Origin of the sequence: Methylobacterium aquaticum (assembly GCF_001043915.1) — a bacterium.
Taxonomy (GTDB): domain Bacteria; phylum Pseudomonadota; class Alphaproteobacteria; order Rhizobiales; family Beijerinckiaceae; genus Methylobacterium; species Methylobacterium aquaticum.
The window spans coordinates 1-57,671 of sequence record NZ_LABX01000092.1 but is presented as its reverse complement, the minus strand read 5'-3'; the positions used below and the strand labels follow the sequence as shown (position 1 = coordinate 57,671).

Below are 57,671 nucleotides of genomic sequence, written 5' to 3'. Positions count from 1 at the left end.
GGTCGACCGACGCGCCGTGCGCGAGGCCAACCCGCAATGGCCGACCGACCCGGAGACCGCAGCCCGCGACCGGCGCGCCGCCGAGGACCGCAAGCCGATCACCCGCGGCTATGGCGGCCGGATGAGCGACAACAACGCCACCCTGCCGATCCAGGAGATGCGGGCCGGGCGGCGCGAGGGCGCGGGGCTGGAGACCACGCCGACCTACAAGCCCGGCGACAACAACAAGGACTCGTTCTGGGTCAACCCGCTGCAGCTCCTCGCCGGCAAGAAGGACGAGGATCCCAACCTCCCCGACGTCGAGCCCTCCCGCGATTCGCTGACCGAGCCGCCGACCGGCTACCGCAAGCCGCCGAACGGCAAGCTCGCCCGCACCGATCGCGGCCCGAACGGCATGAAATCGGACCGCGAGGAGGCCGATCCCGGCGCCTATCTGCGCTCGCGCCAGTAACGTTTCCGAGATCGTCGTGAGTTCCACGCCCCGGGCCGCTCCAGCAGCCCGGGGTTTTTCGTGGTCGAGCCCCGCTCATCGCGCCGGGCTGCGGGCAGGAGGCCCCCAGGACAGGGCGGGCGGCAGGAGGGCCAAGCTTCAGATGAATGTCCATTCACGCTCCACTTTGACCGTGACGGGTCCGATCTGCGTCGAGTGCATTTCTGCGCAGTTCTCGGGTCCCCCCTGCCACAAAATGCTCTAGAACAGGGTCTCTAACGGCCAGCGACCCCGGTGGCCGGCCCGCCGGCCGGCTCGGACGCCGCGCCGCTGGCCCGTGACTCGCATGAGCCGCAAGCCTCTCTTAAGTGAGCCGGTTCACGATCCAACACGGGTGGCCTCTCAGGCCGCCCGGCTAAGGTAGATCAGGATGTCCCCAATCAGGATGCGCCCCACCCCCGGCCTCGCCAGCCCCGTCAGCGCCACCCTGCGCACCGACGCGGCGCCCTTCGGCCGAGCGGAGGCGGGCGGTCCCGAAGTGGCGTCCTTCGTCCTCGACAACGGCCTCGACGTGGTGGTGGTGCCCGATCACCGCGCCCCGGTCGTCACCCACATGGTGTGGTATCGCAACGGCTCGGCCGATGATCCGCTCGGTCAGTCCGGCATCGCCCACTTCCTCGAGCACCTGATGTTCAAGGGCACCGAGACCCACCCGGTCGGCGCCTTCTCGAAGGCGGTGTCGAGCTTGGGCGGCCAGGAGAACGCCTTCACGTCGTTCGACTACACGGCGTATTTCCAGCGCGTCGCCCGCGAGAACCTCAAGACCATGATGAGCTTCGAGGCGGACCGGATGACCGGCCTGATCCTCGACGACGCCGTGGTGGCCCCCGAGCGCGACGTGGTGCTGGAGGAGCGCCGGATGCGGGTCGAGACCGACCCGTCGGCCCAGCTCTCCGAGGCGATGGCGGCCTCGCTCTTCGTGCACCATCCCTACGGCATCCCGATCATCGGCTGGATGCACGAGATCGAGGAGCTGAACCGCAGCCACGCCCTCGACTATTACCGCCGCTTCTACACCCCGGAGAACGCCATTCTGGTGGTCGCCGGCGACGTGACCGCCGACGAGGTCCGGCGGCTCGCCGACGACACCTATGGCGTGGTGGCGCCGCGCGGCGCCCGGCCGCAACGGGTGCGGCCGCGGGAGCCGGAGCCGCGGGCGGCGCGCCGCCTCAGCGTCGCCGACCCGAAGGTCGAGCAGCCGACCCTCCAGCGGCTCTATCTCACCCCGTCCTGCATGACCGCCCGCGACGGCGAGAGCCACGCCCTCGAGCTGCTCGCCGAGGTGCTGGGCGGCGGGCCGACCTCCTACCTCTACCGCAGCCTGGTGCTGGAGCAGGGCGTCGCGGTGAATGCCGGCGCCTGGTACATGGGCTCGGCGATCGACGACACCCGCTTCTCGGTCTACGCCGTCCCGGCGGAGGGCGTGAGCCTGGAGGCGCTGGAGGAGGCCCTCGACCGGGCGCTCGCCCGCGCCCCCTCCGAGGCGCTGTCCGCCACCGCGATCGAGCGGGCCAAGACCCGGCTGGTCGCCGAGACGGTCTATTCCTCTGACAGCCAATCGTCGCTGGCCCGCATCTTCGGTTCGGCGCTCGCTATCGGCGAGAGCATCGAGGAGGTGCGGCGCTGGCCCTCCGAGATCGAGGCGATCCAGGCCACCCGCCTCGCGGCCGTCGCCGAGCGCTACCTGGTGCCGGCCCGGTCGGTGACCGGCTATCTGATCAAGGGCCCGGCCTCGGCCTGATTCCCGCCTCCTGACACCGCCCGGGGCGCCATCGCGCCGCCGGGCGGTCCCGTATCGATCGCCACGACAACAAGAGGTCCTCATGACCCCGGCCGACGCCGTCTCCCGCACTGCCGCCGCCGCTTCGTCCTCCTCACCGGCCCAGGCGCGCCCGATCCTCTCGGCCCGCGGCATCGAGGCCTGGCACGTGCCGTCGCCGGTCGTCCCGCTGATCGCGCTGGCCTTCACCTTCGAGGGCGGCGCCGCGCAGGATCCCGAGGGCAAGTCCGGTACCGCCCAGATGCTCGCCCGTCTCCTCGACGAGGGCGCCGGGCCGCACGATTCCGACGCTTTCCAGGAGCGGCTCGCCGCCCGCGCCATCGAGCTGAGCTTCCATGCCGGGCCGGACGCCATCGGCGGCTCGCTCAAGATGCTGGTCAAGCACGCCGACGAGGCGATCGCGCTGCTCGCCCTGGCGCTCGCCCAGCCCCGCTTCGACCCCGCGGCGATCGAGCGCGTGCGGGGCCAGATGCTGGCCGGCCTGCGCTACCAGCAGAACGACCCCGGCGTGATGGCCTCGCGCCGCTTCTTCGCCGAAGCCTATCCGGGCCATCCCTACGGCCGGCCCTCCTCGGGCACGATCGAGAGCGTGTCGTCGATCACCCGCGACGACCTCGTGGCGATGCATCGCCGGCTGATCGCCCGCGGCCGGGTCAAGGTGGCGGCGGTCGGCGCCATTGGCGAGGAGGCGCTGCTGCGCGCCCTCGACGACGCCTTCGGCGCCCTGCCGGAGGGCGGGGAGCTGGCCGTGGTGCCGGCGACCGCGATCACCGGCCTCGGCCGGCGCATCGTCGTCGATCTCGACGTGCCGCAATCGGTGCTGCGGTTCGGCACCGACGGCGTGCCGTGGCGCGATCCCGACTTCATCCCGGCCTACGTGCTCAACCACATTCTGGGCGGCGGCGCCTTCACGTCGCGGCTGTTCCAGGAGGTGCGCGAGAAGCGCGGCCTCGCCTATTCGGTCGGGACCTCGCTGGTGAGCCACCGCGCCGCCTCGATGACCTGGGGCTACACCGCGACCAAGAACGAGCGCGTCGCCGAGTGCCTGGCGGTCATCGCCGACGAGATCGCCCGCCTGACCGGTGACGGCCCCTCCGACGACGAGTTGCAGAAGGCCAAGGACTACCTGACCGGCTCCTACGCGCTCGGCTTCGACACCTCGACCAAGATTGCCCACCAACTGGTGCAGATCGCCTTCGAGGGCCTCGGCATCGACTACATCGCCCGCCGCAACGGCCTGATCGGCGCGGTGACGCAGGCCGATATCCGCCGCGCCGCCGCCCGGACGCTCGGTGACGGCAAGCTGCTGGTGGTGGCGGCCGGGCGGCCGACGGCGATGTGAGGTCGTGGGGCCGGTCGGACCGGCCCTACGCCATCACGTCCCCCTCCGGTGGCCGCAACGCATCGAGTTCCGGCAGCAGCACCACGCTCTCCTGCTCGTTCGGGTCGGTGCGGGCGATCACCGCCGTGCAGGTCTCGGTCCGGCTGGCATTGTAGGGCAGGTGCGGCACCCCGGCCGGGATGTAGACGAAGTCCCCCGCCCGGCTCCACAGGTGGTGCTCCAGCCGTGGGCCGTACCAGGTGCCGGCGACGCCGGAGAGCACGTGGAGCGCCGTCTCGTGCGCCTCGTGCAAGTGCGCCTTCGCGCGGGCCCCCGGCGGCAGGGTGACGAGCTGCATGTGCAGCCCCTTGGACCCCACCGATTCGGCCGAGACCGCCGGGGCGTAGGTCAGGGCCTGCTTGCCGACATAGTCGGCCCCCGGGCGCACGACCCGGCAGGCCGTCCCGGATGAGGTGGCATCGGATGACGGCTCGTCCATGGCGAAATCCCTCCGCGTGACCGGCGCGGAGCTTACGCGCATCCGGTGCGGCGGGCCCATGGGTTTCTCGGTTTTCCGCCGCACGCGCATGCGGTCCGGCGGGCGGAGGACGCGACATCGTGGAGGAACGGGGGCTTGCCTGCGGGACCCGTCGCGCGGTCTAAGCGTGGCTTGACCGAGGGCCGCCCGCGCCCGCCTCCTAGCTCACGATGCCGCATTCCCCCCTCCCCGACGCCCTCCGCCGCCAGCGCTCGATCGGGCACGTCGCGCTCACGGTCGCGCGGATGCCGGGCGGTGCCACCCGAATCACCGATCTCGCCGAAGCCGGCCCCTTGCGCCTGCGCCTGCCGCGGCCCGAGCCGGGACCTTCGCCGATGGAGGCTGTCCTGCTCAACAGCGCGGGCGGCATCGCCTGCGGCGACCGCTTCACGATCGAGGGCCGGCTGGGTCCAGGAGCCGATCTGGTGCTCACCACGACGGCGGCGGAGAAGATCTACCGCTCGGACGGGCCGGTGACGCGGCTCGACGTGGCGCTCGCCCTCGAATCCGACGCCGCCCTGACCTGGCTGCCGCAGGAGACGATCCTGTTCGACGGCGCCCGCCTCGCCCGGAGCTTCGCCGCCGAGATGGCGGCGGAGGCGCGCCTCACCCTGTTCGAGGCCCTGGTCTTCGGCCGCGCCGCCCGGGGCGAGGTGATGCGGACGGGGATGCTCACCGATTCCTGGCGCATCCGCCGGGCCGGGCGGCTCGCCTATGCCGACACGTTCCGCCTCGACGGCGACATCGCCGAGACACTCGCCAGGCGCGCCGTGGCCGGCGGCGCCCGGGCGATGGCGACGCTTCTCCACCTCGCCCCCGACGCCGAGAGCCGGCTCGACCAGGCCCGCGACCTGATCCGGGCCGCCGGCTGCGAGGCATTGTCGGTCGAGGCCGGCGCGAGCGCCTGGAACGGGATGCTGGTGCTGCGCCTGCTCGGCGCCGAGATCGGTCCGTTGCGGCTCGCCGCCGCCCGGATCCTCGACGGCTTCCGCGGCCGGACGCTGCCGCGGGTGTGGCAAACCTGACGGCTCGGTTCTTGCTCGGCTGCTCGCGCCGGCACAATCTTGCTTCGCGGCCGAGCCTCGGCGAAGGATGGACGCAACCGTGACCCAGAGGACGCACCCGTGCTGCTGACACCCCGCGAGAAGGACAAGCTCCTCGTCGCCATGGCGGCGATGGTGGCCCGCAACCGCCTGTCCCGGGGCGTGAAGCTCAACCACCCGGAGGCGGTGGCGCTGATCACCGACTTCGTGGTCGAGGGCGCCCGCGACGGCCGCACCGTGGCGGAGCTGATGCGCCTCGGCGCCCAGGTCCTCACCGCCGACCAGGTGATGGAGGGCGTGCCGGAGATGATCCACGACATCCAGGTCGAGGCGACCTTCCCGGACGGCACCAAGCTGGTCACCGTCCACCACCCGATCCGCGGCACCCCCGCCACCGACGTGCCGGGCGAGGTGACGACGCCAGACGGCGAGATCGTGTTCAACGAGGGCTCGACCCGCACGGTGATCGAGGTCGCCAATACCGGCGACCGGCCGATCCAGGTCGGCTCGCATTACCACTTCTTCGAGGTCAACCCGGCGCTCCGCTTCGACCGCGACAAGGCCCGCGGCCAGCGCCTCGACATCGCACCGGGCACGGCGGTGCGCTTCGAGCCGGGGTCGACCCGGGAGGTGGTGCTGATCCCGATGGGCGGCGCCCGCGCGGTCTACGGGTTCCGGGGCGACGTGATGGGGGCTCTGTGAGCCCCCCCGATACGGTCCTGCGTGAACACGTTGCGCTCGTCACGCGGGCCGCTGACTTCGCGGCCCGGCGGCACGCGGATCAGCGCAGGAAGGGCACGGAGCGCGAGCCTTACGTGAACCATCTCGCGGAGGTGGCAACGCTTCTCGCCGAGAGCGTCGAGGAGCCGAACGCTTGGCTGGTCGCGGCCGGCTGGCTCCACGACACGATCGAGGACACGGAGACGACGCACGACGAGCTGGTGCAGCTGTTCGGATCGAAAGTCGCCGACCTCGTCGCCGAGGTCACCGACGACACGTCACTGTCCAAGGCGGAGCGCAAGCGTCTTCAAGTCGCGCGGGCGCCACACAAGTCGCCGGATGCCAAGGCGATCAAGATCGCCGACAAGATCAGCAACCTGCGTTCCCTGGTGGCAAGTCCCCCTGCCGACTGGGCCCAGGCGCGGATCCTCGATTACGTCACCTGGGCCGAGAGCGTCGTCGCGGGATGCCGCGGCACGAATGCGGCCCTCGAATCCATCTTCGATCAATCTGCCGTCGCGGCGCGGGGAGCGGTCTGATGTCGAATACCGCCAAACCCGCCAGCCTCCCCCGCGCCGCCTACGCGGCGATGTTCGGGCAACCCAAGGGCGACCGCATCCGCCTCGCCGACACCTCGCTGGTCATCGAGGTCGAGCACGACCACACCCGCTACGGCGAGGAGGTGAAGTTCGGCGGCAAGACCGGCGGCCCGCGTTTCGGTACGATCCCGGGCCTAAGCCGATTTCGCCGAAGTGGCCACCGGTTCGGCGATAAAAATCTGCGACAAAACAAGAGCCTAAGCGCGCGAAGCGTTGGCCTGCCAACGCAAGCCTGCTTAGCCACTCACGGAATACGTGTCTGATCAAGCGGGAGGCATCATGCGGCATTTCGCACTCACGCTCACGCCGGAGGGACATGTCGCTCTCCCGGTCGAGGCCCGCGACGCTCTCGGCATCGCGCCGGGCGAGCGCCTTTCGCTGGTCGTGGACGATGACGGGCGCGCGACGCTGCAAAAGCCCGACGCCTTGCACCACTTGCGCACCATCGCTCGTCGCGCCCGCGCCCAGGCCCGGCCCGCCGCCGCCAGCGACGACCCGATCGGCGATTATCTCCTGGCCGAGGACGAGCGCACGAAGTCGGGTCGATGATCGGGATCGATACGAACGTTCTGCTTCGCTACGCGCTCGAGGACGACCCCGGGCAATCTCCGCGCGCCGCCGCCCTGCTGGAAAGCGACGATCGGTGGGCGGAGCCGGCCTTCGTCAACCTGGTCGTCCTGCTCGAATTCGTCTGGACGGTGCTGCGCCAGGACGGCTTCGGGAAGGCGGACGCCATCGCCATGCTCGACACGCTGCTGGCCTCCCGTGCGATCGTTCTCGCCGACAGGTCCGCCGTTGCCGCAGCGGTCGAGAAATGGCGCACCGGCAAGGCCGGCTTCCAGGATTACCTGATCGGCTGCCTCAACCAGGAGCGCGGCCTGCCCACGACCTTCACCTTCGACGCCGTTGCGGCGAGGGACGCGACCTTCTCACCCATGCCCGCCTGACCGGACCGCGCCAGCCATGTCCAACACCCCCAAACCCGCCAGCCTCCCCCGCGCCGCCTACGCGGCGATGTTCGGGCCGACCAAGGGCGACCGCATCCGCCTCGCCGACACCTCGCTGGTCATCGAGGTCGAGCACGACCACACCCGCTACGGCGAGGAGGTGAAGTTCGGCGGCGGCAAGGTGATCCGCGACGGGATGGGGCAGAGCCAGGCCAGCAATGCCGGCGGCGCCGTCGACACCGTCATCACCAACGCGGTGGTGCTGGACCATTGGGGCATCGTGAAATGCGATGTCGGGCTGAAGGGCGGGCGGATCGCGGCGTTCGGCAAGGCCGGCAACCCGGACATCCAGGACGGCGTCACCATCGTGGTCGGGCCGGGCACCGAGGTGATCGCGGGCGAGGGCAAGATCCTCACCGCCGGCGGCTTCGACAGCCACATCCACTTCATCTGCCCGCAGCAGATCGACGAGGCGCTGAATTCCGGCGTCACCACGATGCTCGGCGGCGGCACGGGCCCGGCCCACGGCACCTTCGCCACCACCTGCACCCCCGGCCCCTGGCACATCGCCCGGATGATCGAGGCGGCCGACGCCTTCCCGATGAACCTGGCCTTTGCCGGCAAGGGCAACGCCTCGAAGCCCGACAGTTTGGTCGAGATGATCCGGGCCGGCGCCTGCGCGCTGAAATTGCACGAGGATTGGGGCACCACGCCCGCGGCGATCGATTGCTGCCTGTCGGTGGCCGACGCCCACGACATCCAGGTGATGATCCACACCGACACGCTCAACGAATCGGGCTTCGTCGAGGACACGATCGCCGCCTTCAAGGGCCGCACCATCCACGCCTTCCACACCGAGGGCGCCGGCGGCGGCCACGCGCCGGACATCATCAAGGTGGCGGGGCTGCCCAACGTGCTGCCCTCCTCCACCAACCCGACGCGGCCCTTCACCCGCAACACCATCGACGAGCATCTCGACATGCTGATGGTGTGCCACCACCTGTCGCCGTCGATTCCCGAGGATCTCGCTTTCGCCGAGAGCCGGATCCGCAAGGAGACGATCGCCGCCGAGGACATCCTGCACGACATCGGCGCGCTCTCGATGATGTCGTCGGACAGCCAGGCGATGGGCCGGGTCGGCGAGGTCGTCATCCGCACCTGGCAGACCGCCGACAAGATGAAGCGCCAGCGCGGCGCGCTTCCGGGCGACTCATCCGGTAACGACAACGCCCGGGCCAAGCGCTATGTCGCCAAGTACACGATCAACCCGGCCATCGCCCACGGCCTGTCGCGTCATATCGGCTCGGTCGAGGTCGGCAAGCTCGCCGATCTGGTGCTGTGGTCGCCGGCCTTCTTCGGCGTGAAGCCCGACCTGATCCTCAAGGGCGGCGCCATCGCGGCGGCGCCGATGGGCGACCCCAACGCCTCGATCCCGACGCCGCAGCCGGTGCATTACCGCCCGATGTTCGGTGCCTTCGGGCGGGTGCCGGCCAAGACCGCCCTCACCTTCGTGTCGAAGGCCGCGATCGAGGCGGGCCTTCGCGAACAGCTCGGGGTGGCGAAGGAGCTGGTCGCGGTCGAGAATGTGCGCGGCGGCATCTCGAAGAAGAGCATGATCCACAACGACGCCACCCCGGTGATCGAGGTCGACCCCGAGACCTACGACGTGCGCGCCGACGGCGAGTTGCTGGTCTGCGAGCCGGCCGAGGTGCTGCCGATGGCGCAGCGCTACTTCCTGTTCTGAACGACCTGACAGGCGATCCCCTCACCCCATGATCCGCGCCACCCGCGTCATCCGCCGCGACGCCCTCGCCGCAGGCGAGATCGTCGACCGCATCGTGCTCGATTCCGGCGACCGGCACCGCCGCCGCCTGGCGATGCGCGGCGTCGGCGGCCTCGCCTTCCTGCTCGACCTGCCGGAGCCCGTCATGCTCGACGACGGCGACGCGCTCCGGCTGGAGGATGGGCGGCTGGTCTGGGTCGAGGCGGCGCCCGAGAGGCTTCTGGAGATCCGCGCCGCCAGCGACCACGCCTTGAAGCGGCTGATCTGGCACATCGGCAACCGGCACATCCCGGCCGAGATCGGCACCGACGCGCTCTGGATCGCCCATGACCACGTGCTCGCCGCGATGGTGGAGGGGCTGGGCGGCACCGCGACCCCGGTGGAACGGCCGTTCCGGCCCGAGGGCGGCGCCTATGCGGGCGGGCACGCGCACGATCATGGGCACGGGCCTCACCATCATCACGACCACCCGCACGACCACGCCCATGGCTGAGGCGGTCCCGGACGCCCTGGTGCTGCTGGCCTGGCTCTCGCCGGGCTATCCGGTCGGCGCCTATGCCTATTCGCACGGCCTCGAATGGGCGGTGGAGGCCGGCGACGTGCGCGACGAGGCGACGTTGCGCGACTGGCTCGCCGACGTGCTGGAGCACGGCGCCGGCCGCAGCGACGCGATCCTGGCCGCTCACGCCCATGCCGCCGCGGCGGCGGGGGACGCCGAGGCGCTGGTGGCCGTCAACGACCTCGCCCTGGCGCTCAGCCCGTCGCGGGAGCTGCACCTCGAGACCAGCCAGCAGGGCCGCTCCTTCCTCGATGCCACCCGCGCCGCCTGGGACGTGCCGCGCCTCGCGGAACTCGCGCCCCGTCTCGACGGGCCGGTGGCCTATCCGGTCGCGGTCGGCGCCGCATCCGGCGCCCACGGGCTCGACCGCGGCACGGTGCTGGCGGCCTATCTGGCGGCCTTCCTGCAAAACCTCGTCTCGGCGTCCCTGCGCCTCGCTCCGGTCGGCCAGACCGCCGGCACGCGGGTGGTCGCCGCCCTGATGCCGCGAGCCGCGGCCCTGGCGCGCAGCGTCCAGGACCGGCCGCTCGACGAGGCCGGGACCGCGACCGTGCGGCTCGATCTCGGCTCGTTCCGGCACGAGACGCAATATACGCGGATCTTCCGGTCGTAAGCGCCGCCGAAGACCCGCCGAGCGGGACAACGGAACGGTCCCGGCCCGGCCTGCGACGGGCCGCGGAACGAGGCTTACGCCGGATGCCACCACCGTCCGCGCAGCACCACGCCGTCCGACGTGATTCGCCGGTCCCCGGTCATGTGCTCGCCCAGCACGTCGACATAGTCGAACGCGCCCTCGCGCACGGCGAGCACCGTCGCGTCGCCGAGAGACCCGACCTTGAGGCTTCCGTGTTCCATGCGCTTGAGCGCCAGAGCGGCGTTCATCGTCGAGGCGGCGACGACCTCGGTCAGGCTCATGCCGAGGCAGAGCATCTTCGACATGGTGGTGACCTGGTCGAAGGCCGGGCCGTCGATGCAGAGCGCATGAACGTCCGACGAGATCGTGTCCGGCTGGAAGCCGCCGGCCAGCATGGCGCGGGCGGTCTTGAAGGCGAAGGAGCCCTTGCCGTGGCCGATGTCGAACAGGATGCCGCGTTCGCGCGCCTGACGGACCGCTGGCTTCACGGCGCCCTGCGCGGTGACGGGTGAGTTCGGGAACGGCCGGAAGGCATGGGTCAGCACGTCGCCCGGGCGCAGCATCGCCAGGACCGCCTCGTAGCTCGGCGGCGGCTCGTCGATATGGGCCATCAGCGGCAGCCCGGTCTCCTCGGCGACCTGGAGGGCAATCTCCAGGGGCGCGATCCCCTGCTCGCCCGAGGCATGGGCGCCGACCCGAACCTTGATGCCGACGACCACGTCGCGGTTGGCCTCGGCCACCGCCACCGCCTCGCGGGGCGCCATCAGGCGCATGTCCTGGCTCTCACCGACCATCACGGTCTTGGAGAAGCCGTAGATGCCCGCGAACGAGACGTGGAGATAGGCGAGGATCCGGGCCTCGGACCGCTCGATCACGTGCTTGCGGAAGCCCGCGAAGTTGCCGGGCCCGGCGCTGCCGGTATCGACCGAGGTGGTGACGCCCGACTGCCGGCAGAACGCATCGGCATCGATGCCGAGCGACGTGCCGCCCCAATAGACATGGGTATGCAGGTCGATGAGGCCCGGGGTGACGATCGCCCCGTTCATCTCCCGAACCTCGGTCTCCTCCCCTGCGGGCAGACCACGGCCGAAGCCCGAGACGAGGCCGTTGGCGAAGGCGACGTCGGCGAGGCCGTCGTGGTTCTGCGACGGATCGATGATGCGGGCGCCCCGCAGGATCAGTTCATGCTGCAAGGCTCTTCCCCTGACTTTGATCACGATGAGACACCGATCATGCGGCCCGCGCCGGCAAGGCGGTATCATCGAGGTGACAGGCTGCGAAGTGGTTGCCGCCGACAGGGTCGAGCCGCGGCTCCTCGATGCGGCAGCGGTCGAAGGCGTGCGGGCAGCGGGTGTGGAAGCGGCAGCCGCTCGGCGGGTCGATCGGGCTCGGCACGTCGCCGCGCAGGACGATGCGGGTGCGCCCGGCATCGGGCTCCGGCACCGGCACGGCGGAGAGCAGGGCCTGGGTATAGGGATGCTTCGGCGCCAGGAAGATCGCCCGGCGCGGGCCGATCTCGACGATCTTGCCGAGATACATCACCGCCACCCGGTGGGTCATGTGCTCGACGATGGCGAGGTCGTGCGAGATGAACAGGAGCGCCAGGTCGAGTTCCCTCTGCAAATCCTGCAGCAGGTTGACGATCTGCGCCTTGACCGAGACGTCGAGGGCCGAGACTGCCTCGTCGCAGATGATCAGGTCCGGCTCGGCGGCGAGCGCCCGGGCGATGCCGATGCGCTGGCGCTGGCCGCCGGAGAATTCGTGGGGAAAGCGCGACAGCGCCTCCCGCGGCAGGCCGACCCGCTCCATCAGGGCGGCGAGGCGCGCATCGAGATCGGCGCGATTTCGGGCGAGGCCGAAATTGCGGATCGGCTCAGCCAGGATGTCGCGCACCCGCATCCGCGGATTGAGCGAGGAAAACGGATCCTGAAAGACCATCTGGATCCGCCGGCGCAGGGGCCGCAGCGCCCCGGCCGAGAGATCGTCGATGCGCTGGCCCCCGAGCACGACCTGGCCGGAAGTCGGCGGAAACAGCCGCATCAGGCTGCGGGCAACCGTCGACTTGCCGCAGCCGGATTCACCGACGAGGGACAGGGTCTCGCCCTTCTCCACCGTGAAGGAGACGCCGTCCACCGCCTTGAGGCTGCGGGCGCCGCGGCCGAGCAGGCTGCCGCCGAGGAGGAAGTGCTTGCGCAGGTCGTTGACGGCAAGGAGCGGGGTGCTCACGCGGCAAGCGCGTCCTTCGGCGCATAATGGCAGGCGGCGAGATGGCCCGGCGCCTTCGGCTCCAGGGCCGGGGCGTGGCTGCGGCAGAGATCGGTGACGGAGGGGCAGCGGCCGGCGAAGACGCAGCCGTCGATCCGGGTCTTCAGGCTCGGCACCATGCCGGGGATCTCGGCGAGGCGCTGGGGGGCGCCTGGCTGCTCGGCGGCGCCGAGGCGCGGCACCGCGCCCATCAGGCCGCGCGTATAGGGGTGGCGGGGCGCGCGGAAGAGGTCGCGGACCGCCGCCTCCTCGACCTTGCGGCCGGCATACATCACCACCACCCGGTCGGCGACCTCCGCCACCACGCCGAGATCGTGGGTGATCAGCATGATGGCGGCGCCGACCCGGCTCTTGAGGTCGCGCATCAGGTCGAGGATCTGGGCCTGGATCGTCACGTCCAACGCCGTGGTCGGCTCGTCGGCGATGAGGAGCTTGGGCGAGCAGGCGAGCGCGATGGCGATCATCACCCGCTGGCGCATGCCGCCGGAGAGCTGGTGCGGGTATTCCCGCACCCGGCGCCGCGGCTCCGGGATGCCGACCAGCGTCAGCATCTCCACCGCCCGTTCCTCGGCGTCCTTCCGCGAGAGACCCTGGTGCAGGCGCAGGGTCTCGCCGATCTGGCGGCCCACGGTCAGCACCGGGTTGAGCGAGGTCATCGGCTCCTGGAAGATCACGCTGATGGCGTTGCCGCGGATGGCGCGCATCTCGCGCTCGGAGAGCTGAAGCAGGTCGCGCCCCTCGAACCGGATCGCGCCGGAGAGCCGCGCCGGCGGCTCGGGCAGGAGCCGCAGGATCGACATCGAGGTCACCGACTTGCCGCAGCCGGATTCGCCGACGATCGCCAGGGTCTCGCCGGCGCCAATGGCGAAGGAGACGCCGTCGACCGCGCGGTTGACCCCGTCCGGCGTGCGGAAATGGACCTGGAGGTTCTCGACGGAGAGGAGGGCCGAGCCCCGCGAGAGAGAGTCCTTGGAATCAGACATCCTTCGCCATCCGCGGGTCGAGGGCATCGCGCAGTCCGTCGCCGACGAGGTTCACGGCGAGCACGGTGAGCGACAGGAAGATGGCCGGGAACAGGATGATGTAGAACTTCACCTGCCAGAGCGCCCGTCCCTCGGCCATGATGTTGCCCCAGGACGGGGTCGCGGGCGGGACGCCGGCACCGATGAAGGACAGGATCGATTCCGCGATCATGGCGGAGGCGCAGATATAGGTCGCCTGGACGGTCATCGGCGCCAGCGTGTTGGGCAGGATGTGGCGCCAGATGATCATCGGCATGCGGGTGCCGGTGGTCACCGCCGCCTCGACATAGGGCTGCTCGCGCAGGGACAGCACGACGCCGCGCACCAGCCGGGCGACGCGAGGAATCTCCGCCACGGTGATCGCCAGGATCACGTTCCCGACCGAGCCGCGCGTGAGGGCCATCAACGCGATGGCGAGCAGGATCGGCGGGATCGACATCAGGCCGTCGACGATCCGCATGATGATCCCGTCGGCCCAGCGCACCATGCCGGAGACGAGGCCGACCACGAGTCCGGCGACCGAGGCGAACAGGGCCACCGCAAAGCCGACGAGGAGCGAGACCCGGGCACCGTAGACGACGCGGGAATAGATGTCGCGCCCGAGCATGTCGGTGCCGAACCAGTACTGGCCGGACGGCACCCGCGTGCGGCGCGAGGTGCTGATCGCGGTCGGATCGACGGTGCCGAGATAGGGCGCGAGGACCGCCATCAGGGCGACGACGAGCAGGATGGCGCCGCCGATCACGATGGTCGGGTGGCGCCGCCAGACCCGGCGGATCCGGCCATACGCTTGTCGCCGGGGATAGAGATCGGGCAGCGGCGGGGCGACAGCGAGACCGGGGGGCGCGTCGCCCCCCAACGGATGGGCGGCGCTCAATAGCGGATCCTCGGGTCGATGAGGGTGTAGAGAAGGTCGATCGCGAGGTTCACCAGCACGTAGGTGAAGCTGAACAGGAGCACGACGCCCTGGATCACCGGATAGTCGCGCCGCAGGATCGCATCGACGGTGAGCCGGCCGAGGCCCGGAATCGCGAACACCGTCTCGGTGACGACGGCGCCGCCGATGAGGAGCGCGATGCCGATGCCGATCACCGTGACGATCGGCACCGCGGCGTTCTTCAGCGCGTGGACGAAGAGCACGCTCCCCTGCGCCAGGCCCTTGGCGCGCGCCGTGCGGACGTAATCCTGCTGGAGGACGTCGAGCATCGTCGCCCGGGTCACCCGGGCGATCAGCGCGATGTAGACGAGGCCGAGCGTCAGCGCCGGCAGGATCAGGTTGGCGAGCCAGGGGCCGACCCCCTGCTCGATCGGCGTGTAGCCTTGCGCCGGGAGCCAGCCGAGTTCGAGGGCGAAGACGTAGGCCAGCAGATAGCCGACGACGAAGACCGGCACCGAGAAGCCGAGCACCGCCCCGCCCATCACCAGCCGGTCGACGAGCCGCCCCGCCTTCCAGGCCGCGAGGACGCCGAGCGGCACCGCGACGAGCACCGCGAAGACGAGGGTGACCAGCATCAAGGACACCGTCGGCTGCACCCGCTGCCCGATCATGGTGGTGACCGGCAGGTTGGTGAAGATCGAGGTGCCGAGATCCCCGTGCAGGATGCGCCAGGCCCATTCGCCGAAGCGGACCAGGAACGGCCGGTCGAGGCCGAGCGAGGCGCGGATGCGCTCGATATCGGCCGGCGACGCCTGGTCGCCGGCGATCAGCGCCGCCGGGTCGCCGGGGGCGAGAGAGAGCAGGCTGAACACGAACAGCCCGACCACCGCCATCACGGGAATGACGGCGAGGACGCGCCTGACGAGGAAGCCGAACACGGGAGTTTCCTCAGGCTTTGGACACGCCCCAGGTGAAGGGCAGCGGCCCCTTGCCCACGCCGGTGACGTTTTTCCGCCAGGCCTGGTAGCCGAGGAAGTAGCCGGTCGGCACGTAGACGCCACCCGCCACCGCTGCGGCATTGACCTTGTCGATCGCCGCCTTCTCGGCCGCCGGATCGGCGGCGTCGAACCACTCGGTGATGCCGGCCTCGACTGGCGGCAGGTCGGGCCAGCCGAACCACGCCTTGTCGCCGTTGGCGCGGATCGCCGGGTAGACCGCCGGGTTGATGCAATCGGCGCCGGCATGCCAGGTGTGGAACATGTTCCAGCCGCCCTGCGACGGCGGCGCCTTCGAGGCGCGCCGCGTGCCGACGGTGCCCCAGTCGGTGGCGACGAAATCCACCTTCATGCCCATCTGCTTGAGCAGGTCGGCGGTGACGTCGCCCATGTTCTTGGTGATCGACTGGTCCTGCGCCACCACGCAGACCACCGGCTCGCCCTTGTAGCCGGCCTCGGCCAGGAGCTTCTTCGCCGCCGCGATGTCGCCCTTGCCGATGTTTTGGCCGCCCGCCTCGCTGTAGAGCGGCGTGCCCGGGGTGAAGAAGCCGGGCAGCGGCTTCCACAGCTTGTCGTCGTCGCCGATCAGCGACCGCATGTAATCCTCCTGGTTCATGCCCATGAGCACGGCCTGGCGGATCTTCGGGTTGTCGAAGGGCGGATGCAGGTGGTTCATCCGGAACGAGCCGATATTGCCGAGCGGGTCGGCGATGTCGACGTTGATGTTGGCGTTCTTGCGCAGCAGCGGGACGAGATCCGGGATCGGGTTCTCCCACCAATCGACCTCGCCGTTCTGGAGCGCCGCCGAGGCGGTGGCCGGATCGGGCATGATGATCCACTCGACCCGGTCGACCAGCATGCGCTTGCCGCCCGCCAGCCACGAGGACGGCTCGTCGCGCGGCTTGTAATCGGCAAATTTTTCGAAGACCGCGCGGGCGCCGGGCACCCACTCGGCGCGGGCGAACTTCATCGGGCCCGAGCCGACATACTCGGTGATCTGGGTGAAGGGATCGGTCTTGGCGATCCGCTCCGGCATGATGAAGGCGCAGGGCGCGTTGTTCTTGCCCAGCGCCAGCAGCAGCTTGGGGAACGGCTTCTTGAGTTGCCAGCGGAAGGTGCGGTCGTCGACCGGGGCCAGCTCGGCCTGGATCGCCCGGATCATGATGCCCATCGGGTCGCGGGCCGACCAGCGGGTCAGGCTCGCCACCACGTCCTTCGACAGGACGGGCTCGCCGTCATGGAACTTGAGGCCGGGCCGCAGGCGGAAGGTCCAGGTCAGGCCGTCGGCCGAGACCTCTTCCGACTCGACCATCTGGCGCTGGGGCTTCAACTGGGCATCGACGCCATAGAGCATGTCCCAGACGAGGGCGGCGGCGTTGCGGACGACGTATTGCGTCCCCCAGATCGGATCGAAATTCGCGAGGTTCGCTTGCGGCACGAAGCGCAGCACCTTGGACGGCTGCGCGAGCGCCGGGGCGGCGAACTGGGGAGCCATGCCGGCGGCGCCGAGGGCGGCCGAGCCTTTCAGAAATGTCCTGCGGTCCATGCCGTATCCTGCCTGCGGGGCCTGTGGTCGTGAGCCGTGCCCGCTCCCCGAGGAGCCGGCTCTCCCGCGAGGTTCGCCCCGGTCCGATTGCTCGGTCAAGGCGGATTGCAGGGTTTCCAACGGTCACGCTCGCCATGTTTGCAAGCTTCGCGCCAAGGCCGAACGAACGGGGATCGGTTAGGGGCGACGCCACGCGCCCTCATCCCTCGTGCCGACAAGCGTCCGGTCGATGTCGCGCGCGTGCAATCCGCCCTGTTCGAGTCATCATCGCTCTCCGGGAGCATCGGGACTCTGGCGATGACTCTGGTGTCGGCATCGGGGGTGGGCCGATGGGATCGCGTGCCGGGATCATCAAACCCTCCTAGAAACCCCGGCCTTCAGGCCGGGGAGCCCGCGCATTCTCCCGTTGCTGTCGGACGTATTGGGCGACCACAGAGAGCGGAGCGCCGCCACAGGACGCCACGAAATACGACGGCGACCAGAGAACGCCCTGGTGGCAGCGTCCGGTGATCTTGGGACGCATGTCTCTGAGCTTGCGGCTCGACACGCCTTTGAGGCATGCTTTTTAAGGTGTTAAATACTTGGAGTTGCTGCAAAATGCGATTGCGGTGCGGCCAAGCTTGATGGGGCATTCGGCGGTCCAGAGTGCTCCGGACAGCAGAATGCTGATCTGAAGAAAATGACGCGTCGCCATCAGATGAATACCAAATTTTTATCAGTAAAAACCACCTTAAAAGGCATGGCCCTCAGATCACCTGAACCTTGGTGCCGACGGGGACGAAGCGGTAGAGTTCGATCACGTCCTCGTTGAGCATCCGGAAGCAGCCGGCCGAGGCGGCCCGGCCGATCGAGCGCGGATCGGTGGTGCCGTGGATGCGGTAGAGCGTCGAGCCGAGATAGAGCGCCCGGGCCCCGAGCGGGTTGCGCGGGCCGCCGGCGACGGTGCGCGGCAGGCCCGGCCGGCTGCGCCGCATCTCTGGCGTCGGGGTCCATTGCGGCCATTCCTGCTTGGCGGTGACCGTCTGGACGCCCTTCCAGGTCGTGCCGGGACGCCCGACCGCCACCCGGTAGCGCACGGCCGTGCCGTCGCCGCGCACGAGGAAGAGGAGGCGCGCCGCCGTATCGACCACGATGGTGCCGGGAGCTTGCGCCCCGGGATAGCCGACCACCTTGCCGCGCCGCACCGCCGGCAGCGCGACGGGCGGCGGGGCGAGCGGGGGTGCGGACGCATCCGGCAACGGGTCGACCGGGAGGGCGGCCACGCGCAGGGGTGCACCCGGCATAGGCGCCGAGGCCGCGAGAGGCGCGATGGCCGCAACGGGCGGCACGGCGGGGGCCGGTCCGGACGGCGCGGCCGGTGCAGGGGCGTGCGGCGAGGAGTCCGGCTCGGGGGCGAGCGAGGTGAGGCGCATGGGCGCGTCCGGCAGCGCCGGTGCCGGGGCGACACTGGCCAGGATCGCGCCCGCGACAGGGCTCTGCGGCGTCTCGGCGGCGGCAGCCGGGCGGGCGCGGCAGCGATAGACGCGCTGCCCATCCGCCCGCATGGTCGCCGTCCCGATCGCGTCGACGACGATCTGCCGCGGCTCCGCCCGGGCATTCGCCCGCAGGTCCTCGGCCGAGCGGACGCAGCGCATGTGGAGGCGGTAGCCGATGGCGGTGTCGGAGACCCTGTCGATCCGGCAGCGCAGGTCGTGCGCGTCGAGCCGCGCCTCGGCGGCGGGTGTCAGCCGGATCTCGAACGCCCGCGGGCTCGCCGGGTCGGCGCAGTCGCGCGGGGTCGGCGCCCACCAGCCCGCCGGCGACTCGTCGGCACTCATCGCCTGGGCGGTGCCGACGCTGCACAGAAGAAGGGCGGGCAGAAGCCGGCCGAGACGTCGCATCGTGGGGGGACTTCCGGGCAGGACCGTAAAACAAGCGCAAGGGCGGGCGCGACGGGGGCTCACCGCGCGGGCGGGCCGCCCGCCTCGGCGACGGCGCGGAAACCGGCGGACTTCGGGGCGGTGCCGATCACCACGAAACCGCGCCAGCCGGCCAAGGACCCGAGCCCGGGCCTGAAGGCACGGGCGGCCGGGCCCGGATCGGCGATCAGCGCGACGCGGACCTCCCCGATGGACCGGCTCTGGTCCCCGGCCGGCGGCGGCTCCGGAGATTCCTCGAACAGCCCCGTCCGCAGGAGGACCGGCGCCTCCACGGCGAAGGCTTCCGGCGGACGCGCGGCGACGCGGAAGGACGCCATACGGGCGCCGAGCCGGTCGAGGGCGAGGCGGATCGGCTTGCCCTGCGGGGCGTCCAGGGCCGCGAGCGCGGCCCGCGTGTCGCCCTGGGCTGGCACCACGTGGACGACGCGGTAGCCGCGGGCTTTCAGCCGGCGCAGCAGCTCGGGCAGGATCGCCACGGTCCGGGGCTGGATGTCGTGGAGCAGGATGATGCCCCGCCCCGCGGCATCGAGGCGCCTCATCACGCGATCCATCACCGCCGCCGGGGTGATCCGCTTCCAGTCGTCGCCGTCGACGTCGACACTGAACGGCACCAGACGCTGCGCGGCGGCGTAGCGGTCGAGGGCGGCGTTATGCCCGAGGCCGGGGAAGCGGAAGAACGGCGACAGGGCCGTCTCGTCGTCGGCGAGGACGGTGCGGGCGGCCTCGAGGCCGCCATTGATCTGGTCCCGCCGCACCTGCGGGCTGTCAACCCGGTTCAGGTAGCGGTGCGACCAGGTATGGGTCGCGATGGTATGGCCCTCGGCGGCGGTGCGGCGCAGGGTGTCGGGGAACTGCGCCACCAGGCTGCCGATGACGAAGAACGTCGCTTTCACGCATTCCGCCTTGAGGGCTGCGAGCACGGCGTTCGTGCGCCGGGGCAGCGGGCCGTCATCGAAGGTCAGCACCACCTCGCCGCGCGCGAGCGGCAGGCTGCGGCCGTAGCTCGCCGTCCCCACCGGCCCCTGGGTGAACGGCACTTCGAGGGTGCGTGCGGTGCCGAGCGCCTCGGGCCCGCATTCCTGCGCCGCGGCGAGGGCCGGCGGCAGGCACAGGATTCCGGACAGGAGCAGCAGGAGCCTGAAGCAACGCACGCACAAACCCCACCACAACCGTCGTTTGCCCGACGAAATTTCTCACGCAAACCTGAGTCAGCGGTAAACGCATCGCCGTCCTGCCGCCGTCGCTCCGGGACCGGCAGACGGCCTTCTCCTCGCCCGCGCCGGCGAAACCGGCTCGCCACCGGGTCGACAGGGTCCAACTCCTGAGCGGGCAGGGACTTGCACGAGAGGACGGCGCTTGCATGCGCGACCATCGACGAGCCGGATCGACGCGGCTCCACGCCTCATGGCGGCCTATGCCGGCAACCGGCACCCAGGCCTGGAAGCCCCCGCCCGACCTGCCGCCGCGGCTCCTTAACCCGACGCTAACCACGGCCGTCGTTCCGTGGCCGCAAGGCAGCGGAATCTCGGTCGGATGGCACGGCGTGGACACACCCTCAGGGCGGAGACCCCGCGGCACGGCGCGGTCCCGGCGGCGCCCGCGCCGCTCGCGCCCGGTCTCCTGACGCTGGCGCGCTGGCGCCTGCTGGCCATGCACCGGATGGCCGGCGTCGGCCATGTCGGCGGCAACCTGTCGGCCCTCGACGCGATGATGCTGGTGCATCACGAGTTCCTGACCGAGGCGGACCGCTTCGTGCTCTCGAAGGGCCATGCGGCGGGCGCGCTCTACGTCACCCTGTGGAGCCGCGGCCTGATCGCCGAGGCCGAACTCGACACGTTCCATGCCGACGGCACCCGGCTGCCGGGGCATCCTCCCGCTGGGCACCCGGCCGGACGCGGGCTCCCAGGGATCCGCTTCGGGACCGGCAGCCTCGGGCACGGGCTCTCGCTCGCCGGCGGCCTCGCCCTGGCGGCCCGGCTGCAAGGGCGGCAAAACCGGGTGTTCTGCCTGACCTCCGACGGCGAATGGCAGGAGGGTTCGACCCTCGAAGCCCTGATCTTCTGCGCCCACCGGCGGCTGTCGAACCTGACGATCCTCATCGACCACAACCGCCTCCAGGGTTTCGGCACCACCGGAGAGGTCGCCTCCCTCGACCCGATCGGGCGGGCCTTGAGCGGCTTTGCCGTCGAGATCCGCGAGGCGGACGGGCACGACCTCGCCGACATGCGCCGCGCCCTGGTGCCCGGGACCGACCAGCCGGTGGTCGTGGTGCTCCACACCGTGAAGGGCCACGGCGTGCCCGCCATCGAGGGGCGCCTGGACAGCCACTACCTGCCGCTCACCGAGGAGCAGGTCCGCGAGGCGATGCTCGGTTCCGACATCCTCGGCAACGGGGAGACGGCCTGATGCGGCGCGAATTGTGCGAGGCGCTGGTCGCCCGGGCTTCGCGCCCCGACCTCGTCTTCCTCACCGGCGACCTCGGTTTCGGCGCCCTCGAACCGCTGCGCGACGCGCTGGGGGAGCGATTCCTCAATGCGGGCATCGCCGAGCAGAACATGATCGGGGTGGCGGCGGCGCTTGCCAGCGAAGGGCTGGAGCCCTGGACCTACACCATCGCGCCGTTCTGCTACGCCCGCGCCTTCGAGCAGATCCGCAACGACGTCTGCTTCCATCGCCTGCCGGTGCGGATGCTCGCCAATGGCGGCGGCTACGGCTACGGGGTGATGGGCCCGACCCATCACGCGCTGGAGGATTACGGCATCCTCTCGACCCTGCCGTCGTTGCGCATCCTCGTTCCCGCCTTCGACAGCGACGTCGCCGCCGTGGTCGAGGCGGCCGGACGCGATCCGGGGCCGGTCTATGTCCGGCTGGGGCGCGGCGAGCTGCCGGCGGGCTGCACCGCGCCGCCCTACGCGCCCTGGCGCCGCCTGCGCGAGGGGAGCGGGCCGGTCATCGTGGCGGTCGGGCCGATGGCGGGCGTCGCCTGGTCGGCCCTCATGTCGGAGGCCGAGGACGGGCCGGAACTCTGGGCGGTGAGCGAGCTGCCGCTGGCGATGAGCCCGCCGCCGCCGGCCTTCGTGCAGGCGCTCGCCGGTCGCAAACTCTGCGTCGTCGAGGAGCATGTCGCCCAGGGCGGCCTCGGCCAGGCCCTCGCCGCCTGGTGCCTGGAGACCGGCATCGCGGTCGCGGGCTTCCGCCCGGTCACGGCGGCCGGCTACCCGTCCGGCACCTACGGCTCGCAAGGGTTCCACCGGCGCGAGAGCGGCCTCGACCCGGATGCGCTCCGGAGCCTCTCGCGGGATTACTTGCCGGATCACTTGCCGGATCACTTGCAGGGTCTCTCGGCATGACCGGCTCGTCCGCCGACTGGATCGACACCCTCAAGGGTCCCATCGCCGTGCTCGGCGCCGGGGGCTTCGTCGGGTGCAACCTGTTCCGCCACATCCTGGCGCGCCGCCGCGACGTCTATGCCGTCGCCCGGGTCCTGCCGGCGCCGCGGCTGCGCGGCATCGACCCGTCCCACCTCGTCGCCGTCGACGTCACCGACAAGGCGGCCATCGCCAGCTTCGTCGAGACGATCCGCCCGGCGACGGTGTTCGACTGCATCGCCTACGGCGCCTATTCCTTCGAGACCGACGCCGACCTCATCTATGCCACCAACTTCACCGCCCTCGTCTCGCGGGTCGAGCGGCTGGCCGAGAGCGGCCGGCTCGCGGCCTACGTCCATGCCGGCTCCTCGTCCGAATACGGCCTGAACTCCGCCGCCCCCACCGAGGACGCGGCGCTCGTCCCCAACAGCGCCTATGCGGTCTCCAAGGCGGCGGCGGCGCAGTACATCGCCTATGCGGGCAAGACGCGGCGCTGGCCGGTGGTCAATCTCCGGCTCTACTCGGTCTACGGTCCTTTCGAGGATGCCAACCGGCTGATCCCGGCCGTGGTGTCGCGCGGGATCGCCGGGGGCTATCCCGACTTCGTCGACCCGTCGATCGCGCGCGACTTCGTCTATGTGGAGGATGTCTGCGAGGCGTTCGTGCGGGCCGCCGCCAAGATGTCCCTCGACCTCTACGGCGAATCGCTCAACGTCGGCACCGGGACGCAGACCACCATCGGCGAGCTGGCGCTGACGGCGAAAGACGTGTTCGGCCTCGCCGAGGCGCCGCGCTTCGGCGCCATGGCGCCCCGCGCCTGGGACCTGGCGCGCTGGCAGGCCGATCCGGGCAAGGCCGAGCGCCTGCTCGGCTGGCGCGCGACGACCCCGCTCACGGACGGGCTCGCCCGCACCGCCGCCTGGATGCGCGAGGCGGGCGCCGAACTCTCCGGCCTCACCAAGGCCGGCGCGACCCGGCGCCGGAGCATCGCCGCCATCATCGCCTGCTACAAGGACGAGGAGGCGGTGCCGATCATGCATGCCCGCCTGACCGCGGTGTTCCGCAAGATCGACGTCGATTACGAGATCATCTTCGTCAACGATGCCAGCCCCGACGGCTGCGGCGAGACGATCCGGGACTTGTCCGCCCGTGACCCGCACGTCCTCGGCATCACGCATTCGCGCAATTTCGGCTCGCAGATGGCGTTCCGGAGCGGCATGGAGCTGGCGACCGCCCAGGCCTGCGTGCTCCTCGACGGCGACCTCCAGGACCCGCCCGAGCTGATCGAGCCGTTCTACGAAGCCTGGATCGCCGGCCATGACGTGGTCTATGGCCGAAGGGTCGAGCGCGAGATGCCGGTCGTCTGGGGCCTGCTCTACAAGGCGTTCTACCGGGTCTTCGCCGCCTTCAGCTACATCCGAATCCCGCACGATGCCGGCGACTTCTCGCTGATGGACCGGCGGGTGGTCGGCTGGCTGCTGAACTGCCCCGAGCGCGACCTGTTCATGCGGGGCTTGCGCGCCTATGTCGGCTTCCGCCAGACCGGCGTCGACTACGTCCGTCCGAAGCGGATGTTCGGCACCAGCACGAACAACCTCCTCTCGAACCTCGAATGGGCCAAGCGCGGCATCTTCTCGTTCAGCAACACGCCGCTGAAGATGCTCACCGCCGCCGGGATCGCTCTGCTCGGCCTCTCGGGTCTGATCGGCCTCGCGATGATCGTCCTGCGCCTCGCCGTCCCGGACATCGCCCCGCGCGGCGCGGTCTCGACCCAGCTCGCGATCCTGTTCTTCGGCGCCCTGAACCTGTTCGCGATCGGGCTGATCGGCGAATACGTCGCCAAGATCATGGAGGAGGTGAAGGGGCGCCCACGCCTCATCCGGGCGGCGCTGATCCGGGGCGGCCGGTCCACCGACCTGCCGCCCGAGGGGAGGACGCGCCCGTGACGGCCACCCTCGCGGATCGAGGCCTCCCTCATCCCGGCCTGGACCGGGAGGCCGCCGGCCCGGCGGGAGCGGCCGAGGGCGGGCTGCGCCTCGACGCGCGGCCCGCATCGGTTCGGGCGGCGGGCCTCGGCCACCTGCCCTTCGCCGTCGTGCTGCTGCTCGCCGGCGCGCCCAACCTGCTGTTTCTCGCCACCCATCTCGCCAACGCTCCCCTGGCGGCGGGCTGCATCGCCCTCCTGGCGGCGGCGCTCGTCGTCGTGCTGCGCGATCTCGCCCGGACCCCCGAGGCGCTCGATGGGCGGCTCCTCGCGATCTCGCTGGCGGTGGCCCTCGTGCTCTGCCTCCTGGGCGGCCAGACGCATCTCTTCTTCGCCAACGACGACTGGCTGCTGCGCGACGCGGTCCTGCGCGACCTCGTCGCCGAGCCCTGGCCGGTCGGCTACCTCTATGCCGGCGACGCGACGATGCTGCGGGCGCCGCTCGGCCTCTACCTGCTGCCGGCGGCGATCGGGTCATTGGTCGGCCTGCACGGGGCCCATGTCGCGCTGCTGGCCCAGGACACCGCGCTGTTCGGCGGCCTGTTCTACGGCTTCGCCCGCCTCGCCCCGCCGCGCCGCAGCGGCCTGGTGCTGCTCGCGGTCTTCGTCGGCTTCAGCGGCTGGGACATCGTCGGCAGCACGCTGGTCGGCGACCCGCTCGTGCCCGGCATCCATCTCGAGCAGTGGCTGCGCGACCTGCAATTCTCGTCGCATGTGACGCAGCTCTTCTGGGTTCCGAACCATGCGGCCTCGGGCTGGATCTTCGTCGGCGCCTATGTCCTGTGGCGGTCCTCCGCCCTGCGGGCGACGTCGCTTGCGGTGGTCTTCGGCCTGTGCGTGATCTGGTCGCCGCTGAGCGCGATCGGCGCCCTGCCCTTCCTGGTCGCCGCCCTCGTCGCCGACGCGGCCGCGGGCCGGCTGACCGTCGGCGGCGCTACCGCCCTCGGCCTCGCCGGGATCGGGCTCGCCCCGGTCGCGCTCTTTCTCGGAGCGGATGCCGGGCGCGTGCCGCACGGCCTGCAAGACCTGACGATGGGCTTCGGCAGCCGCTACGTGCTCCTCATGGTCTTCGAGGTCCTCCCGGTTCTCCTCGTCCTGCACTTCGCGCCCGGGTCGGTCCTTGGGGCCGACACATGGACCCGACGCGAGACCGGGCTCGTCCTCGGCGTGCTGCTGCTCGTGCCGCTCTACCGGCTCGGGGCGGTGGATTTCGTGATGCGGGCCTCGATCCCGGCCCTCGCGCTGCTGGCCCTGCGGGTGGGCGCGGTAATGCCGCGCCTGCGCGGGCCGCAGCTGGCGATCGCCGCCGGAATTCTGGGCTTCGGCGCGGTCACGCCGCTCTACGAAGTGATCCGGACCCTGCGCGTGCCCGCCTTCTCGATCAGTTCCTGCAACCTCCTGGCCTCCGCCCGGACCCCGCCCAATAACGGCCCGCTCTATCACTACGTCGCCCGGGTCGAGGCCCTGCGGGGGCACCTCGCCGACCACGTCCTCGCCAAGCCGACGACCCAGATCCGGCTGGTGCCGCAGGCGATGTGCTGGCCCGATCACCCGGCGCATCAGGAGCATGCCGGCGAGGTGTTCTGAGCCTCCCTTCGCGGGCCGGTCCACGGCTCGCTCAAGAACGGAAGGCCGCGCCATCGCCGGACCCGCGGCGGGCGGCCCGGATTCGATCTCATGCCCGACGGAGAGCCCCCCGTGACCCCGGACCACCCGCCCCAAGCCGCCCCGGCTCCGGCCGCGATCCTGCACGGGCTCCAGGGCCGCGACTGCCCGGTCTGCGGAACCTCCGAGCGCGGCGCCGCGCCCTTCCTGTCGGCCTCGATCGATCCTGCCCGGATCGGCACCCTCAGCTTCGCCTCGCGCAAGCCGCCCGAATACATGTCGTTCCGCCTGGTCCGCTGCCGGACCTGCGAGACTGTCTTCGCCGCCGAGGCGCCGAGCGCCGAGGCCCTGGCGCAAGCCTACCGGGATGCCGGTTACGACAGCGCCGAGGAGGCCCGCTACGCCGCCCGCACCTATGCGGAGGCCCTCGCCCCTCGGCTTAGCCCGGAGCATCGCCGGGGCACGGCGCTCGAGATCGGCGCCGGGAGCGGGGTCTTCCTCCAGGAGCTGCTGGATCTCGGCGTCACCGAGGTCGTCGGGATCGAGCCGTCGCACGAAGCGGTGGCGGCGGCCCCGGCCGCACTCCGTCCGCATCTGCGGATCGGCGTGTTCGAGCCCGGCCAGCACCGGCCCGGCAGCCTCTCGCTGGTCTGCTGCTTCCAGACCCTGGAGCACGTGCCCGATCCCCGCGCCCTGACGCGGGCCGCCTTCGACCTGCTGCAACCCGGCGGGCTGATCGCCTTCGTCACGCACGATTACCAGGCTCCGCTCAACCGGATGCTCGGCCGCCGCTCGCCGATCATCGACATCGAGCACATGCAGCTGTTCTGCCCGGCCAGCCTGCGCCGCCTCCTCGGCGATGCCGGTTTCGGGGAGATCGGCATCGCCGCCATCCGCAACCGCTATCCCCTGCGCTACTGGCTGCGCCTGTTGCCCCTGCCGGGACCGATCAAGCCGGCCAGCCTCGCCGCCGCGGAGGCTCTCGGCCTGGGGCAGCGGAGCCTCGGCCTGAATGTCGGCAATCTCCTGAGCGTGGCGCGCAAGCCGGGTTGAGGACGCGAAGCGGATGGGGATCACCCCGTTTCGTGAGCATCTGTCGACGAAAGGGATACCGTCGCGTCGCCGACAATATCGCAAGAGAAAAGATCGAGATCATCTCCTGATTGCACCGTGATTGCGGGCTGATCGAGAGATGATCGTGGGCTCGCCCGACGAGAGCACTGCCCGATCACGCTGCAATCGGGCAGTGCTCTAGACCGAGATGCAGCATCTTGGATCGACATCAGCGGGTCGTCACCCATTGAAGCGTCATCCAGGACGGGTCGGCCGAAGATCAGCGTGGAATAAAAAAACAACCTTTGGTTCTGCTTTTCGAAATATCGCCACGCCCAAGGCCCCGGATGTCTTGGCTTGACATCGACAAATCGAGATGGTCCGACGGCCTCGCCGATCTCGGGCAAGCCCGAGATCGAATTGATCCGTCATCATCTTGCGCCATTGGTCTTATTGCTGCGACATCGGCCTATCCGGTCAACCCGCTGCCGAACGTGGTGTCGCCAAAGGCCTCGCGACCCTCGAGCGCGCCGTATTGCAGGTAGTGCTGCATCGGGTCGAGCTTGGCCTGCGCCACGTCGGCGTAAGCCACGAGGTAAGCAGTCGTATCGAAGCCCTTCGACGGGTCGCGGCCCTCCTTCCAGCCATACTCGTCGTAGTGCATCAGCGGATCGATCCCGGCCGCCTTCACGTCCTGGTAGGTGTCGAGATAGCCCTGGGTGTCGAACGCGGCGTTGGGGTTGCGCCCCTCTTTCCACCCATAGGTCTGGTAGTGCTCGTAGGCGTAGGCGAAGGGGTCCTTGCCGGAGGTCATCGCGGCGCGAGCCACGTCGGCATACGAGAGCAGGTAGAACTCCGCGTCGAAGCCCGGATGCACGGCAAGGTCAGCGGCCTTGCCGATCGCGGCGTCGATCTCACGGCCCTCCCCCTGGCCGTATTCGAGATAGTGGCGCAAGGGATCGAGGCCGGCGGCCCGCACGTCGGGGTTGCGGGCGAGGTAGAGTTCGGTGTCAAAGGCGGCGGAGGGGTCGCGGCCCTCCATCCAGCCGGACTGGTCATAGTGCTGGAGCGGGTTTTGGCCGGCGGCCCGCACCTCCGGGTTGGCGGCAAGGTAGCCGGTGGTGGAGAACAGCGCGTTGGGATCGCGGCCCTCCTTCCAACCGTAAGCGACGTAATGGGCGTCGGCGTCCTGGCCGGCGGCGAGCACGTCCTTGTTATTCGCCAGGTAGAACAGGTCGTCGACGAGGGAGGCGCCGTCCGAGACCGTCACCGTCACGTCGGTGAACTGGTAGCGCTCGAAGCCGGTGACACGGTCGCGGCCCTCCGGCCCGGCGATCAGCGCAAAGGCACCGTCGCGGGTGATGGTGGTGTCGGCCAGGCGCGAGGTGAACACCAGGGTGTCGGTCCCGGGCAAGCCGTCGGCGTTGTGGCCACCGATCAGGATGTCGTCGCCGGGCGAATTGACGATGGTGTCGTCGCCGGGGCCGCCGAAGACGACATCGTTGCCCGCGCCGCCGTCGAGCACGTCGTCACCGTCCTCACCGTATAGCGTGTCGTCGCCATCCTGGCCGAAGACCGTGTCGTGGCCCGTTCCGCCGAACAGCGAATCGTCACCGACGCCGCCGAGCACGCTGTCGTCGCCGTCGTCGCCGAACAGCATGTCGTTGCCGCCGGCGCTCGCGACCGTGTCGTTGCCGCCGCCGCCATGCAGAACGTCATCATCGGCGCCGAGATACAGGTATTGCTGGTCGCCATCACCGTAGACGATCTGCCTGCCATTGCCGCCCACCAGCGTGGCGTTGCCCACCACGGCGACGAAGTCGACGTCGTCGAGCGTGATCGTCACCGGGCCCGACACCGCCATGGTGTCGATCACCAGGGCGGTCGGCAGCCTGTTGCCGGTGCCCGTGCCGCCCAACGCATTGCCGCTGATCCGGAGTTCCACCGGCTGCCCGGATGCCGCGCCCGGCGCGCTGACGTCGATCCCGCGGACGAGGAGGAGAGCCTGTGGCGACAACTCGTCCAGGAAGCCGGAGCCGCCGCCGGTGAGCCTCACGCGGGCGGCCGTCCCGGCATCGGTGCGGGCCTCGATCGCCGCGATCAGGCCGGCCAGCCCGGCCTGCGCCTCGCTTGCGGTCTGCCGCTCGGCGCTGCCGGTGGTGACGACGCCGACGCCGGTGGGCACGCTGATCGTCAGGGTGGTGACCGTCGATGCCTCACCGGTCCGTGGGTCGACGATCGTCTCACGGACCACCGGCACGTCGGCCAGATCGGGATTGGCTGTGCTGGTGTCTTCGGAGCGGTTGGCGTCGGTCGCCAGGATCGCGACCGTGGCGGTCTGGCTCCCGTCGGGATTGCTGGTGAGCGTCGATGCGACGGTCGCACCATCGATGGTCGTAGGCCGCTTCGTCGCGGCGGCCGTGATGACGGCGGAGGCGTTGCCCGCCGGGTCGATGAGGCGGAGGACGAGGGAGAGGGGCCCGTCACCGAGGCCGGATAGGTTCAGATCGCCGACACGGGTCGTGCCCGCTGTCGTCACGCCGCTGCCTTCCACCCGGCCGCCATCCGCGGAGGTGATGGTCCAGGTGAAGCCGGCCCCTGCCTCCGCTCCGGAGATGATGAAAGCGCTCCTTGCCTGATTGGCAGTGTCGATGCTCTCGGTTTCGAACCGCAAGGTCGCGGCCGGCGCGGTGGCGTCGATGACCAGCGTCTGCGTTCCAGCGGACGAGGTGTTGCCGGCAACATCTCTCGCGGTCGCCGAGACGGCATCGGGACCGCTCGGGTCGAGGCCGAGCGTACCGGGAACCGGCTGGGCGCTCGCGAGATCGAGCGACCCGGCTCCAGCCGGGGCAGTCGTGGCGTCGGTCGCCCCGCCCACCATCACCGTGACGATGCCGCCGGCCTCTGCCGTGTCGGTGATGACCGGGGTCGGGCTGTTGTTCGGCACCGTCGACGTGATGGCGGGCGCGGCCGGCGCAGGGGTGTCGATGACCAGCGTCTGCGTTCCGGCGGACGAGGTGTTGCCGGCAACATCTCTCGCGGTCGCCGAGACGGCATCGGGACCGCTCGGGTCGAGGCCGAGCGTACCGGGAACCGGCTGGGCGCTCGCGAGATCGAGCGACCCGGCTCCAGCCGGGGCAGTCGTGGCGTCGGTCGCCCCGCCCACCATCACCGTAACCATGCCGCCGGCCTCCGCCGTGTCGGTGATGACCGGGGTCGGGCTGTTGTTCAGCGCCGTCGACGTGATGGCGGGCGCGGCCGGCGCAGGGGTGTCGATGACCAGCGTCTGCGTTCCGGCGGACGAGGTGTTGCCGGCGGCATCTCTCGCGGTTGCCGAGACGACATTGGGACCGCTCGGGTCGAGGCCGAGCGTACCGGGAACCGGCTGGGCGCTCGCGAGATCGAGCGACCCGGCTCCAGCCGGGGCAGTCGTGGCGTCGGTCGCCCCGCCCACCATCACCGTAACCATGCCGCCGGCCTCCGCCGTGCCGACGAGGACCGGGGTCGGGCTGTTGCTCAGCACTTCCGAGGTGATGGCGGGCGCGGCCAGCGCTAGGTCGTCGACCGTGGCATTGGTGGTGTCAGCGGTGACGGTGCTGCCGCTGCCGTTGGTGGCACGCACCGAAACGTTGCGGTTCGTCGCCGAGAGCGTACCGGCGGAGATTGTGTAGGTTGCCGTCCAGAGGTTACCGTTGTTCGTTGCGGTGACGAGCGAGGCGGCGCCGAACTGGCTGAAGTCGATCGTCACGCCGGTCACGCCGGAATTGTTGTCACCGGTGTCGGTATTGTCCCAGGTAGCGGCGACCGTGTCGCCGATCCGGTAAACACCTTTCGGGCCCGTACCTCCGCTAATCGCGATAGCGGCGTCGGTGACCGTCGGGGCGGGCTGCGCGGCGGTGGTGTTGGTGACGCTGGTGGCCGACAGGGTCGCGGCGTCGTTGCCGATCGCGTCCTGAACGGCATTGGTGTCGTCGCCGGCGCTCGGATCGGCGTAGGCGACGGTGACGGTCTGGCCGCTGGTCACCGCCGAAGCCAGGGTCAGGGTGACGGTCTTGGCCATGGCGTCGACCGCGACGCCCGACACGGTCACCGCCGTGTCGCCCGCCATGACGGTGAAGGCGCCGGCACTCGGGCCGTGGAGCGCGTCCAGCGCCTCGTCGTAGGTCAGCACCAGGGCGGTGCCGTTCACCGTGGCGGAGGCCAGGGTCGGATGCGTCGCGTCGATCGCGTCGCCGCCCTGGCTGATCGCGGTCGTGTAGGCGGTGTTGCGGTTGCCGGCGCTGTCCTGGAGCACCAGGCTCACCGGCAGGTCGGCACTGGCCGCCACGTCGGCGCCGGCCGTCACCGTGACGATGGCGGTATAGGTGGTCGCGTCGACCTTGGTCAGGCTGCCGAGGCTGTAGCCGGCGATCGTGCCGGATTGCAGCGTGTAGGTGTCGGTGTCGGAGGCGACCGTGATCGTCGCCGTCACCGTGTCGCCGATCCTCATCGCCGTGTTGGGGATCGACACGGCGGTGATCATGGGCGGGGTCGTGTCGGGAACGGGCGTCATGTTGGTGACGCTGGTGGCCGACAGGGTCGCGGCGTCGTTGCCGGCGGCGTCCTGGACGGCATTGGTGTCGTCGCCGGCGCTCGGGTCGGTGTAGGCGACGGTGACGGTCTGGCCGCTGGTCACCGCCGAAGCCAGGGTCAAGGTGACGGTCTTGGCCATGGCGTCGACCGCGACGCCCGACACGGTCACCGCCGTGCCGCCCGCCATGACGCTGAAGGCGCCGGCCGTCGGGACCTGGATCGCGTCCAGCGCCTCGCTGTAGGCCAGCACCAGCGCAGTGCCGTCGACCGTCGCCGAGGCCAGGGTCGGACGCGTCGCGTCGATCGCGTCGCCGCCCTGGATGATCGCCGTGGTGTAGGCGGTGTTGCGGTTGCCGGCGCTGTCCTGGAGCACCAGGCTCACCGGCAGGTCGGCACTGGCCGCCACGTCGGCGCCGGCCGTCACCGTGACAATGGCGGTATAGGTGGTCGCGTCGACCTTGGTCAGGCTGCCGAGGCTGTAGCCGGCGATCGTGCCGGATTGCAGCGTGTAGGTGTCGGTGTCGGAGGCGACCGTGATCGTCGCCGTCACCGTGTCGCCGATCCTCATCGCCGTATTGGGGATCGACACGGCGGTGATCGCGGGCGGCGTCGTGTCGGGAACGGGCGTCATGTTGGTGACGCTGGTGGCCGACAGGGTCGCGGCGTCGTTGCCGGCGGCGTCCTGGACGGCGTTGGTGTCGTCGCCGGCGCTCGGGTCGGTGTAGGCGACGGTGACGGTCTGGCCGCTGGTCACCGCCGAGGCCAGGGTCAGGGTGACGGTCTTGGCCGCCGCGTCGACCGCGACGCCCGACACGGTCACCGCCGTGCCGCCCGCCATGACGCTGAAGGCGCCGGCACTCGGGCCGTGGAGCGCGTCCAGCGCCTCGTCGTAGGTCAGCACCAGAGTGGTGCCGTCGACCGTGGCCGAGGCCAGGGTCGGGCGCGTCGCGTCGAGCGCGTCGCCGCCCTGGCTGATCGCCGTGGTGTAGGCGGTGTTGCGGTTGCCGGCGCTGTCCTGGAGCACCAGGCTCACCGGCAGGTCGGCACTGGCCGCCACGTCGGCGCCGGCGCCGACCGTGACGGTGGCGGTGTAGGTGGTCGCGTCGACCCTGGTCAGGCTGCCGAGGCTGTAGCCGGCGATCGTGCCGGATTGCAGCGTGTAGGTGTCGGTGTCGGAGGCGACCGTGATCGTCGCCGTCACCGTGTCGCCGATCCTCATCGCCGTATTCGGGATCGACACGGCGGTGATCGCGGGCGGGGTCGTGTCGGGAACAGGCGTGGTGTTGGTGACGCTGGTGACCGACAGGGTCGCGGCGTCGTTGCCGGCGGCGTCCTGGACGGCATTGGTGTCGTCGCCGGCGCTCGGGTCGGTGTAGGCGACGGTGACGGTCTGGCCGCTGGTCACCGCCGAAGCCAGGGTCAGGGTGACGGTCTTGGCCGTGGCGTCGACCGCGACGCCCGACACGGTCACCGCCGTGCCGCCCGCCATGACGCTGAAGGCGCCGGCCGTCGGGACCTGGATCGCGTCCAGGGTCTCGTCGTAGGTCAGCACCAGGGCGGTGCCGTCGACCGTCGCGGAGGCCAGGGTCGGACGCGTCGCGTCGAGCGCGTCGCCGCCCTGGCTGATCGCCGTGGTGTAGGCGGTGTTGCGGTTGCCGGCGCTGTCCTGGAGCACCAGGCTCACCGGCAGGTCGGCACTGGCCGCCACGTCGGCGCCGGCGCCGACCGTGACGGTGGCGGTGTAGGTGGTCGCGTCGACCCTGGTCAGGCTGCCGAGGCTGTAGCCGGCGATCGTGCCGGATTGCAGCGTGTACGTATCGGTGTCGGAGGCGACCGTGATCGTCGCCGTCACCGTGTCGCCGATCCTCATCGCCGTATTGGGGATCGACACGGCGGTGATCGCGGGCGGGGTCGTGTCGGGAACGGGCGTCATGTTGGTGACGCTGGTGGCCGACAGGGTCGCGGCGTCGTTGCCGATCGCGTCCTGGACGGTGTTGGTGTCGTCGCCGGCGCTCGGGTCGGTGTAGGCGACGGTGACGGTCTGGCCGCTGGTCACCGCCGAAGCCAGGGTCAAGGTGACGGTCTTGGCCATGGCGTCGACCGCGACGCCCGACACGGTCACCGCCGTGCCGCCCGCCATGACGGTGAAGGCGCCGGCCGTCGGGACCTGGATCGCGTCCAGGGTCTCGCTGAAGGCCAGCACCAGGGCGGTGCCGTTCACCGTCGCAGAAACCAGCGTCGGGCGCGTGGCGTCGATGGTGAGACCGGTCGTCGTGCCCGCCGCGCTTGCGATGCTGGAGGTGGACAGGCTCGCGCCCGACGCCCCGATGTTCAGCAGGACCGAAACGTTGTTGTTGTTACTGTTGGCAGTGACGATGTCGGGTGCGCCGTCCCCGTTGAGGTCGCCAAGCGCGACCGCACGGGAGGCGGCTGTGTCGAAGGGGACATTGGCCGCGAACGTGCCGTCGCCATTGCCCAGCAACACCGAGGCTTTACCGTTGTTGGGGACGCTCGCGAGGACAATGTCTGGCTTGGTGTCGCCGTTCACATCCGCGACGGCCACCCCAGTGACGCTAGAGAGAGCCGCGAAATTCTGCTTGACCTTGAAGGTGCCGTCGCCGTTGCCCAGAAGCACGGAGGCGTTGCCGCCGCTATTGTTCGCCGTGATGATATCGAGTTTGGTGTCGCCATTGACATCGGCCAGCGCGATCGCCTGGGGGCCTCCGCCTGTGCCAAATTCTTCAATGTCCTGAAATGTGCCGTCGCCGTTGCCCAGAAGCACCGAGACGTTGCTGCTGCTGCTGTTGGCTGTGATGAGGTCAAGCTTGCCGTCGCCGTTCAGGTCCGTTAGCGCGACCGCGAAGGGGGAACGGACAACCGGGAGGTCAGCCTTGTCCTGGAAGGTGCCGTCGCCGTTGCCCAGAAGCACCGAGACGCTCTTGGCGGAAGGGCCGTTGTTGGCGGTGACGATGTCGAGCGTGCCGTCACCGTTTATGTCCCCCACCGCCACCGAGGTGGGAAGAGCGCCAGTGCTGAAATTGGCGGCGCCTTTGAAAGTGCCGTCGCCGTTGCCGAGCAGAACCGAGACGCTGTAGTCGGAGTAGTTGGCGGTGACGATGTCGAGCGTGCCGTCGCCGTCCACATCCCGCAGCGCGACCGATCGGGACGCGGTAGCAGTGGTGAAATTGGCCGTGGCCTGGAAGGTGCCGTCGCCGTTGCCCAGCAGGACCGAGGCGCTCCCGCCGGTGTTGTTGGCGGTGACGATGTCGAGTTTGTGATCGCCGTTCACGTCCTCGAGCACGACCGCGTAGGAGCCGTTGCCGGTGGCGAACTCGACGTGGTTTCCGAAGCTCAGGCTCTTCACGCCGGTGATGCTGCCGCCGTTGAGGGCGAGGCCGGTGACGGTGAGGCCGCTGGTGTCGGTGTCGCCAGCCGCGACCGTGTAGGTGAATTGCGGATTGCCGCTGCCGTCGACGCCCGTATAGGCCGCGGTCGCGCCATTGCTCAGGCTCAGCGACGGCGTGCCGCCCGCCGTATCCACCGTGACCGCCCTGTCGGTGGTCAGCGTCAGCACCACCGTCGCACCGATGCCGCGTGAGCCGGAGGACGGGGTCGCGGTGATGGCGGTGACGGCAACCGTCGAAACAGTCATCGGATCGATCTTTCTTCACAAATCCGCAAAGAGTTGTCTGACATGACGATCGGATGATCTAAGTGACCATCGCCATCGCGCGGAACCGACAGGCGGAACGGCGGTCGAGCGTGATGTCTTATTCTTCGTTACTGTCACTCATGCCCGTCATGGCGACAGGCTGGCTCCAGGGACAGCACGTCGCGGAGCAGGGACCGTGTGGATCATCGGAATCGTCTCGTTTGCCTTTGAACGCCAAGCCGTGGTCGCCGCTTGCGTGAGCCAACACTCGTCGCTCCGCCCTCATGGCCATGAGGCAGCCCGTGTCGGCAGCGAGACCGACTGGCCCACCCTCTAGCCTTAGGCGGCACCTGTTTTCCGAGCGTTTCTACTCCAAATCATCTGATATCGCAAGGTCATTCCAAGTATTAATATATGGTTAATTTTCCTGATACTTGAATATTATTCGCCATACCGCCGCCGCTTGAGCGTCAATGGTTGAATATCGGCGGGTAAATTGGTTAATTTTGTATTAAACTACCATGCTTATGAACAACACGCATTTTAAGATTGTTCGGCGCTGACCCGCTCGTCCGAGCCGGGCGAGCCATCGTTCCGCCCCGGCCAGAAGCGTTCGCGCCACGGCGCAGCCGGGTCGCCGCCGCTTCGCTTCCATGCGGGCTCGACGCCTGCCCCTGCCTCCGCTATCGCACGACGCGCCGAGGCCGCCGATCGGACGACGTGGCGCGACCTGCCCCCGGGCGCACCGGCGACGGACCCGGTCCTGCGAGGCGGCCCTCGGGGAGCGGCCCATGGTGATCGTGCAACTCTGCGCCTTCGGCCGCGACGGCGACAGCCTCTACCGGATCCACGAGCCAGCCCGCGCCCTCGCGGCGCTGCCCGGCGTGACGGTGGCGGATGTCCATCTCCTCAGCCGTCACGCCTTCGCCCTCGCGCGCCGCGCCGACCTGCTGATCCTGCACTTCGCCAACGACTGGGGACTGGCCGATCTCGTGCGGGACCGGCGCGCCGCCGGGCGACCAACGGTGTTCGAGGCCAATGACGACTTCTTCGATCTCCAGCCCTGGAACCCGATCGCACCCGCCTGGGCCGACCCGGCCGTGCCGGCGCTCTACCGCCATCTCCTGCGGACCGCCGACGCCGTCCAGACCAGCACCGAGGCTCTGGCCGACCGCTGGCGGGCGATGGGCGCGCGCCGGGTCGCGGTCTTCGACAATCATCTTGCCGAACCGCAGCCGCGCCTCGCTCCGCCCGGCCAGCCCGGTCCGGGCCGGCCGCTCACCCTGGGCTGGGCCGGCTCGCCGGGGCACTTCGCCGACCTCTACTGGGTAGCCCCCACCCTCCTGCGCTGGCTCGACGCTCACCCGGACGCGCGGCTGGCGCTGATGACGGGCGAGTCGGCGCGCGCCTTCGTCCCGCTGCCCGCCGACCGCCTCGTGTTCCGTCCGTTTGGGACGAGGGCCGATTACCTCGCCTTCCTCGACGGCCTCGACATCGGCTTCGCGCCGCTCCTGCCGACGGCCTACAATCGCGGCCGCTCGGACGTGAAGCACCTCGAATACGCCGCCCGCGGCGTTCCCGGCCTCTACAGCGACGTCGGCCCGTACCGCGCCCGCATCCGGCCGGGCGAGACCGGGCTGCTCTTCGCCGATCTCGCCGGCTTCGCGGCCGGGCTCGACCGGCTGGCGGGCGATGCGGCCCTGCGAGACGCGATCCGGGAACGGGCACACGCGGCGGCGCTGCGCGAGCGGCGCCTGCCCGATCATGTGCCGGAGCGCCTGGCCTGGTACCAGGGCCTGATCGCTGCGGCTGGAGCCGCCCGCGGCCATGGCCTGCATCGGCTGCCGGGTTACCACGCGGTCGATCTCGAGCCCGCCGAGGCAGTGCTGGCCCGGTCCGCGGAGGCGGCGGAGGCGGCCGATCTCGACGCGCTCCTCGTCGCGGTCCCCGACCATCGGGCAGCCGCATTGCGGCGGGTGCGCCTGCCTCGCGGCACCAGCGTGTCGGCGCGCGCGCTGCTGGAGACGGTCCAGGCCAGCCATCCCGACGATAGCGAGATCGCCGCGGAGCACGCGCGCGCGCTCTATCGCGAGGGCGCCCTCGCTGCGGCCCGGGCCGGACTGGACGCCGTCCTTGCGCAGCAACCCGCCTCGCTGACGGCATGGCGCTATCGCCTGCGTCTGGCGGCCCAGGCAGGCGAGACGGACACGCAGGCGCTGGCGGAAGCGGCCGTGGCGGCGCAGCCCGAGAGCGGCGAGATCGCGCTGCTGGCAGCCACCCTGCTGCCGCACCCCGCCCGTGTCGCGGCTCTGGCGGCGGCGATCGAGCGGCACCGATCCGCGCTGCCGGCGCTGGAGCGACCAGGCTTCGCGGCTCACTTGGCCGGCATTCTCAAGGCCTTCGCCCCCGTGACGGTCCGGCGCGAGTTGCTGGCGCAGGCCCTGGCGGCGTTTCCGGACTCGGCGGAACTGGTCGTCGCCAACGGCGAGGCGTTGCGGCAGGTCGGGCACGAGGCCGAGGGTCTGGCCGAGGAGAGGCGCGCCTTGCTCCTCACGTCGTCGATCATGGACGGACCACCATCCGAGACCGCGCTCAGGAGCCGCTTGGCCGCCCACATCCTCGCCGCGCTCGCCTAGCAGCCTGTCGGATTGGATATTGCTGGCGAATCCATCGGTCCGGTTCGCTCGTTGATATGGCAGCGCAATCCGACGCTCGCGGAGGCTCGTCATGTCGCGGCAGCCAAGCTCACCCGCCGAGGGTCCCAGCCAGACCGCCGCCGTAGCGAAAGCCGCGTTCCCGCGGGGCATTGCCTCCATGCGGCTGAGGGATGAACGCGGCACCGTGTTCACCGACACACAATTCGCGGCGTTGTTCTCCGCCCGCGGCCGTCCGGCCGAAGCGCCCGTGCCCGGCCTCCATCGCCTTGCCTTCCCACCCCCGATCGGATAAAGGCCCGCCCATCCCACACGCGGAGCCGGCCTCATGCCTGAATGAGGCGTTTCCGGTGGCCGGCCGCTCCGCGGCGATGTCTCTCGGGCACCACGTCCCTTGGGGCTTCGCCCCTGGCGCCGGTCGCGTCCTCCGCGGCGGATGAACCGGAGAGAACAAAGACCATGGCCCTTCCTGACTTCACCATGCGCCAGCTGCTCGAGGCCGGCTCGCATTTCGGCCACCAGGCGCACCGCTGGAACCCGAAGATGCAGTCGTACATCTTCGGCACCCGCAACAACATCCACATCATCGACCTCGCCCAGACCGTGCCGGCCCTGGCCCAGGCGCTGCAAGCGGTGAGCGACACCGTCGCCAAGGGCGGCCGGGTGCTGTTCGTCGGCACCAAGCGCCAGGCGGCCGACACCATCGCGGACGCGGCCAAGCGCTCGGCCCAGTATTATGTGAACTCCCGCTGGCTCGGCGGCACGCTGACCAACTGGAAGACCATCTCGGGCTCGATCCAGCGCCTGCGCAAGGTCGACGAGATCCTCGCCGGCGGCGGCCAGGGCCTCACCAAGAAGGAGCGCCTGATGCTGTCCCGCGAGAAGGACAAGCTCGAGAAGGCGCTCGGCGGCATCAAGGACATGGGCGGCGTGCCCGACCTGCTGTTCGTGATCGACACCAACAAGGAGCAGCTGGCGATCAAGGAGGCGAACCGCCTCAAGATCCCGGTGGCGGCCATCGTCGACACCAACTGCAACCCGGACGGCATCACCTACGTGGTCCCGGCCAACGACGATGCCGGCCGCGCCATCGCGCTCTATTGCGACCTCGTCGCCCGCGCGGCGATCGACGGCATCTCGCGCGGCCAGGGCGCGCTCGGCATCGATCTCGGCGAGTCCGACGAGCCGATGGCCGAGGAGCTGCCGGCCCTCGCCAACGAGCCCGAGATCGCCCCGGTCGACATCACCGAGCCGTATGTCGGCGAGCCCTTCGAGCTGCTGGCCGCCCCCCGCGGCGCGCCGGACGACCTGACCAAGCTCACGGGCGTCGGCCCGCAGCTGGTGCAGAAGCTCAACGATGCCGGCATCTACCACTACTGGCAGATCGCCGCGATGCAGCCGGAGGACATCGCCAAGGTCGACGGCGAGCTGAAGCTCAACGGCCGGTTCGAGCGGGACGGCTGGGTGAACCAGGCCCGCGGCTTCGTCGAGGCCGCTGCCGCGGCGTAACGCCGGCACGGATCTCACGCGGGGCGCGTTCTCCCCGCGGACCGGATGACGTTTCAGAAGCCCGGCGCCGCCACGGCGCCGGGTTCCCTTTATCCGCCGACCGACGCCGCCCACCACCGGCGCCGGGGCGCCAATCGAGAGGATCCCACGATGGCCAATATCACGGCAGCGATGGTCAAGGAGCTGCGCGAGAAGACCGGCGCGGGCATGATGGACTGCAAGTCGGCCCTCAACGAGACCGCCGGCGACCTCGAGGCGGCCGTGGACTGGCTGCGCAAGAAGGGCCTCGCCAAGGCCGCCAAGAAGGCCGGCCGCGTCGCCGCCGAGGGCCTGGTCGCGGTCGAATCCGCCGGCCACCACGCCGCGGTGCTCGAGGTGAATTCCGAGACCGACTTCGTCGCCCGCAACGACGGCTTCCAGGCTTTCGTGCGCGAGGCCGCCAAGCTGGCGCTGACCGCCGGCGACAGCATCGAGACCCTCGAAGCCGCCCATTTCCCGGGCGCCGAGACGACCGTGAAGGACAAGCTGCAGGAGCTGATCGCCACCATCGGCGAGAACATGACCCTGCGCCGCGTCGCCAAGCTGTCGGTCGAGACGGGCGTCATCGCCTCCTATGTCCATGGCCAGGTCTCCGAGGGTCTCGGCAAGATCGGCGTGCTCGTCGCGCTCGAATCGGCCGGCGACGTGACGGTGCTGAGCCAGCTCGGCCGCCAGATCGCCATGCACGTCGCGGCGACCAACCCGGTGGCGCTGGACGCTTCGGGCGTCGATGCCGCCACGGTCGAGCGCGAGAGCAACATCCTGCGCGAGAAGAACGCCGGCAAGCCGGACCACGTGATGGCCAAGATCGTCGAGAGCGGCCTGAAGAGCTACTACAAGGAGGTCACCCTCCTCGAGCAGCCCTTCGTCCATGACGGCTCCAAGACGGTCTCCCAGGTGCTCAAGGAGTCCGAGGGCAAGGCCGGCGGCCCGGTGAAGCTCACCGGCTTCGTCCGCTACGCGCTGGGCGAGGGCATCGAGAAGGAAGAGGCCCCGGACTTCGCCGCCGAGGTCGCGGCCGCCGTCAAGGGCTGACCGCGTCGCCCAAGGGTCGAGAGAAGGGGGGCCCGCCCGGCGGGCCCCCCTTTTTCGTTGCCGGGAGGCGCGCGTCCGGCGGTGCCGATTCCGGCCGTCCGGCGCCTCGACGGGCCGGGAGCGACAGGCTAGAACCCGGCCGACTCGCAACGACACCTGACGCCGACAGCCGTCGCCCCGCGGGCGGCCAGAGGAGCGCCCATGCCCGAACATCCGCCGTCGGAACAGCCTCCGGCCGAACCCGGTCGCGCCCCTTTCCGCCGCGTGCTGGTGAAGCTCTCCGGCGAGGCGCTGGCCGCGCCGGACGGTTACTGGCTGCATCCGCCGACCCTGGCGGCGCTCGCCGACGACATCGTCCGGGCGGTGGACAAGGGCTTCCAGATCGCCCTCGTGGTCGGCGGCGGCAACGTGATCCGCGGCGCCCGGGTCTCGGCGGCGGGCTGGATCGACCGGGCCACGGGCGATTCGCTCGGCATGATGGCGACGGTGATGAACTCGCTGGCGCTGGAGACGGCGCTGAACGCCGCGGGCGTCACCGCCCGCACCATGTCGGCGGTGTCGATGCCGACGATCTGCGAGACCTATGCCCGCCAGCCGGCCCTGCACCACCTCGACAAGGGCCAGGTCGTGGTGCTGGCCGGCGGCACCGGCAACCCGTACTTCACCACCGACACCGCCGCGGTCCTGCGCGCCGCCGAGCTGAAATGCGACGCGGTGCTGAAGGCCACGCAGGTCGACGGGGTCTATTCCGCCGATCCGAAGACGGACCCGGACGCCGTGCGCTACGAGCGCCTGAGCCACGACGAGGCGATCGCCCGGGATCTCAAGGTCATGGACACCGCCGCCTTCGCGCTGGCCCGGGACGGCGGCCTGCCGCTGATCGTCGGCTCGATTCACGCGCCGAGTTCGGTGACGGCGATCCTCACCGGGGATGCGCCCTCGACCCTGGTGGCGCCGTAAGGGGCACGGCCCCCGGACGATTCGCCGGTCCTGACGATTTGCGGCAGGTCGGGTTTTGGTTCATTGAAGCCGGATCAGGGCGGCCCCGGCACGGGCGCGCCCTCCCTTCCATTCTCCTCCAGACGCCTCGGGACGCGCAGGAATGGCCACTCCCTCCTTCGACCTCAACGACATCAAGCGGCGCATGCAGGGCGCGCTGAACGCTCTGAAGCACGATCTCGGCTCGCTGCGCACCGGCCGGGCCACGCCCTCGCTCCTCGATCCGATCCAGGTCGACGCCTACGGCGCCGCGATGTCGATGGCGCAGGTCGCCACGATCAGCGTGCCGGAGCCGCGCCTGCTCAGCGTCTCGGTCTGGGACCGCGGCATGGTGGCGGCGGTCGAGAAGGCGATCCGCGAATCCGATCTCGGCCTCAACCCGATGACCGAGGGCCAGACCATCCGCCTGCGCATCCCCGAGATGAACGAGCAGCGCCGCAAGGAGATGGTCAAGGTCGCGCACAAATACGCCGAGGAGGCCCGGGTCGCGGTGCGCCACGTCCGCCGCGACGGCCTCGACCTGCTGAAGAAGCTGGAGAAGGACAGCGCCATCAGCCAGGACGACGAGAAGCGCCAGGCCGACCAGGTGCAGAAGGCGACCGACCAGCATATCGCCGAGATCGACCAGACCCTGGCGGCCAAGGAGAAGGAGATCATGCAGGTCTGAGATCGGACCGCATGACCGTCCGGGTCACTGGAAAGAGCGCGTGGCGAGCGCGGAGCCGAAGAGGGGCTCCGCCGGGGTCGGGGCCAGCATGGCAGGCGACAGCGAGACGGTGACCCTGCTGGAGGCAGGCCAGGATCAAGGCCAGGATCAAGGCCAAGACCGGGGCCGCTCGGCGGCCTGCCCCATGCCGGCGGGCGGCCCCTCCGCCGGCGCAACGATGCCGACCCACGTCGCCATCATCATGGACGGCAACGGCCGCTGGGCCGCCCGCCGCGGGCTGCCCCGGGTCGAGGGCCATCGCCGCGGGGTCGAGGCGGTGCGCCGCGCCGTGCGCTCGGCGATCGACCTGCGGATCCCCTACCTGACGATCTACAGCTTCTCCTCGGAGAACTGGCGGCGGCCCGCCGCCGAGGTGGCGGACCTGATGGGCCTGCTCAAGCTGTTCGTGCGCCGCGACCTCGCCGACCTGCACGCCAACGGCGTCCGGGTGCGGATCATCGGCGAGCGCGACGGGTTGCCGGGCGACATTGCCGGCCTCCTGCGCGAGGCCGAGGAGCGCACCGCCCGCAACACCAAGCTCACCCTGGTGGTGGCGTTCAACTATGGCGGGCGCCAGGAGATCCTGCGCGCCGTGCAGACCCTCGCCCGGGCCGTGGCCGAGGGCCGCCTGGCGCCGGAGGCGATCGACGCCACCGCGCTGACGAGGGCGCTCGACACCGACGGCATCCCCGACCCCGACCTCGTCATCCGCACCTCCGGCGAGCAGCGTGTGTCGAACTTCCTGACCTGGCAGACCGCCTATTCCGAGTTCGTGTTCGTGCCGGATTTCTGGCCGGATTTCGACCACGCCACCTTCCTCGCCGCGATCGGCGAGTTCCAGAACCGCGACCGCCGCTTCGGCGGCCTCAGCGCCCGGGCGGGGTGATGGCGGTGGACGGCACGCAGAGGCCCGGGACCGGCCGCCCGGGCTGGCCCGCGACGGAACTCGGCGCCCGCACGGTCTCCGGGATCGTGCTCGGCCTCCTGGTTCTCGGCGCGACGCTGAACGGCGGCTGGATCTTCGCAGTGGTCTGGCTCCTCGCCGGCCTCGCGGTGGTGGGCGAGTGGCTCGCCATCACCCGGACCGCGCCGCACCGGCCGCTGCTGGCCCTTGCGGGCCTGGTGCTCCTCGGCGTGGTCGCGGGCGCCCGGCTCGCCGCTCCGATCCCCTGGCTCGTGGCCGCCGTCATCGTCGGCCTCGCGGCGCTCGCAGTTCTCGCCCGGCCGGCCTCCGGGCGGATCTGGGCGCCGGCGAGCCTCGCCTGCGCCCTCGTGGTCGCCCTGGTGCCGGTGCTGCTGCGCGACGATCCGCGCATCGGGCTCGCCGGGCCGCTCTGGCTGTTCGGCGTCGTCTGGACCACCGACATCGCCGCCTACTTCACCGGCCGTGCCCTCGGCGGGCCGAAGCTGTGGCCGGCGGTGAGCCCGAAGAAGACCTGGTCGGGCTTCTGCGGCGGACTGATCGGTGCGACCATCGTCGGCGGCGCGGTGGCGTCCGGCGCGCGCCATCTCGGCGCGACCGAGGCGTTGTCGCTGCCGCTCGCCTGCGCGCTGTCGGCCCTGGCCTCGGTGTTGAGCCAAGGTGGCGATCTCGCCGAATCGGCGCTCAAGCGCGCCTACGGCGCCAAGGATTCCGGCCGCCTGATCCCGGGCCATGGCGGCGTGATGGACCGCCTCGACGGCTTCTTCGCCGTGGCCCTCCTCGCCGGCCTCCTGCTCGTCGGCCTCACTCTCGCGGGACATCCATGACCCTCACCGTCTCCGTCCTGGGCGCGACCGGCTCGATCGGGCGCTCCACCGCCGACCTGCTCGACCAGCACCGGGACCGCTTCCGGGTCGGCGCCGTGGCGGGCGGGCGCGACGCGGCGGCGCTCGCCACGGTGGCCCGCGCGCTGAACGCCGAGTTCGCGGCGATCGCCGATCCCGAGGCGGGTCCGGCGCTCCGCGACGCGCTCGGCGGCTCCGGCATCGCCTGTGGCGCCGGCCCCTCGGCGGTGATCGAGGCGGCAACCCGGGACGCCGACCTCGTGGTGGCGGCGGTGAGCGGCGCGGCGGGGCTGGCCCCCACCTGCGCGGCGATCCGGCTCGGCCGCACGGTGGCGCTCGCCAACAAGGAGAGCCTGGTCTGCGCCGGCGATGCCTTCATGCGCGACGCGAAGACATACGGCGCCCGCATCCTGCCGATGGATTCCGAGCACAACGCGCTCGAGCAGTCGATCGGCACCGGACGGCTCGACGATATCACCCGGATGACCATCACGGCATCCGGCGGGCCGTTCCGGACCGCGACCCGCGAGCGGATCGCCGCGGCGAGCGCCGCGGAGGCCGCCGCCCATCCGACCTGGTCGATGGGCATGAAGATCAACATCGATTCGGCCACCCTGATGAACAAGGGGCTGGAGCTGATCGAGGCTCACCACCTGTTCGGCATCGAAGCCGAGCGCCTCGATGCCGTGGTGCACCCGCAATCGATCGTCCACGCCCTCGTGACGTGGCGCGACGGCGCCGTGACGGCCGGGCTCTACGTCCCCGACATGCGTGTGCCGATCTCCCATTGCCTCGGCCTCGGCGACCGCTTGTCGATCGCCCGCGGCAAGCCCCTCGACCTCGCGGCCATCGGCAGCCTCACCTTCGAGCGCCCGGACGAGGAGCGCTTCCCCTGCCTGCGCATCGCCAAGGCGGCGCTCGCCGCCGGGGCGGCGCAGCCGACGGTGATGAACGCGGCCAACGAGATCGCGGTCGCGGCGTTCATTGCCGGACAGATCGGCTTCTACGACATCGCCGCCCTGGTCGAGCGGGCCTGCGAGCATTTCGCGCCGCGCTTCTCCACGGCCCCCGCCGACATCGAGGAGGCGCTCGCCATCGACGCCGAGGTGCGGCGCTGGAGCCAGGCGTCCCTGGCCGTCTGACAGCACTGCCGACCCGCCGCGGAGTTAACCCTCGGTCGTTTCGCGCTCTGTTCCGAAGTCCCCGGATTCTGTATGGAGGGGGATCGGCAAGGCGGCCGTGCGGGCCAGAGGGGGCCCGCCGCGCCGCATCGAGGTGACCATGGATCTGCTCAACGTCGTTGGCGGCGCGACGACGAACCTGCTCGGCTACGTCGTGCCGTTCCTGTTCGTTCTCACCGTCGTGGTGTTCATCCACGAGCTCGGCCATTTCCTGGTCGGGCGCTGGTGCGGCGTCGGGGTAACCAGCTTCTCGATCGGCTTCGGGCCCGAGATCGTCGGCTTCAACGACCGCCGCGGCACCCGCTGGAAGCTCTCGGCGATCCCGCTTGGCGGCTACGTCAAGTTCGTGGGCGACATGAACGGCGCGAGCGTGCCGGACCCGGACGCGCTGGCGCGCATGAACCCGGCCGACCACGCGATCAGCTTCCACGCCCAGAACGTCTGGAAGCGGGTCGCCATCGTGGCAGCGGGGCCGATCGCCAACTTCCTGCTCGCCATCGCGGTCTTCGCCGGCGCCGTCTACGCCACCGGGCGCTACGAGGTGGCCCCCCGGGTCTCGGCAGTGCAGCCGGGCAGCGCCGCCGAGCGCGCCGGCTTTCAGCCCGGCGACGTGGTGCTGACGATCAACGGCAGCACGGTCCACAACTTCGCCGACATGCAGCGCACCGTCTCGGGCGCCGCCGGTGACCGGCTCGACTTCACGGTGGAGCGCGGCGGCGTCACCACGCCGCTCACCGCAACGCCGGACGTCTACGAGGACAAGACGCCGTTCGGCACCCAGCGCATCGGGCGGCTCGGCATCCAGGGGCCGCGCGATCCCGCCGATGTCAAGCTCGTGCATTATGGCGCCCTCGATTCGCTGAAGATCGGCGTCACCGAGACCTATTTCGTCGTCGACCGCACCTTCAGCTACATCGGCAAGCTGGTCACCGGCCGCGAATCGGCCGATCAGCTCTCGGGCCCGATGGGCATCGCCCGGGTTTCGGGGCAGGCCGCCAAGGTCGGCGGCATCGGCGCCCTGGTCGGGCTGATCGCGGTCCTGTCGGTCTCGATCGGTCTCATCAACCTGTTTCCGGTGCCGATGCTCGATGGCGGCCACCTGATGTTCTACGCCGTCGAGATCGTGCGCGGCCGGCCCCTGAGCGAGCGGGCGCAGGAGATCGGCTTCCGAATCGGCCTCGCCCTGGTGCTGATGCTGATGCTGTTCGCGACCTGGAACGACATCCTGCATATCGGAGCCGCCTTCAACCGCGGCACCTGAGCGGAGCCGGTTTCCGCATCGCGGCAGCGATCCGGCAGGATCGCCTGGGGCGATCGGCCGGAGACCGGAGTCGCCAAGGGAGGCGAAGCCTTTGCGATCGAGGAGAGCCGTCCGCTCACGCGGGCGGCTCTTGTGCGTGGATCGCACCGCCTTTTCGTAAAATGCGTGCCATTTCGGGGCGTTAGGACCCGCCGGCGGTTCACCGGGCGCTGACTCTGGCCGGTGGAAAATGGGGCTGAAATCCGTGACCGGAAGGCAACGTTTGGGCAAAATCCCCGTCGGTCGGGAGCGTGGCGTTTGCTTCGTCAGGGAATCCCGATAGAAGCGAAGCTAGGACCAGGGGCGTTCGCCTTTGCGAGAAGGTGATCGTCTGCGGGTGTGAACCCGCGCCGACAAAAATGAGACGGGCCATTTGATGATGTCGATGACGGGTAAGCGCCGGCGTGCGTCGGCGAAGGGCGCCATTGTCATGGCCGCCACCATCGCCGCCAGCGGCAGCGCCTTCGCGCAGCAGGTTGTCGTTCAGGGCAATTCCCGGATCGACCCTGACACGGTCCGTTCCTACGTGGTCGGCGTGTCGCCCGAGGAAGGCCGCCGCAACCTGATCGCCAGCGGGATGTTCTCCGACGTGCGCGTGTCGCATAGCGGTGGCCGCATCGTCGTCTCGGTGCGCGAGAACAACACGATCAACCGGGTCTTCTTCGAAGGCAACAAGAAGGTCGAGAAGGGGACGCTCGAGAGCATCGTCGAGTCGAAGTCGCGCGGGCCCTACAGCCAGGCGACGGTCAACTCCGACCTCGACCGGATCCGCGAGGTCTACCGCCGCGCCGGTCGCGGCCTGGCGAAGGTGTCGGTCCGCACCGTCGATCTGCCGAACGGCCGCGTCGACGTGGTCTACGCCATCGACGAGGGCGACAAGACCGGCATCAAGGAGATCCGCTTCGTCGGCAACCAGGTTTATTCGGACGGCCGCCTGAAGGACCTGATGACGCTGTCGGAGATGAACCTCCTCAGCTTCGTCAAGACGTCGGATGTCTACGATCCGGACCGGCTCGCCAACGATCTCGACCTGATCCGGCGCTACTACCTGAAGAACGGCTACGCCGACTTCCGGGTCGCCTCGGCCGACTCGCGCTTCGACGACGCTGCTGGCGGCTGGATCATCACCATCACGGTCGAGGAAGGCCAGCAGTACCGCGTCGGCGCGGTCTCGGTCGATTCCCGCATCCCGGGCGTCGACGGCACTGTCCTGCGTGACGAGCTGCGCACCGGGGTTGGTGACGTCTACAATGCCGAGGACGTCGAGAAGACGCTGACCGGCGTCACCACATCGGTGGCCCGGGCCGGCTATCCCTTCGCCCAGGTCCGCCCGACTGGCGAGCGCGACCGCGCCACCGGCACCGTGGCCCTCGGCTACATCGTCGAGGACGGTCCGAAGGTCTACATCGAGCGCATCAACGTCCGCGGCAACACCCGCACCCGCGACTACGTGGTGCGGCGCGAACTCGACCTGACCGAGGGCGACGCCTATAACCGCGTGCTCATCGACCGCGCCGAGCGGCGCCTGAACGGCCTCGGCTTCTTCAAGAAGGTGCGGTTCTCCAACGAGCCCGGCTCGGCTCCCGACCGCGTCGTCGTGAACATCGATGTCGAGGATCAACCGACCGGCTCGTTCTCGGTCGCCGGCGGCTACTCGACGGCGGACGGGATCATCGGCGAGGTCTCGGTCTCGGAGTCGAACTTCCTCGGCCGCGGCCAGTATGTCCGCATCGCCGGCACCGCCGGCCAGTATACACGCGGTGTCGATTTCTCGTTCACCGAGCCGTACTTCCTCGGCTACCGCCTCGCGGCTGGCTTCGACGTCTTCAACAAGTACAGCGACCAGACCCGCTACTCCCGCTATGTGACCGACGTGGTCGGTGGCCAGCTCCGCCTCGGCCTGCCGATCACCGAGGAGTTCGGCATCACGCTGCGCTACTCGATCTACAACACCGACCTGAAGATCCCGAACACCCTGAAGCGGCCGTACAATGACTGCTCGTTCGGGATCCCGGGCTACACGGCGCTGAATCCTGCCGGGACGATGTACCAAGGCCGTGACGTCGGCGGCCTGCCGGCCTACCCGACCTGTGCCTATGACGGCGAGGCGTCGATCGCCCTCAAGGAGGCCGTGGGCTCGACGCTGACCTCGCTCGCCGGCGTCACCCTGGCCTACTCGACCCTCGACAACCTGCAACTGCCGCGCAACGGCTTCTACGGCGAGGTGAAGCCCGAATATGCGGGCATCGGCGGCGACTCGAAGTTCTTCCGCGTCACCGGCGAGGCCCGGTACTACAAGGAGCTGTACGAGGACGTCGTCGGCTTCGTGAAGTTCCAGGGCGGCCACGTCACGCCGACCGAGGGCAACTCCCTCCGCGTCACCGACCAGTTCTTCCTCGGCCCGTCGCTGGTCCGCGGCTTCGCGCCGAACGGCATCGGCCCGCGCGACGTCGGCTCGGGCGACGCCCGCTCGAACGCGATCGGCGGCACCACCTATGTCGGCGCCTCGGTCGAGGTGCAGTTCCCGATCTGGGGCCTGCCCCGCGATCTCGGCCTGAAGGGCGCTGTCTTCGCCGATGCCGGCACGCTGTTCGGCTACAAGGGACGCCGCGCCTTCGACGTCAACGGCGACGGCTTCATCAACGGCTTCAGCCCGGTCGGCGGCTGCAATTTCAGCGCGACGGCCATCCCGGTCGAGCCGGAATGCGTGAACGTCCGGGACAAGAACACGATCCGCTCGTCGGTCGGCGCCTCGATCCTGTGGAACTCGCCGCTCGGCCCGATCCGCTTCGACTACGCCTACGCCCTCAGCAAGGACGAGGGCCAGAAGGTCTTCGGCGCCGACGGCACCTATTACGGCCGGGTCGGCAAGGACCAGACGCAGGCGTTCCGCTTCTCGGGCGGCTCGCGCTTCTAACCGTCATCCGGCGGGCGCCATCAGCGCCCGCCTCGCCATCGACAGCCGCGGGGCAGGCGCTCCGTGGCTGTTTTCGTTTGTGCCCTCCGCCACGACCGGGTAGTCCGGGCGCCCTCCCCTCGACGGGAAGGATGGGCGGGTCCGGCCTCCTTTGGCCCGCCGGGCCTCAAGGCGGATGCAGGCGATGTCGGAACCGGTCTTCTTCCCCCTCGCGGGTCCCGTCCCCCTGCGCGAGATCGCGGCGCTCTCCGGCGCGCCCCTGCCCTCGGGCGTCGACGGCGAGGCGGTGATCCGTGCGGCCAGCCCCCTCGAGAGTGCCGGTCCCGACGACCTCGCCTATATGGACAACGCCAAATATGCCGGGGCGCTCGGCGCCACCCGGGCCCGCGCCTGCCTGGTCACCCCGCGCTTCGCCGCCCGGGTGCCCGAGGGCACCGTCGCCCTGGTGACGCCGCAGGCGTATCGGAGCTTCGCGACGGTGCTCGCCCGCCTTTTCCCGAGCGCGGCGCGCCCCATGTCGTTGTTCGGGGCCACCGGCGTGTCGCCCGGCTCCTTCGTCCATCCGACCGCCCGGCTCGAACCCGGCGTGGTGGTCGATCCCGGCGTGGTGATCGGGCCTCAGGCCGAGATCGGCGCCGAGACGGTGCTGGCGGCGGGCTGCGTCGTGGGACCGAACGTCCGGATCGGGCGGGCTTGCGCCATCGGGCCGGGCGCCTCGGTGCTGCATGCCTTCCTGGGCAACCGGGTGATCGTGCATGGCGGCGCCCGCATCGGCCAGGACGGGTTCGGCTTCGCCATGGGGCCGGGCGGCCACCTCAAGGTGCCGCAGGTCGGCCGCGTCATCATCCAGGACGACGTCGAGATCGGCGCCAACACCACCATCGACCGGGGCGCCAGCCGCGACACGGTGGTGGGCGAGGGCACCAAGATCGACAATCAGGTGCAGATCGCCCACAACGTCGTCATCGGCCGCCATTGCGTGATCGTCGCCCAGGTCGGCATTGCCGGCTCGACGACGCTCGAGGATTACGTCGTGCTCGGCGGGCAGGTTGGGGTGGTGGGCCACCTGCGCATCGGCATGGGCGCCCAGATCGCCGGATCGAGCAACATCAACAAGGACGTGCCTGCGGGCGCCCGCTGGGGCGGCACGCCGGCCAAGCCCGTGCGCGAGTGGTTCCGCGAATTGACGACGCTCAAGAACCTCGCCGCCCGCTCCCGCGACGAGGCTGGCGAGGGCTGAGACAAGGCGGTCGACCGGGCGCCCGACGCCCCGGCCCGGAGCCGGACGGCGGGGAAGACGCATCCGCCGCGCTCCCGCCGCAAATCGCTTGCATCCGCCGTACTTCTCGCCAAAGACGGCGCACCGACGACAGGGGCGTATGCGGGGCAGCCATGACGGAGCCTGACACCATGACCGAGATGCCTGCCGAGTTGGGGACGGCCGACATCCTGCGGGTGATGGAGTTGCTGCCTCACCGCTACCCGTTCCTGATGATCGACAAGATCGTGCAGATCGACCGGGACGAGAGCTGCATCGGCATCAAGAACGTCACGATCAACGAGCCGCACTTCACCGGCCACTTCCCGGCCGCGCCGGTCTTCCCGGGCGTGCTGCTGATCGAGGGCATGGCCCAGACCGCCGGCGCGATCTGCTGCGCTCACAAGCTCAAGGGCGACGCCAAGCCGAGCAAGGTCTTCTTCATGACCATCGACAAGGCGAAGTTCCGCAAGCCGGTCCTGCCCGGCGACGTGGTCGAGTACCATATGCGCAAGACCAGCAACCGCCGCTTCATGTGGTGGTTCAAGGGCGAGGCCAAGGTCAACGGCGTGCTGGTGGCCGAGGCCGAGATCGGCGCGATGCTGGTGACGGAATGAGCGATCCTCTCGAGACCCGCATCCACCCGAGCGCGGTGGTCGAGGACGGCGCGGCGATCGGCGCCGGCGTCGAGATCGGACCGTTCTGCCATGTCGGGCCGCAGGTCCGGCTCGGGGACGGCGTCCGGCTGGTGAGCCACGTCGCGGTGGCGGGCCGCACCACCATCGGCCCGCGCACCCGGATCTACCCCTTCGCGTCGATCGGCCATCCGCCGCAGGATCTGAAGTTCCGCGGCGAGGACTCGACGCTGACGATCGGCGCCGATTGCCAGATCCGCGAGGGCGTGACGATGAATCCCGGCACCGCCGGCGGTGGGCTGGCCACGGTGGTGGGCGATTCCTGTGCCTTCCTCGCCAACAGCCATGTCGGCCACGATTGCCGGGTCGGCCACCACGTGGTGTTCTCCAACAACGTGATGCTGGCGGGCCATTGCCAGGTCGGCGACTACGCGATCCTCGGCGGCGGCGCGGCGGTGATCCAATTCGCCCGGGTCGGCGCGCATGCCTTCGTGGGCGGCCTCTCGGGGCTCGAGAACGACCTGATTCCCTACGGAATGGCGGTCGGCAACCGCGCCCACCTGTCGGGGCTCAACATCATCGGGCTCCAGCGCCGCGGCTTCTCCCGGGAGGAGATCCATGCGCTCCGCAAGGCGTACCGGTTGCTGTTTGCCCTTGAAGGCACCCTGATGGAGCGGGTCGAGGACGTGGCGGCGGAGTTCGACCAGCACCCGATCGTGCAGGAGATCCTGGCCTTCATCCGCGAGGGCGGCAAGCGCTCAGTCTGCACGCCGCGCGAGGCGCCAGGCACCGCTTGAGGAGCACCGCGTGATGAGCGCCGCGGCGGCGAAGGCGGCACCGGCTTTGAGCCCGGCGCGCCCGGTCGCGATCGTGGCCGGGGCCGGCCGGCTGCCGCTCCTCATCGTGGCCGCCCTGGAGGAGGCCGGGCGCTCCTGCCGGGTGCTGGCGCTCCGGGGCTTTGCCGATCCGGCGACCCGGCGGCGGGCCGATGCCATGGTCGATCTCCTCGACGTGCGCGGCGCCCTCGACACGTTGCGCGGCTGGGCGCCCGCCGGGGTGACGCTGGCCGGCGCCGTGGCGCGGCCGAGCCCGGCGGCTCTCCTCAACACGCTCGCCGCCTACCGCAACCGCGACACCCTGCGAGCGCTCGCCTCCGGCGGCGACGATCACTTGCTGCGCGGCGTGCTGGCCTTGCTCGAAGAGCACGGCCTGCACGTGCTCGGCGTGCGCGACCTCGCCCCCGGGCTGATGGCGCCGCGGGGCCGCTTCGGCACCCTGGGGCCGGACGCGGCGGCAGAAGCCTCGGTCGAGGCCGGGCGAGCCTTGCTCGCCAGCCTCTCGCCGCACGATGTCGGCCAGGCCGCCGTGGTGGCGAGCCGGCGGGTGCTGGCGGTCGAGGGGCCGGAGGGCACCGACCGGATGCTCGCCCGTGCCCGGACTCTCGCCCGCCGACCCCTCGGCCTCGGGCGCCCGCCCGCCGCGATGGTGCTGGTGAAGCGCGCGAAGGACGGCCAGGACCTCCGGGTCGACCTGCCGGCGATCGGCCCGCGCACGGTGACGCGCGCGGCGGCGGCGGGCTGCCTCGGCATCGCGGTCGGGGCCGGCGACACCCTGGTGCTCGACCGGACGGAGACGGTCGCGCTCGCCGACCGCCTCGGCCTCTTCCTTCTCGGCCTGCCGCCCAGCCCGGAGCCGTCCCGTTGAGCGACGCCGTCCCGACCGATCGTCCCCTCACCATCTGGCTGGTGGCCGGCGAGGAATCCGGCGACCAGCTCGGCGCCAAGCTGATCCGCTCGCTGCGCGCCCTTTCGGGCAGGCCCCTCGCCCTCGCCGGCGTCGGCGGCGACGCGATGGCGGCGGAGGGGATGGAATCGCTCTTCCCGCTCGAGGACGTGGCGGTGATCGGCTACCTCGCGGTCGCCGCCCGCCTCCGCCTGCTGATGCGGCGCATCCGCCAGACCGTGAGGGCCTGCGTGGCGGCCCGTCCCGACGTGCTCGTCATCATCGACAGCCCGGGCTTCACCCATGCGGTGGCGAGCCGGGTGCGCCGCCGGCTGCCGGACCTGCCGGTGATCGATTACGTCAGCCCGAGCGTCTGGGCCTGGCGCCCGTGGCGGGCGAAGACCATGCGCGGCTATATCGACCACGTGCTGGCCCTGCTGCCCTTCGAGCCCGACGCCCATCGCCGCCTCAATGGTCCGGCCTGCACCTATGTCGGCCATCCGCTGATCGAGCGCCTGGGCGACTTGCGGCCCAGCGCTGCCGAGCGCGAGGCCCGGCACGGTCTCGACCCGGTCCTCGCGGTGCTGCCGGGCTCGCGCCGCAGCGAGATCGAGCGGCTGATGCCGATCTTCGGCGCGGCCCTGGCGCAGGTCCGGGCCCAGGGCCACGCCTTCACGGTCGAGCTGCCGGCCGTCACCCGCCACCGCGCCCTGATCGAGCGCCTCTCCGCCGCCTGGCCGGTGCCCCCGCGCCTGATCGACGGCGAGGCCGACAAGCTCGCGACCTTCCGGCGGGCCCGCGCGGCGCTGGCCGCCTCCGGCACCGTGACCCTCGAACTGGCGCTGGCCGGCGTACCGATGGTGGTGGCCTATCAGGTGCCGAAGATCGAAGAGGTGATCGTGCGCCGCCTGATCCAGGTGCCGACGATCGTGCTGCCGAACCTGATCCTCGGCGAGAACGCGATACCCGAGCTGATCCAGGCGGCGTGCACGCCGGAGCGCCTGGCGGCGGCGCTCGGCCCCCTCCTGCCCGAAGGCCCGGCCCGGGCGGCGCAGGAGCGGGCGCTCGCCCGGCTCGACGCGACGATGCGCCTGCCCGACGGCGACGAGCCGAGCCGCAGCGCCGCCCGGATCGTGCTGGCGGCTGCTACCGGTTCTTGAGGTAGGCGAGCATCGTCCCGGCATCCGAGACGGTGAGGCCGACCCCGGGCGGATCGTCGCGAAAGCCCGGCTCGACGAACATCTTCCGGATCGTGCCGTCCTCGACATGCATGGAGTAGCGCCAGCTGCGCATCCCCATGCCCTGGCGGCTGCGCTTGACCAGCATGCCCATCTGGCGCGTGAAGTCGGCATTGCCGTTGGGCAGCATGAACACCTTCTCGATGCCCTTGGCCTTGGCCCACTGGAACATCACGAAGGCGTCGTTGACCGACAGGCAGATCACCTGATCGATGCCGAGGGCGGCGAAATCGTCGGCATGCTGCTCGTAGCCCGGAAGGTGGTCGTCGGAACAGGCCGGCGTGAAGGCGCCCGGCAAGGCGAACAGCACGATGGTGCGGCCGCCGAACACCTCGGCCGAGGTGAGGTCCTTCCACGCGAACGGGTTGGGGCCGCCGAGGGCCTCGTTCCTGACGCGGGTGTGGAAAGTCACGTCCGGGACGGTGGCGGGCTGCATCGGAACCTCGCGGGCCAAAGGAAGCAGGGGGGAGAGAAGCGGGAAAGGGAATCGTGGGCGAGCGAAGCGGGCACCCCGTACCCGGCCCCGAACCCTAGCCCCGCGGCCGGTCCGCCGCCACGGCAAAATCGCGTCCCGCAAGGTGGCGAGACGGGCTCAGGTGCACAGCCGGATCACACCACCGGATGACCCAGTGGAAGCCAGATGAGGCTGGTCCCGCCGCAGGCGATTTGGTTCCGCGGCGGCGCTGCGACACGGTCACGCCGCTCGAAGCGGTGCACTATCCTTTGGTGTCACTTGATATCCGCCGTCAGTGCCTATCTGGCCATCGGTGACGAGGCAGGACCGCATGCCGGATGGCTCCGCCGGCGGCAAGAGGGGGTCGGATGGCAGAGATATCGGAGAAGCCGGACCTCGGCGGCCTCGGGCCCGCCGTGACCGCCCGTGGTCCCCGCGCCGTCCATGACACCCACTCGGACATCTTCTTCGCCGCCGTCGAGACGACGCGGATGCCGATGATCGTCACCGATCCGCACCAGCCGGACAACCCGATCGTCTTCGCCAACCAGGCGTTCCTGCGCATGACCGGCTACACGCCGCAGGAGCTGGTCGGCACCAATTGCCGCTTCCTGCAAGGTCCCGAGACCGAGCGCGACACGGTGTCGGAGGTGCGCCGCGCGATCGCCGAGCGCAAGGAGATCGCCACCGAAATCCTGAACTACCGCAAGGACGGCTCGACCTTCTGGAATGCGCTGTTCATCTCGCCCGTCTACGACAAGAAGGGCGAGCTGGTGTACTTCTTCGGCTCGCAGCTCGACGTGTCGCGCCGGCGCGACGCCGAGCTGGCGCTGCACCAGGCCCAGAAGATGGAAGCGCTGGGCCAGCTCACCGGCGGCATCGCCCACGACTTCAACAACCTGCTCCAGGTCATCGGCGGCTATACCGACGTGGTGCTGGCGCTCGCGGAGCATCCGCGGATCGACGCGAGCCGGCTGATGGGCGCCGGCGAGGCGATCCGCGCCGCGACCGACCGGGCGGCCCGGCTCACCCACCAGCTCCTCGCCTTCGCCCGCAAGCAACGCCTGGAGGGCCGGGCGCTCAACCTCAACACCCTCGTGCGCGGCATGGCCGAGATCACCGGGCGCACCCTCGGCGACCACGTCGTCATGCGCTCCGACCTGGCACCGGACTTGTGGAACTGCCGCCTCGACCCGACCCAGGCCGAGGTGGCCGTGCTCAACGTGCTGCTCAACGCCCGCGACGCAATGCCGGGTGGCGGCACCGTGACGATCAAGACCGAGAACCTGACCATCGACGACGAGATGGCCGTGCTGCTGATGGTGCGGCCCGGGCCCTACGCGGTGGTGCAGGTGCAGGATACCGGCCTGGGGATGCCGCCGGAGATCCTGGCCCGGGTGATGGAGCCGTTCTTCACCACCAAGGAGGAGGGGCGCGGCACGGGGCTGGGCCTCGCCATGGTGTACGGCTTCGCCAGGCAATCGGGCGGCACGGTGCGGATCACCTCCGAGGTCGGCCACGGCACGACAGTGCGCCTGCTCTTCCCGGCCACCGACCAGGCCGTCGCCGTCGAGCGCCGCCCGGCGCCGCGAGCCGCAGACCGGACCGGCACCGAAACCATCCTGGTGGTCGACGACCGCCCGGACGTCGCCGAGACCGCCCGGGTGATCCTGGACGATTTCGGCTATACGGTCCTGGTCGCGCACGGCGCCCAGGAGGCTCTGGACCTGCTCGATGCCGGCGGCAAGGTCGACCTGCTGTTCTCCGACCTGATCATGCCCGGCGGCATGAACGGCGTGCTGCTCGCCCGCGCCGCCCGCGAGCGCCAGCCGCGGATCAAGGTGCTGCTCACCACCGGCTATGCCGAAGCCTCGATCGAGCGGACCGATACCGGCGGCAGCGAGTTCGAGATCCTCAACAAGCCCTACCGCCGGATGGAGCTGGCGCGGCGGGTGCGGCTGACGCTGGATGGGCCGACGGGGGTGGGGTAGCGCAAAGCCGAGGGCCTCGACGGGGTGCACGGCAAGCGGCGATCCGCGGCCTGGAACGACCGGGCCGGCACTTCCCATCGACGACCCCGAATCGGCTCCTTGCCGGCGGTGTCCGAGGGGCTCGTCCCACCTCTCCCGTTCCGAATCTTCCTCTGGGTCGCCCCTGGTTCGTCATTGTCGCCAGATGACGAATCGCGGAGCAGGCCGTACTCTGCACCTCCTCGCCCCAAGGTCTGCCGTGCTCGATGAGGCGTCCGATGCTTCGCCGTGTTCATGTCGCCGTTATGCTCTCGGCCGGATTCGCCGGCCTGGTCACGACACCAGCGCCATCGTGGGCAGGCGAAGCCAAGCCGGCGGCCTACGCGATCGTGGAACTCGACGTGCGGCAGCCCCAGGACTTCGCGCGCGAGTTCTTCCCGCGCGTGGCGGAGGTCTTCGCGAAGGCGGGCGGAACCTTCCTGGCGCGGCCCGGCGCCCCCACGGCCGTGGATGGCACACCACCGGGACGGGTCGCGGTCATTCGGTTTGACACGCGGGAGATCGCGGTCGCGACCTTCGCGTCGGACGCCTATCGTGAGGCGCGGAAGATCGGCGACCGCTACGCCGATTTCCGCATCTTCATCGTCGAGGGGCAGGTGCCGTAAGGACCGCCCGCGACCGGAGGATGGGGCCTGAACAGGCCCGTTCGAGAGCCTCTGCCAGGTGTCCCGGCCAGGTGTCCCGGCCAGGTGTCCCGGCACCGGTCTTGCCCCAGCGGCCGGGACGCGGAGCGGGAGGCCGACGAGGACGGCGGTCATGGGCAGCAAGGCCATGACGGACAGACGAGAGAGGACATCCGAACACTCCCGATTGCGGTTGGACGCCGTGGCGGCGCCCCGCCTGGGCGCGGATAATACCAACGGTCGTTGAAAACGACCTTTGGTTCTGTTCTCGAATTTTCGCCAAGCCTCTGGCTTGACATCGAAAATTCGCGATGGGTCAAGGGCCCGATGCG

Annotated in this window: 45 protein-coding genes and 2 pseudogenes (1 of these 47 running past the window's edge); 34 read left to right on the top strand and 13 right to left on the bottom strand. The window is 70.4% G+C overall.

Annotated features, from left to right (window positions below):
* The 3 genes from VP06_RS12900 to VP06_RS12890 all read left to right on the top strand — a co-directional run.
* Positions 1–451: the 3' portion of a hypothetical protein gene (locus VP06_RS12900; RefSeq protein WP_048464178.1), read on the top strand. It extends 206 nt beyond the left edge of the window; only the last 451 of its 657 coding nucleotides appear in the window; its start codon lies off the left edge, out of view; its stop codon occupies positions 449–451.
* 424 nt (positions 452–875) lie between these two features.
* Positions 876–2,231, top strand: coding sequence for a M16 family metallopeptidase (locus tag VP06_RS12895; protein WP_245291161.1), 1,356 nt, complete (start codon positions 876–878; stop codon positions 2,229–2,231).
* Between the two features lie 82 nt (positions 2,232–2,313).
* Positions 2,314–3,612 carry a M16 family metallopeptidase gene (locus VP06_RS12890; RefSeq protein ID WP_048464176.1) on the top strand — a complete coding sequence of 433 codons (1,299 nt, stop codon included), beginning with the start codon at positions 2,314–2,316 and terminating at the stop codon, positions 3,610–3,612.
* A gap of 25 nt (positions 3,613–3,637) precedes the next feature.
* Here VP06_RS12890 and VP06_RS12885 read toward each other — a convergent pair whose 3' ends face one another.
* Positions 3,638–4,090 (bottom strand): cupin domain-containing protein, encoded by a 453-nt coding sequence (locus VP06_RS12885; RefSeq protein WP_048464175.1) that lies wholly within the window; start codon positions 4,088–4,090, stop codon positions 3,638–3,640.
* 209 nt (positions 4,091–4,299) lie between these two features.
* Between VP06_RS12885 and VP06_RS12880 the strand changes: the two genes are divergently transcribed.
* The 9 genes and pseudogenes from VP06_RS12880 (at position 4,300) to VP06_RS12845 (ending at position 10,393) form a co-directional block, all read left to right on the top strand.
* Positions 4,300–5,154, top strand: a complete 855-nt coding sequence (locus tag VP06_RS12880; RefSeq protein ID WP_048464174.1) for an urease accessory protein UreD — start codon at positions 4,300–4,302, stop codon at positions 5,152–5,154.
* A 99-nt stretch (positions 5,155–5,253) separates the two neighbouring features.
* Positions 5,254–5,874: an urease subunit gamma gene (locus VP06_RS12875; RefSeq protein WP_048464173.1), complete on the top strand. Its 621-nt coding sequence runs from the start codon at positions 5,254–5,256 to the stop codon at positions 5,872–5,874.
* Positions 5,871–6,431, top strand: coding sequence for an HD domain-containing protein (locus VP06_RS12870; protein ID WP_048464172.1), 561 nt, complete (start codon positions 5,871–5,873; stop codon positions 6,429–6,431). Before VP06_RS12875 ends, VP06_RS12870 begins: the two co-directional genes overlap by 4 nt.
* A pseudogene (locus VP06_RS38730) lies at positions 6,431–6,589 on the top strand (hypothetical protein); the annotation flags it as partial. The gene VP06_RS12870 and the pseudogene VP06_RS38730, both read left to right, overlap by 1 nt.
* A 181-nt stretch (positions 6,590–6,770) precedes the next feature.
* Positions 6,771–7,040, top strand: coding sequence for an AbrB/MazE/SpoVT family DNA-binding domain-containing protein (locus VP06_RS12865; RefSeq protein WP_048464171.1), 270 nt, complete (start codon positions 6,771–6,773; stop codon positions 7,038–7,040).
* Positions 7,037–7,438, top strand: coding sequence for a type II toxin-antitoxin system VapC family toxin (locus VP06_RS12860; protein WP_053081754.1), 402 nt, complete (start codon positions 7,037–7,039; stop codon positions 7,436–7,438). The genes VP06_RS12865 and VP06_RS12860 overlap by 4 nt, the downstream gene beginning before the upstream one ends.
* A 16-nt stretch (positions 7,439–7,454) precedes the next feature.
* Entirely contained in the window at positions 7,455–9,182 is a 1,728-nt protein-coding gene (gene ureC / locus VP06_RS12855) for an urease subunit alpha (protein WP_048464170.1), read from the top strand.
* A 28-nt stretch (positions 9,183–9,210) separates the two neighbouring features.
* Positions 9,211–9,714 (top strand): urease accessory protein UreE, encoded by a 504-nt coding sequence (locus tag VP06_RS12850; protein ID WP_048464169.1) that lies wholly within the window; start codon positions 9,211–9,213, stop codon positions 9,712–9,714.
* Positions 9,707–10,393, top strand: a complete 687-nt coding sequence (locus VP06_RS12845) for an urease accessory protein UreF (RefSeq protein WP_245291160.1) — start codon at positions 9,707–9,709, stop codon at positions 10,391–10,393. Before VP06_RS12850 ends, VP06_RS12845 begins: the two co-directional genes overlap by 8 nt.
* A gap of 74 nt (positions 10,394–10,467) precedes the next feature.
* Here the strand turns inward: VP06_RS12845 and VP06_RS12840 are convergent, their stop codons facing one another.
* From VP06_RS12840 to VP06_RS12805, 9 genes and pseudogenes are all read right to left on the bottom strand, one after another.
* Positions 10,468–11,607: an amidohydrolase/deacetylase family metallohydrolase gene (locus VP06_RS12840; RefSeq protein ID WP_048464167.1), complete on the bottom strand. Its 1,140-nt coding sequence runs from the start codon at positions 11,605–11,607 to the stop codon at positions 10,468–10,470.
* 37 nt (positions 11,608–11,644) lie between these two features.
* Positions 11,645–12,640 carry an ABC transporter ATP-binding protein gene (locus VP06_RS12835; RefSeq protein ID WP_048464166.1) on the bottom strand — a complete coding sequence of 332 codons (996 nt, stop codon included), beginning with the start codon at positions 12,638–12,640 and terminating at the stop codon, positions 11,645–11,647.
* Entirely contained in the window at positions 12,637–13,662 is a 1,026-nt protein-coding gene (locus VP06_RS12830) for an ABC transporter ATP-binding protein (RefSeq protein WP_048464165.1), read from the bottom strand. The genes VP06_RS12835 and VP06_RS12830 overlap by 4 nt, the downstream gene beginning before the upstream one ends.
* On the bottom strand, positions 13,655–14,578 hold the full coding sequence (locus VP06_RS12825; RefSeq protein ID WP_048464164.1) for an ABC transporter permease: 924 nt from the start codon (positions 14,576–14,578) through the stop codon (positions 13,655–13,657). Before VP06_RS12825 ends, VP06_RS12830 begins: the two co-directional genes overlap by 8 nt.
* Positions 14,575–15,516, bottom strand: coding sequence for an ABC transporter permease (locus tag VP06_RS12820; protein WP_048464163.1), 942 nt, complete (start codon positions 15,514–15,516; stop codon positions 14,575–14,577). The genes VP06_RS12825 and VP06_RS12820 overlap by 4 nt, the downstream gene beginning before the upstream one ends.
* Before the next feature lie 10 nt (positions 15,517–15,526).
* Positions 15,527–17,119: an ABC transporter substrate-binding protein gene (locus tag VP06_RS12815; protein WP_048464162.1), complete on the bottom strand. Its 1,593-nt coding sequence runs from the start codon at positions 17,117–17,119 to the stop codon at positions 15,527–15,529.
* 361 nt (positions 17,120–17,480) lie between these two features.
* Positions 17,481–17,675 (bottom strand): annotated as a pseudogene (locus VP06_RS34890) (transposase); the annotation flags it as partial.
* A 190-nt stretch (positions 17,676–17,865) separates the two neighbouring features.
* The gene (locus VP06_RS38080) at positions 17,866–18,999 is read right to left on the bottom strand and encodes a L,D-transpeptidase (RefSeq protein WP_053081752.1); all 1,134 of its coding nucleotides are present in this window, start codon (positions 18,997–18,999) and stop codon (positions 17,866–17,868) included.
* Positions 19,000–19,058: 59 nt separating this feature from the next.
* Positions 19,059–20,189, bottom strand: a complete 1,131-nt coding sequence (locus VP06_RS12805) for a polysaccharide deacetylase family protein (protein ID WP_197093195.1) — start codon at positions 20,187–20,189, stop codon at positions 19,059–19,061.
* 382 nt (positions 20,190–20,571) lie between these two features.
* Here VP06_RS12805 and VP06_RS12800 point away from each other — a divergent pair, with 382 nt between their 5' ends.
* From VP06_RS12800 to VP06_RS12780, 5 genes are all read left to right on the top strand, one after another.
* Positions 20,572–21,444 (top strand): transketolase, encoded by an 873-nt coding sequence (locus VP06_RS12800; RefSeq protein WP_245291159.1) that lies wholly within the window; start codon positions 20,572–20,574, stop codon positions 21,442–21,444.
* Entirely contained in the window at positions 21,444–22,388 is a 945-nt protein-coding gene (locus tag VP06_RS12795) for a transketolase family protein (RefSeq protein ID WP_048464161.1), read from the top strand. The genes VP06_RS12800 and VP06_RS12795 overlap by 1 nt, the downstream gene beginning before the upstream one ends.
* A complete protein-coding gene (locus VP06_RS12790) occupies positions 22,385–24,352 on the top strand; it encodes an NAD-dependent epimerase/dehydratase family protein (RefSeq protein WP_048464160.1) in 1,968 nt (655 codons plus the stop codon). The genes VP06_RS12795 and VP06_RS12790 overlap by 4 nt, the downstream gene beginning before the upstream one ends.
* Complete coding sequence (locus VP06_RS12785) at positions 24,349–25,977, top strand: hypothetical protein (RefSeq protein WP_048464159.1); 1,629 nt, start codon at positions 24,349–24,351, stop codon at positions 25,975–25,977. Before VP06_RS12790 ends, VP06_RS12785 begins: the two co-directional genes overlap by 4 nt.
* A 111-nt stretch (positions 25,978–26,088) precedes the next feature.
* Positions 26,089–27,048 carry a class I SAM-dependent methyltransferase gene (locus VP06_RS12780; protein WP_053081748.1) on the top strand — a complete coding sequence of 320 codons (960 nt, stop codon included), beginning with the start codon at positions 26,089–26,091 and terminating at the stop codon, positions 27,046–27,048.
* A gap of 20 nt (positions 27,049–27,068) precedes the next feature.
* Here the strand turns inward: VP06_RS12780 and VP06_RS36260 are convergent, their stop codons facing one another.
* Entirely contained in the window at positions 27,069–27,455 is a 387-nt protein-coding gene (locus tag VP06_RS36260; RefSeq protein ID WP_156295568.1) for a hypothetical protein, read from the bottom strand.
* Between the two features lie 62 nt (positions 27,456–27,517).
* Entirely contained in the window at positions 27,518–35,272 is a 7,755-nt protein-coding gene (locus VP06_RS12775; protein ID WP_048464157.1) for a SwmB domain-containing protein, read from the bottom strand.
* 791 nt (positions 35,273–36,063) lie between these two features.
* Between VP06_RS12775 and VP06_RS33725 the strand changes: the two genes are divergently transcribed.
* The 15 genes from VP06_RS33725 to lpxB all read left to right on the top strand — a co-directional run bounded on the left by VP06_RS33725 (position 36,064) and on the right by lpxB (position 54,154).
* Positions 36,064–37,908 carry a glycosyltransferase family protein gene (locus tag VP06_RS33725; protein ID WP_053081746.1) on the top strand — a complete coding sequence of 615 codons (1,845 nt, stop codon included), beginning with the start codon at positions 36,064–36,066 and terminating at the stop codon, positions 37,906–37,908.
* A gap of 477 nt (positions 37,909–38,385) precedes the next feature.
* Entirely contained in the window at positions 38,386–39,435 is a 1,050-nt protein-coding gene (locus VP06_RS12765; RefSeq protein WP_048464156.1) for a 30S ribosomal protein S2, read from the top strand.
* A 150-nt stretch (positions 39,436–39,585) separates the two neighbouring features.
* On the top strand, positions 39,586–40,509 hold the full coding sequence (gene tsf, locus VP06_RS12760) for a translation elongation factor Ts (RefSeq protein ID WP_048464155.1): 924 nt from the start codon (positions 39,586–39,588) through the stop codon (positions 40,507–40,509).
* 201 nt (positions 40,510–40,710) lie between these two features.
* The gene (gene pyrH, locus VP06_RS12755) at positions 40,711–41,469 is read left to right on the top strand and encodes a UMP kinase (protein ID WP_048464154.1); all 759 of its coding nucleotides are present in this window, start codon (positions 40,711–40,713) and stop codon (positions 41,467–41,469) included.
* A 142-nt stretch (positions 41,470–41,611) separates the two neighbouring features.
* Positions 41,612–42,175: a ribosome recycling factor gene (gene frr / locus VP06_RS12750; protein ID WP_048464153.1), complete on the top strand. Its 564-nt coding sequence runs from the start codon at positions 41,612–41,614 to the stop codon at positions 42,173–42,175.
* Positions 42,176–42,359: 184 nt separating this feature from the next.
* Positions 42,360–43,100 (top strand): isoprenyl transferase, encoded by a 741-nt coding sequence (locus VP06_RS12745; protein WP_048464194.1) that lies wholly within the window; start codon positions 42,360–42,362, stop codon positions 43,098–43,100.
* Positions 43,100–43,963: a phosphatidate cytidylyltransferase gene (locus tag VP06_RS12740; protein WP_048464152.1), complete on the top strand. Its 864-nt coding sequence runs from the start codon at positions 43,100–43,102 to the stop codon at positions 43,961–43,963. Before VP06_RS12745 ends, VP06_RS12740 begins: the two co-directional genes overlap by 1 nt.
* Positions 43,960–45,123: a 1-deoxy-D-xylulose-5-phosphate reductoisomerase gene (dxr, locus tag VP06_RS12735; RefSeq protein ID WP_048464151.1), complete on the top strand. Its 1,164-nt coding sequence runs from the start codon at positions 43,960–43,962 to the stop codon at positions 45,121–45,123. The genes VP06_RS12740 and dxr overlap by 4 nt, the downstream gene beginning before the upstream one ends.
* Before the next feature lie 139 nt (positions 45,124–45,262).
* Entirely contained in the window at positions 45,263–46,423 is a 1,161-nt protein-coding gene (rseP, locus tag VP06_RS12730; protein WP_048464150.1) for an RIP metalloprotease RseP, read from the top strand.
* Positions 46,424–46,838: 415 nt separating this feature from the next.
* Entirely contained in the window at positions 46,839–49,379 is a 2,541-nt protein-coding gene (bamA, locus tag VP06_RS12725; protein WP_048464149.1) for an outer membrane protein assembly factor BamA, read from the top strand.
* Positions 49,380–49,563: 184 nt separating this feature from the next.
* On the top strand, positions 49,564–50,619 hold the full coding sequence (gene lpxD, locus VP06_RS12720) for a UDP-3-O-(3-hydroxymyristoyl)glucosamine N-acyltransferase (protein WP_048464148.1): 1,056 nt from the start codon (positions 49,564–49,566) through the stop codon (positions 50,617–50,619).
* A 179-nt stretch (positions 50,620–50,798) separates the two neighbouring features.
* Positions 50,799–51,254: a 3-hydroxyacyl-ACP dehydratase FabZ gene (gene fabZ, locus VP06_RS12715; RefSeq protein ID WP_425350908.1), complete on the top strand. Its 456-nt coding sequence runs from the start codon at positions 50,799–50,801 to the stop codon at positions 51,252–51,254.
* The gene (gene lpxA / locus VP06_RS12710; RefSeq protein WP_048464146.1) at positions 51,251–52,069 is read left to right on the top strand and encodes an acyl-ACP--UDP-N-acetylglucosamine O-acyltransferase; all 819 of its coding nucleotides are present in this window, start codon (positions 51,251–51,253) and stop codon (positions 52,067–52,069) included. Before fabZ ends, lpxA begins: the two co-directional genes overlap by 4 nt.
* 13 nt (positions 52,070–52,082) lie before the next feature.
* Positions 52,083–52,976, top strand: a complete 894-nt coding sequence (locus VP06_RS12705) for an LpxI family protein (protein ID WP_048464145.1) — start codon at positions 52,083–52,085, stop codon at positions 52,974–52,976.
* On the top strand, positions 52,973–54,154 hold the full coding sequence (gene lpxB, locus VP06_RS12700; protein ID WP_048464144.1) for a lipid-A-disaccharide synthase: 1,182 nt from the start codon (positions 52,973–52,975) through the stop codon (positions 54,152–54,154). The genes VP06_RS12705 and lpxB overlap by 4 nt, the downstream gene beginning before the upstream one ends.
* Here lpxB and VP06_RS12695 read toward each other — a convergent pair.
* Positions 54,141–54,668 (bottom strand): peroxiredoxin, encoded by a 528-nt coding sequence (locus VP06_RS12695; protein WP_048464143.1) that lies wholly within the window; start codon positions 54,666–54,668, stop codon positions 54,141–54,143. The genes lpxB and VP06_RS12695 overlap by 14 nt on opposite strands.
* A gap of 386 nt (positions 54,669–55,054) precedes the next feature.
* Here VP06_RS12695 and VP06_RS12690 point away from each other — a divergent pair, with 386 nt between their 5' ends.
* Together VP06_RS12690 and VP06_RS12685 are read left to right on the top strand one after the other, a co-directional pair.
* Complete coding sequence (locus VP06_RS12690) at positions 55,055–56,677, top strand: hybrid sensor histidine kinase/response regulator (protein WP_048464142.1); 1,623 nt, start codon at positions 55,055–55,057, stop codon at positions 56,675–56,677.
* Between the two features lie 257 nt (positions 56,678–56,934).
* Positions 56,935–57,321: a DUF1330 domain-containing protein gene (locus VP06_RS12685; RefSeq protein ID WP_197093194.1), complete on the top strand. Its 387-nt coding sequence runs from the start codon at positions 56,935–56,937 to the stop codon at positions 57,319–57,321.
* Positions 57,322–57,671: the final 350 nt, after the last annotated feature.

Coding starts and splice junctions, on each gene's coding strand:
- VP06_RS12885 (WP_048464175.1), bottom strand. CDS start 4,090: ATGGACGAGCCGTCATCCGATGCCACCTCATCCGGGACGGCCTGCCGG.
- lpxA (WP_048464146.1), top strand. CDS start 51,251: ATGAGCGATCCTCTCGAGACCCGCATCCACCCGAGCGCGGTGGTCGAG.
- VP06_RS12740 (WP_048464152.1), top strand. CDS start 43,100: ATGGCGGTGGACGGCACGCAGAGGCCCGGGACCGGCCGCCCGGGCTGG.
- ureC (WP_048464170.1), top strand. CDS start 7,455: ATGTCCAACACCCCCAAACCCGCCAGCCTCCCCCGCGCCGCCTACGCG.
- VP06_RS12775 (WP_048464157.1), bottom strand. CDS start 35,272: ATGACTGTTTCGACGGTTGCCGTCACCGCCATCACCGCGACCCCGTCC.
- frr (WP_048464153.1), top strand. CDS start 41,612: ATGGCCACTCCCTCCTTCGACCTCAACGACATCAAGCGGCGCATGCAG.
- VP06_RS12860 (WP_053081754.1), top strand. CDS start 7,037: ATGATCGGGATCGATACGAACGTTCTGCTTCGCTACGCGCTCGAGGAC.
- VP06_RS12815 (WP_048464162.1), bottom strand. CDS start 17,119: ATGGACCGCAGGACATTTCTGAAAGGCTCGGCCGCCCTCGGCGCCGCC.
- VP06_RS12790 (WP_048464160.1), top strand. CDS start 22,385: ATGACCGGCTCGTCCGCCGACTGGATCGACACCCTCAAGGGTCCCATC.
- VP06_RS12690 (WP_048464142.1), top strand. CDS start 55,055: ATGGCAGAGATATCGGAGAAGCCGGACCTCGGCGGCCTCGGGCCCGCC.
- VP06_RS12845 (WP_245291160.1), top strand. CDS start 9,707: ATGGCTGAGGCGGTCCCGGACGCCCTGGTGCTGCTGGCCTGGCTCTCG.
- VP06_RS12705 (WP_048464145.1), top strand. CDS start 52,083: ATGAGCGCCGCGGCGGCGAAGGCGGCACCGGCTTTGAGCCCGGCGCGC.
- VP06_RS12685 (WP_197093194.1), top strand. CDS start 56,935: ATGCTTCGCCGTGTTCATGTCGCCGTTATGCTCTCGGCCGGATTCGCC.
- VP06_RS12745 (WP_048464194.1), top strand. CDS start 42,360: ATGCCGGCGGGCGGCCCCTCCGCCGGCGCAACGATGCCGACCCACGTC.
- VP06_RS12800 (WP_245291159.1), top strand. CDS start 20,572: ATGGCACGGCGTGGACACACCCTCAGGGCGGAGACCCCGCGGCACGGC.
- VP06_RS33725 (WP_053081746.1), top strand. CDS start 36,064: ATGGTGATCGTGCAACTCTGCGCCTTCGGCCGCGACGGCGACAGCCTC.
- dxr (WP_048464151.1), top strand. CDS start 43,960: ATGACCCTCACCGTCTCCGTCCTGGGCGCGACCGGCTCGATCGGGCGC.
- lpxD (WP_048464148.1), top strand. CDS start 49,564: ATGTCGGAACCGGTCTTCTTCCCCCTCGCGGGTCCCGTCCCCCTGCGC.
- VP06_RS12695 (WP_048464143.1), bottom strand. CDS start 54,668: ATGCAGCCCGCCACCGTCCCGGACGTGACTTTCCACACCCGCGTCAGG.
- VP06_RS12865 (WP_048464171.1), top strand. CDS start 6,771: ATGCGGCATTTCGCACTCACGCTCACGCCGGAGGGACATGTCGCTCTC.
- VP06_RS12895 (WP_245291161.1), top strand. CDS start 876: ATGCGCCCCACCCCCGGCCTCGCCAGCCCCGTCAGCGCCACCCTGCGC.
- VP06_RS12880 (WP_048464174.1), top strand. CDS start 4,300: ATGCCGCATTCCCCCCTCCCCGACGCCCTCCGCCGCCAGCGCTCGATC.
- fabZ (WP_425350908.1), top strand. CDS start 50,799: ATGCCTGCCGAGTTGGGGACGGCCGACATCCTGCGGGTGATGGAGTTG.
- VP06_RS12850 (WP_048464169.1), top strand. CDS start 9,211: ATGATCCGCGCCACCCGCGTCATCCGCCGCGACGCCCTCGCCGCAGGC.
- tsf (WP_048464155.1), top strand. CDS start 39,586: ATGGCCAATATCACGGCAGCGATGGTCAAGGAGCTGCGCGAGAAGACC.
- VP06_RS38080 (WP_053081752.1), bottom strand. CDS start 18,999: ATGCGACGTCTCGGCCGGCTTCTGCCCGCCCTTCTTCTGTGCAGCGTC.
- bamA (WP_048464149.1), top strand. CDS start 46,839: ATGATGTCGATGACGGGTAAGCGCCGGCGTGCGTCGGCGAAGGGCGCC.
- VP06_RS12765 (WP_048464156.1), top strand. CDS start 38,386: ATGGCCCTTCCTGACTTCACCATGCGCCAGCTGCTCGAGGCCGGCTCG.
- VP06_RS12830 (WP_048464165.1), bottom strand. CDS start 13,662: ATGTCTGATTCCAAGGACTCTCTCTCGCGGGGCTCGGCCCTCCTCTCC.
- VP06_RS12795 (WP_048464161.1), top strand. CDS start 21,444: ATGCGGCGCGAATTGTGCGAGGCGCTGGTCGCCCGGGCTTCGCGCCCC.
- VP06_RS12890 (WP_048464176.1), top strand. CDS start 2,314: ATGACCCCGGCCGACGCCGTCTCCCGCACTGCCGCCGCCGCTTCGTCC.
- rseP (WP_048464150.1), top strand. CDS start 45,263: ATGGATCTGCTCAACGTCGTTGGCGGCGCGACGACGAACCTGCTCGGC.
- pyrH (WP_048464154.1), top strand. CDS start 40,711: ATGCCCGAACATCCGCCGTCGGAACAGCCTCCGGCCGAACCCGGTCGC.